The 46,961-nt window shown below is 68.9% G+C and carries 40 protein-coding genes and 1 other RNA gene; 15 read left to right on the top strand and 26 right to left on the bottom strand.

The window, feature by feature from the left end:
- The 7 genes from VHB92_RS14810 to VHB92_RS14780 form a co-directional block, all read right to left on the bottom strand.
- Positions 1–380 (bottom strand): glycosyl hydrolase 2 galactose-binding domain-containing protein (locus VHB92_RS14810; protein WP_414653120.1); only part of this gene is annotated, 380 nt, incomplete at its 3' end.
- A 44-nt stretch (positions 381–424) separates the two neighbouring features.
- The gene (locus tag VHB92_RS14805) at positions 425–2,218 is read right to left on the bottom strand and encodes an acyclic terpene utilization AtuA family protein (protein WP_325454536.1); all 1,794 of its coding nucleotides are present in this window, start codon (positions 2,216–2,218) and stop codon (positions 425–427) included.
- Positions 2,215–3,033: a TIGR03084 family metal-binding protein gene (locus tag VHB92_RS14800; protein WP_325454535.1), complete on the bottom strand. Its 819-nt coding sequence runs from the start codon at positions 3,031–3,033 to the stop codon at positions 2,215–2,217. Before VHB92_RS14800 ends, VHB92_RS14805 begins: the two co-directional genes overlap by 4 nt.
- Positions 3,033–3,797: an enoyl-CoA hydratase/isomerase family protein gene (locus VHB92_RS14795; protein WP_325454534.1), complete on the bottom strand. Its 765-nt coding sequence runs from the start codon at positions 3,795–3,797 to the stop codon at positions 3,033–3,035. The genes VHB92_RS14800 and VHB92_RS14795 overlap by 1 nt, the downstream gene beginning before the upstream one ends.
- A complete protein-coding gene (locus tag VHB92_RS14790; RefSeq protein WP_325454533.1) occupies positions 3,790–5,781 on the bottom strand; it encodes a biotin carboxylase N-terminal domain-containing protein in 1,992 nt (663 codons plus the stop codon). The genes VHB92_RS14795 and VHB92_RS14790 overlap by 8 nt, the downstream gene beginning before the upstream one ends.
- A 10-nt stretch (positions 5,782–5,791) precedes the next feature.
- Complete coding sequence (locus VHB92_RS14785) at positions 5,792–7,405, bottom strand: acyl-CoA carboxylase subunit beta (protein ID WP_325454532.1); 1,614 nt, start codon at positions 7,403–7,405, stop codon at positions 5,792–5,794.
- A 128-nt stretch (positions 7,406–7,533) separates the two neighbouring features.
- A complete protein-coding gene (locus VHB92_RS14780) occupies positions 7,534–8,319 on the bottom strand; it encodes an ABC transporter ATP-binding protein (RefSeq protein ID WP_325454531.1) in 786 nt (261 codons plus the stop codon).
- A 19-nt stretch (positions 8,320–8,338) separates the two neighbouring features.
- Here VHB92_RS14780 and VHB92_RS14775 point away from each other — a divergent pair, with 19 nt between their 5' ends.
- Entirely contained in the window at positions 8,339–9,433 is a 1,095-nt protein-coding gene (locus VHB92_RS14775) for an amidohydrolase family protein (protein ID WP_325454530.1), read from the top strand.
- Positions 9,434–9,467: 34 nt separating this feature from the next.
- Here the strand turns inward: VHB92_RS14775 and VHB92_RS14770 are convergent, their stop codons facing one another.
- The 11 genes from VHB92_RS14770 to VHB92_RS14720 all read right to left on the bottom strand — a co-directional run bounded on the left by VHB92_RS14770 (position 9,468) and on the right by VHB92_RS14720 (position 21,814).
- Positions 9,468–9,992, bottom strand: a complete 525-nt coding sequence (locus VHB92_RS14770; protein WP_325454529.1) for a hypothetical protein — start codon at positions 9,990–9,992, stop codon at positions 9,468–9,470.
- A gap of 10 nt (positions 9,993–10,002) precedes the next feature.
- Entirely contained in the window at positions 10,003–11,298 is a 1,296-nt protein-coding gene (locus tag VHB92_RS14765; RefSeq protein ID WP_325454528.1) for a hypothetical protein, read from the bottom strand.
- A 29-nt stretch (positions 11,299–11,327) separates the two neighbouring features.
- Complete coding sequence (locus VHB92_RS14760; protein WP_325454527.1) at positions 11,328–12,053, bottom strand: ABC transporter ATP-binding protein; 726 nt, start codon at positions 12,051–12,053, stop codon at positions 11,328–11,330.
- Positions 12,050–13,966, bottom strand: a complete 1,917-nt coding sequence (locus VHB92_RS14755; RefSeq protein WP_325454526.1) for an ABC transporter permease — start codon at positions 13,964–13,966, stop codon at positions 12,050–12,052. Before VHB92_RS14755 ends, VHB92_RS14760 begins: the two co-directional genes overlap by 4 nt.
- A gap of 31 nt (positions 13,967–13,997) precedes the next feature.
- The gene (locus VHB92_RS14750) at positions 13,998–15,431 is read right to left on the bottom strand and encodes an ABC transporter substrate-binding protein (protein WP_325454525.1); all 1,434 of its coding nucleotides are present in this window, start codon (positions 15,429–15,431) and stop codon (positions 13,998–14,000) included.
- A 229-nt stretch (positions 15,432–15,660) separates the two neighbouring features.
- Positions 15,661–17,175, bottom strand: coding sequence for a class I adenylate-forming enzyme family protein (locus VHB92_RS14745; protein ID WP_325454524.1), 1,515 nt, complete (start codon positions 17,173–17,175; stop codon positions 15,661–15,663).
- 53 nt (positions 17,176–17,228) lie between these two features.
- Entirely contained in the window at positions 17,229–18,398 is a 1,170-nt protein-coding gene (locus VHB92_RS14740; RefSeq protein ID WP_325454523.1) for a thiolase C-terminal domain-containing protein, read from the bottom strand.
- On the bottom strand, positions 18,398–18,829 hold the full coding sequence (locus VHB92_RS14735; RefSeq protein ID WP_325454522.1) for a Zn-ribbon domain-containing OB-fold protein: 432 nt from the start codon (positions 18,827–18,829) through the stop codon (positions 18,398–18,400). The genes VHB92_RS14740 and VHB92_RS14735 overlap by 1 nt, the downstream gene beginning before the upstream one ends.
- Positions 18,826–19,815, bottom strand: a complete 990-nt coding sequence (locus VHB92_RS14730; RefSeq protein ID WP_325454521.1) for an alpha/beta hydrolase — start codon at positions 19,813–19,815, stop codon at positions 18,826–18,828. The genes VHB92_RS14735 and VHB92_RS14730 overlap by 4 nt, the downstream gene beginning before the upstream one ends.
- Before the next feature lie 74 nt (positions 19,816–19,889).
- Positions 19,890–20,573, bottom strand: a complete 684-nt coding sequence (locus VHB92_RS14725; RefSeq protein WP_325454520.1) for a TetR/AcrR family transcriptional regulator — start codon at positions 20,571–20,573, stop codon at positions 19,890–19,892.
- A 47-nt stretch (positions 20,574–20,620) separates the two neighbouring features.
- On the bottom strand, positions 20,621–21,814 hold the full coding sequence (locus VHB92_RS14720) for a cytochrome P450 (RefSeq protein ID WP_325454519.1): 1,194 nt from the start codon (positions 21,812–21,814) through the stop codon (positions 20,621–20,623).
- A 151-nt stretch (positions 21,815–21,965) separates the two neighbouring features.
- Here VHB92_RS14720 and VHB92_RS14715 point away from each other — a divergent pair, with 151 nt between their 5' ends.
- The 3 genes from VHB92_RS14715 to VHB92_RS14705 are packed head-to-tail and all read left to right on the top strand — an operon-like array spanning position 21,966 to position 27,131.
- Positions 21,966–24,140: an acetate--CoA ligase family protein gene (locus VHB92_RS14715; protein ID WP_325454518.1), complete on the top strand. Its 2,175-nt coding sequence runs from the start codon at positions 21,966–21,968 to the stop codon at positions 24,138–24,140.
- A 56-nt stretch (positions 24,141–24,196) separates the two neighbouring features.
- Positions 24,197–25,840 carry a methyl-accepting chemotaxis protein gene (locus VHB92_RS14710; RefSeq protein ID WP_325454517.1) on the top strand — a complete coding sequence of 548 codons (1,644 nt, stop codon included), beginning with the start codon at positions 24,197–24,199 and terminating at the stop codon, positions 25,838–25,840.
- A 31-nt stretch (positions 25,841–25,871) separates the two neighbouring features.
- A complete protein-coding gene (locus VHB92_RS14705) occupies positions 25,872–27,131 on the top strand; it encodes an amidohydrolase family protein (RefSeq protein WP_325454516.1) in 1,260 nt (419 codons plus the stop codon).
- A 15-nt stretch (positions 27,132–27,146) separates the two neighbouring features.
- Here the strand turns inward: VHB92_RS14705 and VHB92_RS14700 are convergent, their stop codons facing one another.
- Complete coding sequence (locus VHB92_RS14700; RefSeq protein WP_325454515.1) at positions 27,147–27,908, bottom strand: enoyl-CoA hydratase-related protein; 762 nt, start codon at positions 27,906–27,908, stop codon at positions 27,147–27,149.
- A gap of 1 nt (position 27,909) precedes the next feature.
- Positions 27,910–28,656, bottom strand: a complete 747-nt coding sequence (locus tag VHB92_RS14695) for a hypothetical protein (protein ID WP_325454514.1) — start codon at positions 28,654–28,656, stop codon at positions 27,910–27,912.
- Positions 28,657–28,690: 34 nt separating this feature from the next.
- Here VHB92_RS14695 and VHB92_RS14690 point away from each other — a divergent pair, with 34 nt between their 5' ends.
- Positions 28,691–29,905, top strand: a complete 1,215-nt coding sequence (locus tag VHB92_RS14690; protein WP_325454513.1) for an acyl-CoA dehydrogenase family protein — start codon at positions 28,691–28,693, stop codon at positions 29,903–29,905.
- Positions 29,896–30,846 carry an acyl-CoA dehydrogenase gene (locus VHB92_RS14685; RefSeq protein ID WP_325454512.1) on the top strand — a complete coding sequence of 317 codons (951 nt, stop codon included), beginning with the start codon at positions 29,896–29,898 and terminating at the stop codon, positions 30,844–30,846. Before VHB92_RS14690 ends, VHB92_RS14685 begins: the two co-directional genes overlap by 10 nt.
- Before the next feature lie 58 nt (positions 30,847–30,904).
- Here VHB92_RS14685 and VHB92_RS14680 read toward each other — a convergent pair whose 3' ends face one another.
- The 3 genes from VHB92_RS14680 to VHB92_RS14670 form a co-directional block, all read right to left on the bottom strand.
- Positions 30,905–31,372 (bottom strand): SDR family NAD(P)-dependent oxidoreductase, encoded by a 468-nt coding sequence (locus VHB92_RS14680; RefSeq protein ID WP_325454511.1) that lies wholly within the window; start codon positions 31,370–31,372, stop codon positions 30,905–30,907.
- A gap of 264 nt (positions 31,373–31,636) precedes the next feature.
- On the bottom strand, positions 31,637–32,935 hold the full coding sequence (locus VHB92_RS14675) for an acyl-CoA dehydrogenase family protein (protein WP_325454510.1): 1,299 nt from the start codon (positions 32,933–32,935) through the stop codon (positions 31,637–31,639).
- Positions 32,932–33,648, bottom strand: a complete 717-nt coding sequence (locus tag VHB92_RS14670) for an enoyl-CoA hydratase/isomerase family protein (protein WP_325454509.1) — start codon at positions 33,646–33,648, stop codon at positions 32,932–32,934. Before VHB92_RS14670 ends, VHB92_RS14675 begins: the two co-directional genes overlap by 4 nt.
- Before the next feature lie 22 nt (positions 33,649–33,670).
- Here VHB92_RS14670 and VHB92_RS14665 point away from each other — a divergent pair, with 22 nt between their 5' ends.
- The 4 genes from VHB92_RS14665 to VHB92_RS14650 are packed head-to-tail and all read left to right on the top strand — an operon-like array spanning position 33,671 to position 38,335.
- Complete coding sequence (locus tag VHB92_RS14665) at positions 33,671–34,945, top strand: hypothetical protein (RefSeq protein ID WP_325454508.1); 1,275 nt, start codon at positions 33,671–33,673, stop codon at positions 34,943–34,945.
- Positions 34,942–36,066, top strand: a complete 1,125-nt coding sequence (locus VHB92_RS14660) for an acyl-CoA dehydrogenase (RefSeq protein ID WP_325454507.1) — start codon at positions 34,942–34,944, stop codon at positions 36,064–36,066. The genes VHB92_RS14665 and VHB92_RS14660 overlap by 4 nt, the downstream gene beginning before the upstream one ends.
- On the top strand, positions 36,063–37,544 hold the full coding sequence (locus VHB92_RS14655) for a class I adenylate-forming enzyme family protein (protein WP_325454506.1): 1,482 nt from the start codon (positions 36,063–36,065) through the stop codon (positions 37,542–37,544). The genes VHB92_RS14660 and VHB92_RS14655 overlap by 4 nt, the downstream gene beginning before the upstream one ends.
- Positions 37,541–38,335 (top strand): enoyl-CoA hydratase/isomerase family protein, encoded by a 795-nt coding sequence (locus VHB92_RS14650; protein ID WP_325454505.1) that lies wholly within the window; start codon positions 37,541–37,543, stop codon positions 38,333–38,335. The genes VHB92_RS14655 and VHB92_RS14650 overlap by 4 nt, the downstream gene beginning before the upstream one ends.
- Before the next feature lie 6 nt (positions 38,336–38,341).
- Here the strand turns inward: VHB92_RS14650 and VHB92_RS14645 are convergent, their stop codons facing one another.
- Positions 38,342–39,145: an enoyl-CoA hydratase/isomerase family protein gene (locus VHB92_RS14645; RefSeq protein ID WP_325454504.1), complete on the bottom strand. Its 804-nt coding sequence runs from the start codon at positions 39,143–39,145 to the stop codon at positions 38,342–38,344.
- Positions 39,146–39,176: 31 nt separating this feature from the next.
- On the opposite strand from VHB92_RS14645, the gene VHB92_RS14640 reads away from it, so the two are divergent.
- Positions 39,177–40,409, top strand: coding sequence for a CaiB/BaiF CoA-transferase family protein (locus VHB92_RS14640; protein WP_325454503.1), 1,233 nt, complete (start codon positions 39,177–39,179; stop codon positions 40,407–40,409).
- Here VHB92_RS14640 and VHB92_RS14635 read toward each other — a convergent pair.
- Positions 40,399–42,048 carry a FadD3 family acyl-CoA ligase gene (locus tag VHB92_RS14635; RefSeq protein ID WP_325454502.1) on the bottom strand — a complete coding sequence of 550 codons (1,650 nt, stop codon included), beginning with the start codon at positions 42,046–42,048 and terminating at the stop codon, positions 40,399–40,401. The genes VHB92_RS14640 and VHB92_RS14635 overlap by 11 nt on opposite strands.
- 33 nt (positions 42,049–42,081) lie before the next feature.
- Here VHB92_RS14635 and VHB92_RS14630 point away from each other — a divergent pair, with 33 nt between their 5' ends.
- The 4 genes from VHB92_RS14630 to VHB92_RS14615 are packed head-to-tail and all read left to right on the top strand — an operon-like array spanning position 42,082 to position 46,653.
- Positions 42,082–42,990 (top strand): SDR family NAD(P)-dependent oxidoreductase, encoded by a 909-nt coding sequence (locus VHB92_RS14630; RefSeq protein ID WP_325454501.1) that lies wholly within the window; start codon positions 42,082–42,084, stop codon positions 42,988–42,990.
- A gap of 14 nt (positions 42,991–43,004) precedes the next feature.
- Entirely contained in the window at positions 43,005–43,406 is a 402-nt protein-coding gene (locus VHB92_RS14625; RefSeq protein ID WP_325454500.1) for a nuclear transport factor 2 family protein, read from the top strand.
- Positions 43,370–44,239, top strand: coding sequence for an enoyl-CoA hydratase/isomerase family protein (locus VHB92_RS14620; protein WP_325454499.1), 870 nt, complete (start codon positions 43,370–43,372; stop codon positions 44,237–44,239). Before VHB92_RS14625 ends, VHB92_RS14620 begins: the two co-directional genes overlap by 37 nt.
- A 56-nt stretch (positions 44,240–44,295) precedes the next feature.
- A complete protein-coding gene (locus VHB92_RS14615; protein ID WP_325454498.1) occupies positions 44,296–46,653 on the top strand; it encodes a CoA transferase in 2,358 nt (785 codons plus the stop codon).
- A gap of 166 nt (positions 46,654–46,819) precedes the next feature.
- Here VHB92_RS14615 and ssrA read toward each other — a convergent pair.
- Positions 46,820–46,961: a transfer-messenger RNA gene (ssrA, locus tag VHB92_RS16715) on the bottom strand; the annotation flags it as partial.

The following is a 46,961-nucleotide window of genomic DNA, read 5'->3' as shown; positions in this document are numbered from 1 at the left end:
GACGTGCCGTTCCACGAGAGCTCGGCCACTCCGTCCAGACCTGCGCAGTGCAGGATCGCCGGGGCCCCGGCCTCCCCCTCGAACCGGGCGCGGTACCACCAGGTCGCGCGCTCGACCCAGCCCACCGCGTCCTCGTTCTCCCCTTCGTAGGGGTGCTCGAGGAGCCCCGCGGCGAGCAACGACTCGTGAACCCCGCCCGGGACGACCGCCGGCAGCCACACGGCATCCGGACCGGGGACGTCGCCCGAGGTCCACGTGAGGTCGAAGTCCAGCGCCGCGCTCGATCCCGGATCGCTCTGCATCCCTGTGAACGTACGGGCGGCGCCCACGAAGCCGTAGCCGTCGTCCACTCCACGCGCCTGGACGCCGCCGGGTGCCATGATCGCCGACAGGCTCTGGTGCTCTCTCGGTGGGGCCCGTCATGTCACGCCGTGAGCAGCGCCTCTGGCACCTCGATCGTGCGCGAGCGGATGTACTCACCCAGCCCCTTGGCCTGCGGGTCGGGCCGCGTCGAAGAGGCGACACCCTCACCCAAGAGCCCGATGATCACGAAGTTGAGTGCGTAGATGTTCGGAAGCTCGTAGCGCCGGATCTCGCGGTCCGCGCACTCGGGTAGCAGCTCCCGGAGCGCGTCGATCGTCAGGAGCTCTCGCATCCACGCGTAGCTGTCGGCAGTCCGCGCCCAGAGCCCGACGTTGGCGTTCCCACCCTTGTCCCCAGAGCGGGCGCCCCACAGTCGGCCGATGGGGACACGCGTCATCCGCGCGGCGGGGCACGGCCTGCGATCGACGGCGGGTTCAGGCGTGCGCTGCGATGCCGCGTCCTGTGCAGGTGCCGTGGACGCCACGCTGACATGGGACCCGTCTGGCAGCACGACAGCGTGCTGAACCTCGCTCGCCGGCACCGACGTGGGCCAGTAGATCCCGTAGGCCGTCTCCGCGGTCGGTGGCGTCGTCGTGTGGAAGCCCGCATAGCCGGCGAGGGCCAGCTCCATCGCGGCGTTGGAGAATCGCCGGCCGACCTTGTTCGGGTCGCTGTCCTTGACCGTGATGCGCAAGTGAGCGGTGGCCTGTTCGTTGGACGGGGCGTCGGGTCGGTCGAACCGGATCAGCCGAACGTCGACCTCCCCGAACTTTTCCCGGCCGCCTAGAACCTCGAACAGCTCCTCGACCGCCCAGGCGGCCTTCTGCTCGATGTCAAGGCCGGTGAGGACCAGCGTCATCGTGTTGCGGTAGCCACCCACGAGGTTGATGGCGACCTTCGACGTGCTGGGCGGGGCCTGCCCGCGAACACCCGAGATCCGCACCCGGTCCTCGCCCTCTTGCGCGAGCCGGATGGTGTCGAAGCGCGCCACCACATCCGGGTTCGCATAGGCCGGGTCCGCGATCTCGTACAGCAGCTGGGCCGTGACGGTTCCGACGGACACGAGCCCGCCGGTGTCGGGGTGCTTGGTGATCACGCTGGATCCGTCCGCTTCGACCTCGGCGATCGGGAAGCCTGGGTACCGGCGGTCGACGATCTCCTCGAGGAACGCGTAGTTGCCACCGGTCGCCTGCGGCCCGCACTCGATGACGTGACCAGCGACGACGGCTCCGGCGAGCGGGTCGAAGTCGTCGCGCTCCCAGCCGTGCCACCACGCGGCCGGCCCGACCACCAGCGAGGCGTCCGTGACGCGGGGACAGATGACGATGTCCGCGCCGGCCGCGAGCGCCTCTGCGATGCCCCACCCTCCCAAGTAGGCGTTCGCCGTGGCCGGCTCCCGCCCGAGAGATCGAAGAGGGGCGCCGGTGTCGAGGTTGCGCAGCTCGTGTCCTGCGTCGAGGAGCTGGTCGAGGCGGGGAAGGAGGTCGTCACCCGTGACGTAGGCGATCTCGGGCCGAAGGCCGAGGCGCTCGGCGAGCCGACGGATCTCGTTCGCGAGACCGCCCGGGTTGAGCCCGCCCGCGTTGTTGACGATCTTGATCCCTCGGTCCAGGCAGGTGCCGAGCACGTGCTCGAGCTGGCCGAGCACCGATCTCGCGTAGCCGGCGTTCGGATCTTTCTGCCGTGCCTTCCACAAGATGAGCATGGTGAGCTCGGCGAGGTAGTCGCCGGTCAGTACGTCGATCGGCCCGCCCTCGACCATCTCGCGAGCGGCTGCGTCACGGTCGCCGTAGAAGCCCGATGCGTTGCCGATGCGGATCGCTCGACCGCCTGAGGACGGCGCGCGGCGACTCACTCGACCGCTCCCCCGTCGTTGACGGCGGCCCGACCGGGCGGGCGTCCCGGTCCCGGCGGTCCCGCGAAGGCCTGCGCGATCGAGAGCCATTCACGCGCGACGGCTCCCGTCACGACGAGCGCGGTGTCCGCGAGGTTGCGCCGCTGGGTGACGACCAGGCAGAAGTCCAGGGCGCCGCCGACCACGCTGTCAGTCGCGGTCGCGGACCCCCATGTCCAGATGTCGCCGTCGGGGCCCACGAGCTCGATCCGGACGGGCCGCTCGGGCACGGGCCGCCCGTTGACGGCGAAGCTGAAGGCGAGAGCGCCGACGCCGATGTGGGCCACGTGCCGCAGCCGTGATGTCGGTTCGCGCGCCTGCGCCAGCGTATCCGCGACGTCCTGGCCGTGCGCCCAGGTCTCCATGATGCGCGCGGTTATCGACGACGCCACGCTCATGTCCGGCCCGTACCAGGGAACGCGACGTCGAGGGTCACACCCCCCATAGGTCGAGACGAGGTCACGACGGGCGGAGCGGAACCACTGCAGCAGCGCGCGTGCCTCAGCGCCGCGGTACAGCGCGGCGATGCGGTCACTGAAGTCGTCACCGCGCGCAGCCAGGAGGCCGGCCCGGACGCGGAACCGATCGGGTTCCGTGACGGCGAGCCGGGCGGCATCGTCGAAGTAGGCGAGATGGGCGACGTGGTCCGCGATGGTCCAGCCGGCCGCAGGTGTCGGCTGGAGCCATTGCGAAGGCTCGAGCCGGACGATCCGCACCTCGAGGTCGGACGACTCAGCCTCCAGGTCGGCCAGCAGAGAGGCGAGGTCGGCGGCCATCAGCAGCCGCGCCAGGTCGGAGCGCGCCCGTCACGGAAGGCAGCGGGACCCTCCTGCGCGTCCTCGCTCAGGTACACGGGCTTCCAGATCCGCTCCGCCTCCTCATAGGCACCTGCCCAGGCTGCCTCGGCGCCGAGGTAGACGGTTCGCTTCGCGGCTCGGACCGACAAAGGAGCGTTGGCCCCTATGCGCTCCGCGAGGCCTTGGACCGCAGCCTTGAGCTCGACGTCCGGAACGACCTGGTTGACGAGACCCAGATCGAAGGCCCGCGCGGCACTGATCGGCTCTCCCGTGAGGAGCATCTCCATGGCGATGCGGGGCGGGATCAGCCACGGCAGCGGAACCGCCCACGGCACACCTCGTCCGACCTTGACCTCGGTGATCGCGAAGCGGGCCGACGACGACGCCACGCAGAGGTCACAGCCTTGAGCCAGGAGGAAGCCTCCCGCGTAGGCGACCCCGTTGACGGCCGCGATCAGAGGCTTGTCGACCACGATGTTCACGCCCGGCTGCGGGACGTAGTCGGGCGGCGGGACGGTGAGACCCGCCTCGGCCATCTCCTTGAGGTCGCCGCCGGCGCAGAAGGCCTTGTCACCCGCACCTGTGACCACGAGGACCGTGGCCGCATCGTCTTCGTTGAAGCAGTGCAAGCCAGCGAAGAGTCCTTCCCTGACATCTGAGCTCAGCGCGTTCCTCGCCTCGGGACGCTCGATGGTGAGCCAGGCAACGCCGCGCACCACGTCGTAGGTGACCGACTCAGACATGCGCCTCGTCCTCGACGACCGCGAGCGGTGCGCCCGTGTCGACCTGGTGCCCGACCTCGACGAGCAGCGCCGTGACCAACCCGTCCACCGGCGCCCGGACGGCATGCTCCATCTTCATCGCCTCGATCGCGACGATCGTCGCTCCGGCCTCCACTCGTTCGCCCACCGACGCCTCGACTCGCACGACCGTTCCGGGCATCGGCGCCCGTAGCGAGCCGACCTGTTCGGCGTCGCCGGGGTCCGGGAACCGCGGCCGTTCGACGAGCGCCGTGTGACCCAAGGCGCTGTCGACGTAGGCGACGTCCCCGACCTGCTTCACCTCGACCTGTCGGCGCACGCCACCGATCTCGAGGTCGACCAGCGTCGGCGTTGCGTGGTGCAGGACGAGTGACGGAAGCTCCTGACCGTTCACGGCGGCCTGGAGGCCGTCTCGCTCGAAGCGGTACGTGACGGCCAGATGCGTCTCGCCGTGGAGGAAGTCGACGTTCTGCCTGGCGCTCGGGTTGTTCCGCCAGCCGGACGGCAGACTTGCGAGGACCCGCGCGTCCGCGCGTGACCGGGCTTGCCCGGCGATCGCGGCGGACAGGGCGTGGAGGACGAGACATCGCTCGCTCAGCGCGCCGCAGAGCTGCTCGGCGGGATGCCGCGTGAGGTATCCGGTGTCGATGCTTGCCTCGGCGAACTCCGCCTCGCGAAGGATCCCGACCAGGAGATCCCGGTTCGTCTCAACGCCGTGAAGCTTCGCGCGGGACAGGCTCGCACCAAGGGCCCGGCGCGCGTCGTCACGGGTGTCTCCGTAGGCGATCACCTTGGCGAGCATCGAGTCGTAGAAGGTGCTGACCCGCGTCCCGGACGCGAAACCGGCGTCCACGCGCAGCCCGGCGCCCCGCGGGATCTCGAACGTGTGGAGGTCGCCACTGACCGGCAAGAACCCGGCCAGCACGTCCTCGGCGTACAGGCGGACCTCGATCGCGTGGCCGCGCACCTCGGCCGCGAGCACCTCGGGCGGCAGGGACTTCCCTTCCGCGACCTCGAGCTGCAGCCGCACGAGGTCCAGGCCGGTGATGAGCTCGGTCACGGGGTGCTCGACCTGAAGCCGGGTGTTCACTTCGAGGAAGTAGAAGTGCCCCGTCGCGTCGAGCACGAACTCGACCGTTCCCGCACCCACGTAGCCGATCGCCCGACCCGCGGCCACCGCCGCCTGACAGAGCTGATCCCGCAGCTCCCCGGTCACCGCCGGTGACGGCGCCTCCTCGATGATCTTCTGATACCTGCGCTGTATCGAGCACTCGCGCTCGAAGAGGTGCGTGACGGTCCCGTGCGCGTCTCCGAGGATCTGCACCTCGATGTGTCGAGGTGCGTCGACGTATCGCTCGAGGAACACGGTCCCGTTGCCGAAGGCGGCCGTTGCTTCCCTGCGGGCACTGGCGACCGCCTCGACCAGCTCCTCAGGAGTTGAGGCGATCCGCATGCCGCGGCCGCCGCCTCCGAAGGCCGCCTTGACGAGCACGGGGAAGCCCACCGCGTCAGCCGCGTTGGAGATCTCAGTGGGACTCGGTTCCGCCGTGTCTTCGAACACCGCGCCGGGCAGCACGGGCACCCCGGCTGCTGCCATGAGGGCCTTCGCCGCGGTCTTCGACCCCATCGCTTCGATCGTGTCGGGAGCAGGCCCCACGAACGTCAGACCAGCGTCCCGGCAACGCCGCGCGAACGGGGCGTTCTCCGAGAGAAAGCCATACCCCGGGTGGACGGCGTCGGCGCCGGTTCGCCGCGCGGCGTCGACGATCGCCTCGCCGTCGAGGTAGGTCTCCGCCGGCGTCGCGCCCGGCAGCCGGACGGCTTCGTCGGCCGCACGGACGAACGGGAGGTCGGCGTCGGGGTCCGAGAACACCGCGACGGTGGCGATGTCCATGGCCTGGGCGGTCCGGATGACGCGCGCGGCGATCTCGGCACGATTTGCGACGAGCAGCTTCGTGATGGTCATGGTCAGTCGTTCACATCCGGAACACGCCGAAACCACGGCGGCCCTGGACCGGCCCGGAGTGGACGGCGGACAAGGCCACCCCGATGACGGTCCGGGTGTCGCGAGGGTCGATCACACCGTCGTCGTAGAGCCGACCGGTGATGAAGAACGCCTGCGACTCGGCGTCGATCTGCGCTTCGATCTCTCGGCGCCGAGCTTCGTCGGCTTCGACGTCGAACTCGCGTCCGGCCGCTTCAGCGGACGCGCGGCCGACGATGGAAAGCACACCGGCGAGCTGCTGAGCACCCATCACGGCGAGCTTGGCGTTCGGCCAGGCAAACATCAGCCGCGGTCGGAACGCACGTCCGGACATGCCGTAGTTGCCGGCGCCGAAAGAGGCGGACATGTTGATCGTGATGTGTGGCACAGCCGAGTTCGTGACCGCGTTGATCATCTTGGATCCGTCCTTGATGATCCCGCCCTGCTCGTACTCCGTACCGACCATGTAACCCGTGGTGTTCTGGAGGAAGACCAGGGGCGTGTCCGTCTGGTTCGCGAGCAGGATGAACTCGGCGGCCTTCTTCGACTCCTGACTGAACAGCACTCCGCGCGCGTTCGCGACGATGCCCACGGGGTATCCGTGGACGGACGCCCACCCCGTCACGAGGCTCGTTCCGTACCTGGCCTTGTACTCCCCGAAGCGCGAACCGTCCGCGATCCGCGCGATCACCTCCCGGGGATCGAACGGAACGCGAAAGTCACCCGAGACCAGGCCGAGCAGCTCCTCGGCGTCGTACCGAGGCTCCTCGACGGGCAGGCGCGGACCACCGCCGACCTTGTGCCAGTTCAGCTCCGACACGATCTGCCGCCCGATCCGGAGGCACTCGTGCTCGTCGGCCGCGAAGTAGTCGGCCAGCCCGGAGACGCGTGCATGCATGTCCGCACCACCGAGCGCCTCGTCGTCGGCGTCTTCTCCCGTCGCCATCTTCACGAGGGGCGGGCCGCCGAGAAAGACCTTGGCCTGTTGGTCGACCAGAACTGCGTAGTCGCACATCCCAGGGACGTACGCGCCCCCCGCGGTGGAGTTTCCGAACACCAGGGCGATCGTCGGGATCCCCATCGCGGAGAGCTCCGTGAGGTCGTGGAAGATCTGTCCTGCAGGCACGAAGAGCTCCGCCTGCGTCGGGAGGTCAGCGCCCCCGGACTCGACGAGGTTGACGACGGGCAGCCGGTTGGTCCGGGCGATCTCGAGGGCTCTCAGGTTCTTGCGCAGCGTGTAAGGGTTCATCGTCCCGCCCCGCACGGTGGGGTCATGCGCGATGAGGACGCACTCCACGCCGCACACCACGCCGATCGCGGTCACGATGCTCGCGCCCACCGGGAACTCCGTCCCGAAGCCGGCCAGGCTGGAGAGCTCCAGGAGCGGGCTGTCACGGTCGACGAGCAGCTCGATCCGTTCGCGCGCGAGCAGTCGCCCCCGCGCGTGGTGCCGCTCCGCATAGCGGGCGCCGCCGCCCGCGCGGGCAAGCTCGAGCTGCGCGTCGAGCGCGTCGAGCGCCGCGAGCTGGACGGCCCGGTTCGCGCGGAACGCTTCACCAGCCCGGTCGACGCTCGTGCGAAGGACGGGCGCCTCGCGAAGCGTCAACGCTGTCTCTCTCCCGCCATAGTGGTTACTAGGTAGGTCTCAGTGAATCACGGACCAGCGATAGCGGTCCACCGCGCCTCCCGGCCGCACCGCAGCCGGCGACTGCCTCCTTCGGCCTGGTCGAGGCATCACATCGCCAAGGCGCCGAGGTAGGCGGCTTGCACGTCCGGGTCCGCGCGCACCTCTTCGGGCGTACCGGTCGCGATGATCTTGCCGAAGTCGAGGACGTAGATGGAGGCACAGACGCGCATCACGAGCTCGATGTCGTGTTCGACGAGCAGGACCGCGAGCCCTTCATGCGCCAGGTTGGCCAACAACGAGTCGAAGGCCTCGGTTTCTTGAGAGTCCAGACCCGACGCCGGCTCGTCGAGCAGAAGGACCTTCGGATCGGTCGCCAGCGCGCGCGCGAGCTCGACCAATCGAGCCAGTCCGGTGGGCAGCGTGTCTACCCGCGCGTCCGCGCAGGCGCGAAGGCCCGCGAGCTCGAGCAGCTGGTCAGTCTTCCGCCCGGGGTCCGACCGATCACGTGACCAGCTGCGGTGGAACTCGACTCCTGCCAGAACGTTGTCGCGGACGGTGAGGGATCCGAACACCTCAAGACGTTGGAAGGTGCGAGACAGGCCGCGGCGTGCCCGGCGGTGTGGCGTCAGGCGATCGAGGCTCGTGCCCGCCAGGTGCACCGACCCTTCGGTCGGTTTCAGCAAGCCCGAGATGACGTTGAACAGCGTCGTCTTGCCCGCTCCATTGGGGCCGATGAGACCGGTCACGGTGGCGGGCGCGACGTCGAGGTTCACCGACGAGAGGGCTTGCACTCCGCCGAACCGCATCGAGACGTCGCGGACGGCCAGGCCCGCGGCGGTCGTCGGGGCCTGCGCCATGAAGGACCCCGCTGCTCCGGCGTCCGACGCGTGCACGTGTGAGATAGTACCTGCTATGGACGAGCGTCTGATCTCCGCCGACTCGCACGTGAAGCTGACGCACGCGCAGGTCAAGGATCACCTCCCCGCCCGGCTTCATGAGGCGTACGACGACGCCGCGGGGGCGTACGAGCAACGGATGAGCCGCGGGACAGGCGCTGCGAACCGAGCTGGCGCGGAGCAGGCAGCGAAGAGGAGCGACAAGGGGATCGCCTCCGACAACTCCGTGTTCGGCCGGGCCGGCTACTGGGACCCGGCGGAGCGGCTGAAGGACATGGATCTCGACGGGGTCGATGCCGAGGTCCTGTACAGCGAGGTCAGCGCGTTCCGCTACCTGAGCGATGTGAAGGACGGCGTTGCCGAGACGGTTCAGGCGTTCAACGACACGCTTCACGACTTCGCATCGGCGGATCCCCAGCGGCTCATCGTCTCCTACCAGATCCCGATCCACGACATCGAGCTCGCAGTGGCCGAGGTCGACCGTGTCGCGGCGAGGGGCGCAAAGTCGCTACAGCTCCCGGTGTTCCCCAGCGAGCTCGGACAAGCCGACTACTACGACGACCGGTACGACCCGCTGTTCGCGAAGATCCAGGACACCGGCCTGCCGATCTGCTTCCACATCGGCCTCAAGACCACCCTTGATGACCTGGCCCGGCGTGATCCGACGCCCAACAAGGGCGTGATGGTTCCGATGACTCCGCTGATGACCGGTGAGGCCTTCGGCATGCTCATCATGGGGGGCGTCCTTGAGAAGTTCCCGGGGCTCAAGGTCGTGTTCGTCGAGCCCGGGGTTGCCTGGGTCGGTTGGTGGCTCGAGGTCGTGGATGACATGGCGACGCGGCAGCGTTACAAGTTCCCCGCCATCAGCGAGCTTCCCAGCACCTACTTCCGCAGGAACATCAACCTGACGTTCATCGACGAGCATCTTGGCCTGCATCGCATGCGAGACATCATCGGCGTGGACAACCTGATGTGGTCCACGGACTTCCCCCATCCCGTCACGAGCTGGCCGAACTCGAGGAAGATCGTGGATGAGCAGTTCGTCGGGATCCCGGCGGACGAGCGGGAGAAGATCGTCTGCGGGAACGCCGCGCGCATCTGGGGCCTGTAGGCCGAAGGCAGGCGACCCGCGCGGCCCTCCTCCGTCACAGCTGGGGTCGGCAGACCCCGCACGGCTTCAGCTTCAGGGTCTCGGCAGCTGTGACGGACCTGACCCGCGCGGCGCTGCGGATGACCGAGCACTCGGCGCGGTGGAACATCGACCCCGCGCTCGTCACGACAAGCCCAGCCGGCGCCGCGACGGTCGGGGCGGTGGCTCCGGCAAGGACAAGGCTCTCGTGGATGCTCCTCAGGAGCTCGAGCTGCTGCCTGCCCTGCTGCACGCTCAGCGCGTTCCAGTACGCGAAGTAGAAGAACCCTCCGAGCACCACCAGAGCCAGCCCGATCAGTCCCCACGAGGCGAGGTAGGGAAGCTGGTCGAAGACGAAGACCGTGCGCGCGATCTGGATCCATCCGATCACGAGGCACGACAGCCCCGAGGGGACCAGCATCGCTCCCACCGTGAAGAGCACCCGATGCACGGGCCACTTCGCGCGCTGCCCTTCGACCTGGGAGATCCTCGATCGAAGGAGCTCTTCCCGAAAGCCTTCGTGTCGTTGCGCGATCGTCATCGGAGCGCTCTCATCCTTGCGTTGCGAGTGGGCACGTCGGGTGGTCGCGGTCGCGGGGCAGCCTCAGCAGGATCCCGGCGCCGAGGGCACCGGAGACAGCGAGCGCGAAGACGATCCAGCCGACCGGGAGACCGCTCGGAGCCGGCAGCGACGGCGTCGCCAGTGCGGTGGGCGCCACAGACGGAGCGGGACCGGCGATCGAAGGCGGCGGTGCGGGCATTGCGCCGACGCTCGCAGCGGGTCCCGGGATGACGGTCGTCTCGCTCGGCTGCGCGGTGGGGGGCGAAGAGGCCGGGGGTGGGACGGAGCGCTTGGCCAACGGCGGCCCGCTGGAACCCGCGGGCGGAGCGACGTAGGCAAAACCGGGGTTCGCGTGCGCAGACACGGTGGCGCCGCCCAGCTCGATGGTCACCGTCTCGTTGTTGCTCGTCGCAGGCTTCCAGACGACCTCGATCGCGCCGGTCGTGTAGTCGGCGTTCGGCCCCGATGAGGTATCGACCGGTCCCACTGCGGTGACGGTGACCCCGGCAACGCCCAGCGCTTTCGTGACGGTCTCCTGAGCGAGCGTCTGCGCCAGCGATGGGCCGCTGGCCGAGGCGAGGTGTATTCCAGAGCTGTCGATGGTCACCGGGATGCCGGCAACGGTCGCGCCCTCAGCGGTAGCGGCGCCCTTCGCGGTGCCGTGCTCACCGTCGGTGATCGCTGTGGCTTGCGACGAGATCGCGCCGATGTGCAGGACACCGGCGACGGTGATGTCCTGGATGGAGGCGTACGCGCTTGCGGTGGCTTGCTTCGCCCCGGTCAGCTGTGCCTTGGCGCTCGAGCGGACCGATCCAACGGTCACGAGGCCAGCCTGGTCCGCTCCGCCGATCTCGCCGTCGGCGCTCGCCTGATCGCTCTTGACCGTGGCGGTCATCGTCGTCCCCGGCACCGACGTGTTCGAGACCGTTCCGCTCCCGTTCTTGGCTTCGGCGCGGACTGGGTCGTTCAGCGTGGCGAGCTGTTGCGGGGCCGACGGACCGCCCGCGACAAGGATCAGCGTGCCCAGGTTCCCGACGAGCGACCCGGGCCACGCGACGCTGGAGAGTGCGTGGCCGATCGGACCGCTCTGCAGCGTTGCTTCTGCATCGGGTATCGCCGCTTCCGCCTCGGGATGTCCGGTGGCGTTGGCGTTGTCCTCCGTCAGCAAGATGCCGGCGGCTGACCCTGACAGGGCGAACGAGCCGAACCCGGAGCCGGGGTCGTCCGCCCGCGCGGTTCCGGCGAGCGCAACTCCGACGAAGGACAGGCCTGTGCCAAGCAGCACGCCCGCCCGGACCAGACGTCCCCCTCGCTTCACGCCGCCCCACCCAGGTATGCAGCGGTGAGGCGATCCTCGACGTCGGCGGGCTCGCCGAACGCGGTGATCCGTCCGCCCACCACGACTGCGACGTAGTCCGCGACCTCGAGCGCGGTCTGGGCGAACTGCTCGACCAGCAGCACGGAGTACCCGGACCGGGCAAGGTCGCCCACCAGCTCGTAGAGCTCCGAGACGACCAACGGCGCCAGCCCCATGCTGATCTCGTCGAGCAGCAGCAGCCCGGCATCGGCGACGATCGCGCGTGCGATGGCGAGCATCTGTTGTTCGCCACCCGAGAGGGTGCCGGCGATCTGGCGGCGACGTTCCTGCAGCCTCGGGAAGGCCGCATAGACAGCTTCCTCGACCTTCCCGACAGAGCGCGAGGTCGAGAACGACCAGACCTTCAGGTTGTCCCGCACGGTCAGGTTCGGGAAGATCCCGCGACCGTCCGGGATGGTGCAGACTCCCCCGCCTGCGATCTCATGGGGTGCTGCGCCATTCACGTGTCGCCCGGCGATGTGCACGCAGCCGTCCGTAGGCACGACTTGACCGCTGATCACGTTGAGCGTGGTCGTCTTGCCAGCTCCGTTGGGTCCGAGCATCGCGACGACGCTCCTGCAAGGCACGACAAGGTCGATCCCGTGCAGAACCTCGATACGGCCGTACCCGGCTCGGACGCCGATCAGCTCGAGCGCCGGGGGGCCTGTCAGGTCGGAGATCACGCGAGGACCCGGTCACGTTCAGGTACGGGCGGCGAACCGGCGACGGCAGTGCCGGCGACCCGTGCTGGTCGTGATGCCGCACTGCCTCTCCACGACTCGATCCGCTTGGCGACCTGGCCGACGATGCCGTCCGGGTTCTGGCCGACGCTGATCGCAGCAAGCCCGGTGAGGAGCAGCGAGACCTGGCCGAGGCTTGGTACGTGCTGCTGGATGACCGGGAACATCGCGTAGACCAGAGCGCCTATGAACGCGCCGGACACCGTCGCTGCGCCGCCGAGGGTGAGGATGAGCAAGAGCACAAGGCTGTTGAGCATCTGAAAGTCGTTGGCACTTGCGATCGTCGTCTGGCCGACGTACAGGATCCCGCCGAAGCCCGCGAGAGCGGCCGAGGCCGAGAAGACCGCTAGCTTCGTGCCGTTGATGCTCACGCCCAGCGTGGCGCAGGCGGCGGGACTGTCGTTCATCGCTGCGAGCCGCCGCCCGAACCGGGAACGACGGACCCACAGCAGGACCACGGCCCCAGCAGCGAACGCGGCTGCAAGCAGGGACGTGTACGCGTGCGACCCTTCGAAGGAAAGGCCGCCGACGCGCAGTCGGGCGCCCTTGATGATTCCACCGTCGCCCAGCGCGTGGATGAAGAAGATGCTGTCCATGCCCGACGCGAATGCGAGGGTTGCCAACGCCAGGTACAGGCCGCGGAGGCGCAGCACCGGGATCGCCACCAGCGCTCCCAGGACCGCACAGCACGCGGTTGCGACCAAGGCACCGAGAACAGATCCACCAGGGGCGATGCGTCCCATGAGGTAGGCACCGAAGCCGACGAACGTCATCTGGCACAGCGAGACCTGACCGCCGTAGCCCGTGAGGAGCACGAGCGAGAGCAGGATGAAGCCCAAAGCCAACGCCTGGCCGAAGTGCGGCAGGGCCGAACCCGGCAGCACCCACGAGGCACCGGTTGCCGCGATGACGAAGACCGCTCCCGCTACGAGCGAACGGCGTCGGGAGACCGTGCGCGGCGCCCAGCCGCTGAGCGACCGGCCGGCTCGCAAACGGTCCTGCCGTAGGAAGACCACAGCCAGGAAGAGCAAGAACATGGGAAGGGCGGGCCGAAGCATGTCCGGCAGGTCCCCGGACAGGTAACCCGTCGAGTAGGACTCCGCCAGCCCCAGGGCGAGCCCGCCCACCACCGTGAGCGGCAGGCTTCGCAGGCGTCCGACGACGGCTGCGGCGTAACCATCGATGACCAGCAGGGTCAGCGGAAGGATGTTGAGGGTGACCAACGGGGCGAGAAGGATGCCCGCGAGAGCGGCGAGGCTTGCGCCCATCGCCCAGGCGATCTGACTGGCTCGGCCCGGTGACACGCCCGCGAGCGCGAGCAGGCGGCGATCGTCGACGACGCCCCGCATGGCAGCCCCGACGCGTGTGCGGGTGAAGAAGACGCGCAGCACGACCGCGATGCTCAGGGAGACACCGACGATGATCAGCTGCTGCGCGCTGATGTTCACGCCAGGCAGCGCGACGCTGTCGTTAGGCAGGAACTGAGGCAGCGCGCGCGGTTTGCTCGGGTCCCAGATCAGGTTGGCGACGCCTATCAGGGCCAGGAGCAGACCAACGGTGACGACGAGCGTCACGCCCAACGAGCTCCCGTCCAGCCGGCGGATGAGCACTCTCTCGATGAGTGCTCCGGCAAGGGGCGCCAGGACGAGCAGGACGATCGCCAGCCCCGCGAGCTGAGGCAGGCCCCACGCCACCGTCAGCTGCCAGTAGGTGAAGGCGCCCATCATGCCCAGGGCCCCGCTGGCGAAGTTGAAGACGCCCGATGTCGCATAGGTGACCACCAGGCCCGTCGCCGTCACCGCATAGACGCAGCCGTAGACGACGCCGACGATGGTGAGCGGAAGGACGATGCTCATCGCCGCTGCCCGACGGGACACGCATGCGAGGTCAAGGCGTCTGCCACGTGCCGTCGCAGCGATACCCGCCTGCAGGGGTGTCGGTTCTCTGGAACTGACCATTGACGACCTTCACGAGGACGTAGCAGATCGTCGGCTGACGCGTTGCGGGGTAGCCGGTTGCGATGAGCCCATCGCCGTTGAAGGACTTGACGGCGCTCAGGGCCTGCAAGACTCCGGCGCGAGTCGCCTTGGGCCCCGATGCACGTAGCGCGTCGACGAACAGCTGAGCTTCGGTCCACCCGTAGACGCTGAAGAGGTCGAGCGGCACGCCAGCGGCAGCTCGCTGCATCCAGGTCTGGTAGAGCGCAACCGCCGGGATCGACGCCTCGGAGGCGTTGAAGAACGGCGCCGTGGGCATGGCCGTGTACATGCCGTTGACGGCGCTCCCACCCTGCTTGAGCACCGCGAGGTCATATCCCTGACCGAGCGTGCTCACCACTGGGGCGAAGTTCTGCTGACCGGCTGCCTGCATGAACTCGGCGATCATGCCGGGGCTGAAGAGCAGCTCGACGAACTTGACTCCGTCGGAGCGCATGCGCAGCACGTCTGACGTGAAGTTCGAGTCGGTCGCGCCGACTGATCGCTCGTACTTGATCTGATAGCCGAGCGATTGCATCGCCGCCTTGACGCCGGCGATGACACCTGTCGTCGCCGGAGTCGAGTAGTAGAGCAGCGCTGCGGCCTGGTAGGAGTCGGCGAACGTGCTCTTGTAGTACAGGAACGGCCCTGTCGCGGCTCCCGGCTTCTGCGGTTGGACGCTGTAGTTGCTCTTCAGCGCCGCCCTTTGCGAGCTGACCGCTTCAGACAGGTCCGGCACGTCTGCGGGCAGGGCGGTGGCGCCGCAGTTGTCGAACAGGGAGAACGAACCGACGAACGCGAAGTCGGTCTTGGCGGCATCGGCCGTCTGCGCTTGGTTCTGTGCGCACTGGAACCCGTCGTCGTGGGCATCGACCTTGAGCTGGCGCCCGTTCACCCCGCCCTGGCTGTTGATGTAGGCGAAGTAGGCCTGGACTCCTGCACTGGCGCCGCGGAAGAGCCCTGGGACCGGACCGGAGATGGTGGCGACGTTGCCGACCGTGATCGTCGTGGCCGTGACGCCGACGTCCGTCGCGCCCCCGTTGCCGCCCGTCTTGGAGGCGGCGCCCGTCGGGGCAGCCGGTCCAGTAGGGACGCGGCCAGACGGACCGGTTGCGCCTCCGGGCCCTGGCGGTGCGGAAGAGCCGGATCCGGTGTCCTGGCCCACCGACAGGGGCTGGGTGGGCAGGCTTGCTTGCGGGAGCGTGACCGTGGGGGCAGACCCGGGCGGCAACGCTGCCCCGGACGGGCTGCCGAGTGCGGCGCCCGCCGTCGGGTTGGAGGCCGTGCCGCTTCCCTGGCTCAGGGCGGCTCGCTCCGCGGCGGAGCGGAGAGCCGGGCTCGCCATGTTGCCGCAGGCAGGGAGAAGCATGACCAGCGCACCCGCAGCTAGCCACACCGCACGCTGACGGTTCACGTTGCGTCGCTTCAGGTGGCAGCCTCCCGGCTCGGGCGCAGGGTCATCGTCGACCGCGCCATAGTAAGCACTATCTCGCAAGATAGCGATCCGCCGGCGAGAACGCACCACGGTCGGGCCGGATGAGACGCAGGTTGTGCGACCGTTTCGGCGACCAGGTTCAGGACGAGGGTTGGGCTCCGCCGGCGAACTGCTCCCGCAGCTGCGGCTTGAGCACCTTCCCGGCGGGGTTGCGCGGCAGCTCCGCGACCAGCTCCACTCGCTCCGGCACCTTCTGCTTCATGAGACCGTTCTGCCGGCAGAACGCGGCGAGCGCGTCGAGCGTGGGCGCCGCGCCTGGTGTCGGGACGATGACCGCGCAGATCCGCTCGCCCGTCCGGGGGTCGGGGACACCGATCACGGCGGCGTCCGCGACCTCAGGGTGTCGGAAGAGCGTGTCCTCGACCTCCTTTGCCGAGATGTTCTCCATGTTGCGGATGATGAGGTCCTTGATCCGACCGGCGATGGTGACCATGCCCGCCTCGTCGATCCGGGCCAGGTCCCCGGTGCGGAAGCGGCCAGCGGAGTCGAACGCCTCACCGTCGAGCGCGGTGTCCACGTAGCCCTTCATCAGCTGCGGGGCCCGGATCCGGAGCTCCCCCGTCTCGCCGGGTGCGACGGCGTTCCCCTCGGCATCGCAGACCGTGAGCTCCACTCCCGGGGCCGCGCGGCCTTCTGTGTGGGCCAGCGCGACGTCGTCGTCCGATGGGCTGGCGAGGACGACGAGAGGCGCCTCGGTGAGTCCGTAGCCCGAGACGATGCCGGTGTCGCGACCCATCTCCCGTTTCATGTCGTAGTGCAGCTGCGGCGGCTTTGGCGCCCCTCCTCCGACGAAGATGCGCGCGGAAGGGAGAAGGACCTCCCCTGCCGGCATCGCGCGTTGTGCCGCCAAGTAGGCCATGTGGAACGGGGTGCCGGAACCGACGATGGTCACCTCGTGCTGTTGGAGGAGAGGGATCGTCGACGGAGGATCGAAGCGCTCCAGGAACAGGGTCGGATAGCCGATGCTGACGGCGCTGAAGACCCACGCGCCACCCCCGATGTGGGTGAACGGGAAGACGATTGCGTTCCGATCGTCGCGGGTGATGGCGAATCGCTCGTTCATCGCACGTGCGGCCGCGTGGATCGTCGCGTCGCTGTGACGTGCGCCCTTGGGCTCGCCCGTCGTGCCGGACGTGTAGTAGAGCCAGCGCACGTCGTCGGGTGCGGCGGGGGCGGGTTCTGTCCAGGAGTCGGCTTCGGGGAGGTCGCTGTCGGCGACCAGGACGCGAAGGTCACGGCCCTCCCGCTCGAGGTGGGCAGCGATGCCATCGGCCATGTCTGCATGGTCGAAGCCGCCCCACGTACCGGGCACGATCAGCATCCGCGCGTTGGCCTGGCGAACGATGAACGAGACCTCACGCGCGCGGTAGGTCGGCAGCAAGGGGCATTGGATGACGCCCAGACGTGCCAGCGCGAACATGAGCACCTTGGATCCGATCCGCGTCGGCAGCTGCCAGCAGACGACTTCACCGGCCCTCATGCCGAGGTCAGCGAGCGCGCCGGAGGCTCGCTCGGCCGCATGCTTGATCTGCTTCCAGCTCGCCTGCGTGCCGTGCTCGTCGAGCGCAGCGAGGCTGTCCGGATCGGCCAGCACGCGTGCTTCTAGGAGCTCCCAGAGCCCGCGCGATCCGGCGCACTCCCCCGCGGTCACGCGCGAAGCACCACGCCGGTGCGGCTGGCGCTGACGAGCGCAGTGCGGACGGCGTCGATCTGGTTCACGGCGCTCCCGCGGAGCTGACGGACCGCCTCGAGGGTGAGGTTGAGGCCGTGGATGTAGCCCTCCCCGATGAGACCACCGTTGGTGTTGCACGGGAGTCGCCCGTGCGGCCCGAGGTTCCCGTCGGCGATGAAGTCCTTCGCTTCGCCGCGTCCGCAGAACCCGAGCGACTCGAGCTGCATGAACAGGATCGGGGTGAACGCGTCGTAGATCAGCGCCACGTCGACCTCCGAACGGTTGATGCCAGCACCGTCGAAGAGGCGGCGCCCGAGGGCCACCGAGCTGTCGAGCAGGGTTGCGTCCGGGCGGTAGTGGTTGCTCCCAACCTCCTCTTCGAAGATCGCAGCACCGGACGCAGCGGCGATGCCGACCGGAGCGGGCGTGTGGGCGGCTCGGGCAGCCGAAGTGATGACCAGGGCAACCGCACCGTCGGTCTCCTGGCAGCAGTCGAAGAGCCGGATCGCAGGTTCAGCGATCCAGCGAGACGCCTGGTGGTCCTCGAGGGTGATGGGTCGGCCGTAGAAGTAGGCGTTGGGGTTGGTCGCCGCGTACGCGCGCAGCTGCACCACTGCCCGGCCGAAGTCCTCGCTGGTGACCCCGAACTCGTGCATGTAGCGGGCCGAGTTCAAGGAGAACCACGACGCCGGAGTGATGACGCCGAATGGCGAACACCACTGGGCGGCGGTCGTCCCGGAGTGGGACGACGTCGGACGGTTGACCACGTCGGCCGACCCGAAGCGGCGCACGCCGGACCGGGCCTTGATGGCTCTGAAGCACACGACGACGTCGGCCACTCCGGAGGCGACGGCGGCCGCAGCGTGCAGCACGACACCCTGGGACCCGCCTCCGCCGTAGGGCACACGGCTTGACCAGGCGAGGTCTTGGAAGCCGACGGAGCGGGTCAGCTCGGTCTCCTCGACAGGGTCGATCGTGAAGCTCACGAGCCCATCCACGTCGGCGATCGTCAGCCCGGCGTCGGCCAGCGCGGCGACGATCGCCTCGCTCGCGAGCTGCGTCTCGCTTCGCCCGGCCGCCTTGGAGAACTCGGTCTGCCCGATGCCGACGATCGAGGTCGCGGCGGACAGTCGGCCGCGTCCCATCAGCCGAGCTCTTCGGGAGTGAAGACCGGAACCGCCATGTGGTGGGCCGTCGGGCAGAAGCGGACCCGTACGGCCATCCCGATGGAGACCGCCGTGGGGTCGGCAGCGACGATCTGCGTCACCAACCGGATCCCCTCGGGCAGGTCGACGGTCGCGGCGACGACGGGGTAGTCGTAGGCGGGGTGCTTCGGGTGGTGGAGCAGCGCGAAGCTGTGGACGACCCCGGCGCCGCTCATCTTCTCTGCGCTCCACACGGTGGAATGGCAGTGCGGACACATGGGGCGGGGCGGATGGCGGAGCCGTCCGCACTCGCACCGTTGCGCGACGAGCTCGCCCTCCTTCGCCGCGTCCCAGAAGACGGCGCTGTCCTCGGTGACGACCGGAGCAGGGCGCGTCGGGCGGGCGTCGGCAACGTCGGCACGCTCGGTCATCCGTTGGCTCCGTTCGTCGTCTGCTGTGCAGCGTCCAGGGCGTCGATCCACCTGAGGATGCGGTCCCACAGGACCATGCGGTTGGCCGCGGCGTTGTGGTTGTGGCCCGATCCCGCCAGCGTGAAGAGCGTGAGGTCGGCGGCGCGCCGGAACTGCACCCCGGCGTCACGGGCAGGCGAGGTGATGTCGTTCTCGCCGTTTGCGAGGAAGATCGGCACGTCCAAGCGGGCCAGCTCCCCGGCGACGAAGCCGGGCACCAGGGTCGCCGTGGCGACCAGGCTCAGCAGCGGCGCCGAAGCCGCGCCGAGAGCATCCATCACCGAGCGCGGCGGGCGGCTCCGCACGAGCATGGGGCTGATGGACGTCTCGAGCTGAACCGTGGGGCTGCCGAAGCGTGCCGCTGCCAGCGCAGGGAGCGCCGCCCTCAGGCCGGGTGCGTCATCCGTGAACCGGGCTTCGGCGTCGGCCAGGACCTCGGGCAGACCGAAGCCGTGGAAGCCGAGGAGCACGAGGGCGCCGTAGGGACGCCACGCGTCCTGCTGCAGCACCGTCAGCATCGCTCCAGCGGAGTGGCCGAGGCCGACGACCACTGGTGCGACCGCGTGACCGCCGGTACGCCAGCGAAGGAGACCGACCGACTCGCTGCTCGCGATCGCCAATGCTTGTGACACCACTGCTGGCGTGAGCTCGTAGAGATCGTCAGCGCCGTCGCTGTCCCCGATGCCGGGCGGATCGAGGATGATCACCGCATGACCGTGCGCCGCGAAGTAGCGGGCCATGCTGAACGAGCCGAGCCGGCGCTCGTCCTCTGGTGGAACGCGCAGATCGAAGTAGCGACGTGACATCCCGCCGCCGGGAGCGCAGACGACAGCGACGCGCTGCTGCGCCTCACCGTCGTGAGGCCAGAAGATCTCCGCCGCGATGCGACGAAGCCCCGGAACACCCACCGAGCTGACGTCGCACAGGTGCACATGCGACGCCGCCATCCGCTTAGCATAGCGTCCGCTATGCATCCGCCCGAGGGAGGGATCGGCGCCCCGAAGACGCTCGGGCGGCGCGGTCAGCCGCGCGCGGAGGCGTCGACGAACTGTGAGATCAGCTGGATGAAGAGTCGGCGCTGCCGGGCCGGGATCTCCTTACCCTTGGGCGGCAGCATGTCGTAGGACATCACGCCGAACAGCTGCTCGCTCAGTGCGAACCCACGGATCGCATTGAAGATCATCTCGGGGAGGTCCCGCTCCGCCGCGGCCGGTCCGAGCGCGTCGCGGATGAGCCTGCGCATGCTCTGGCTCGATCTCGTCGCGACCGCGTGCAAAGACTTGCGCACCTCAACACTGGTGCGCGGATCGTGGTCGAGGTTCAGCAGGACCTGCAGGTCGGCGAGGTAGTACGGGTTCGCGTAGTGCGAGCAGAGGATGTCCACCAGGGATCCGATGCGCTCTTCTGTCGTATCGCCCTGGATCTCCGCGGAGTCGACGAGCTCACTGAACGTCTGCCCGCCGTGCTCGAGCACGGCCAGCATCAGCTTCTCGCGCGTGCCGAAGTAGTGCTGGATGACTCCCCAGGTGACGCCCGCACGGCGGGCGATCTCGTTGGTGCTGGCTCGGTAGAAGCCGCACTCGAGGATGCAGGCCACCGCTGCCTCGATGACCGCCTGTCGCGTGGCGCCATCGGCAGGTCCGGTGGCCGCGGCCGCCCGCCGGGTCGGGGCCTTAGGCCGGGCAGCTGAGGCGGTTCGAGGCACGGTGCCAGCCTAGAGGCTCGGGGGGACGGTCCATAGCAGGTCCGATGTCAGGCGCACGTCGTGATCGGCACCCGCGAGAGCCCTCGGACGTTGGACGAGTGGGCGCGCTCGACGGCGCTCGTGTCGACTGCGTAGCCGGGGAAGCGGCGCACCAGCTCCTCGAGCGCGACCCGCGTCTCGAGGCGAGCAAGCGAAGATCCGAGGCAGAAGTGAACCCCGTGGCCGAACGCGAGGTGGCGTTCGAACGTCCGGCCGATCCGGAAGCTGTCGGGATCGTCGAAGACGCGGGGGTCGCGGTTCGCCGCGCCGTTGACGAGCAGGACCACCGCCCCCTCGGGCACCTCGGTTCCGTTCCATGTGGTGGGCCGGGTGGTCACTCTCCCCTGGTAGTGCGATGGCGGGTCGAACCGGAGCATCTCCTCGACGGCGCTCGACCACTGCGAGGGGTCCGCGACGAGCATCTTTCGCTGGTCCGGATGCTCGGCCAGCAGCACGGCCCCGGTTGAGATCATCTTCGCTGTCGTCTCGTTCCCGGCCACGCCCAGCAGGAGGCAGAAGAAGATCAGCTCGCCGTCGTTGAGCTGCTGCGCCCCGTCCGGTCCCTCGACCTTCGCCTCGATGAGGGCGCTCGCCAAGTCATCGGCAGGCGCGGTGCGTCGCGCAGTGATCAGCTCGTAGAAGTACCCAGCGAGCTCGGCCCCCGCTTGCTGGGCGTCCTCCGGACGCGACAGCGAGCCGTCGTCACGATGCAGCAGCCGGTCCGAGAGCTGCTTCAGCCGAGCGTGGTCCTCGTCCGGGGCGCCCAGCAGCTTGGCGATGACCGTGGAAGGCAACCGGCCGGCAAAGGCCTCGACGAGGTCGCCGCCGCCGGTGTCGTCCATCTCCTCGAGCCACACCTGACAGGCGGCACGGATCTCTCCTTCCAGCTGCGCGATCCGGCGTGGGGTGAACGCCTTGCTGATGATCTTCCGCAGCAGGTCGTGACGCGGTGGATCCATGAAGATGATCATGTCGGGTGCGGGCGAGTCGCTCCGGATCTGCTCGATCAAGGTGCCCTGCGCCGAGCTCAGCCCCAGTGGGTCGTTCAGCCCCGCCGCGACGTCCTCGAAGCGCGTGAGCGCCCAGAAGTCGAGGTCTTCGTTCCGGTACAGCGGCGCTTCCTCGAGCATGCGCCGGTAGACCGGGTACGGGTCCGCTTGCTGTGCGTACGACGACGGGTCGTACACAAGACGTTCAGCCATGAGTGCTCCAAACCCGCGTCAGCGCAGAACCAACTGTCATAGTGCTCGCTATGCTATCCGGACCTCGATCCGCCTACGGCCGCGGGTCGATGAGCCAGCTGGCCGGCGACGTCGTGCGGATGGAGATCGCTTTGTTGCGTTCGATGCGACCGTGTCCCGCAGGGCACGCAGGAACGTCGTGGTGAGCGCAGCGGACCCGGGGCCCCCGAGCGGGACGACTCTCAGGACGGTCGATTGGCGGCGCCTGTTCGATCCTCGCCGAGCTGTCTTCATCGGCGCCAGCGACCGCGAGGGGACGCAACAGCGCAACCAGTGGGTCTTCATGCGTGACCGGCTCGAGGCGCGAGGGTGCGAGTGCATCCCAGTGCACCCGACGAAGCCCGAGATCCTTGGCACCCCGGCGGTGCGATCCGTTCTCGACGTCGATGGCGTCGTCGACTTCGCGGTCGTGCTCGTGCGGGATGCCCTTCCGGCCGTCGAGGAGTGCGTGGCGAAGGGCGTGGGCTTCGTCGTCGTCTTCTCGGCCGGCTTCGCTGAGCTCGGCACGCCGGAAGGACTGGCCAAGGAGCAACGCCTGAAGGAGCTCGCCTCTGGGTCAACCCGGGTGCTCGGTCCGAACACGAACCTCAACCTGCTCGAGCCATGGCGGCAGGACCTGCCAGGCCGGAAGATGGCGATCATCACGCAGTCCGGGTTCCAGGGCCGCCCGATGTCGCAGGGTCAGACCTACGGCATCCCCGTGCAGTCCTGGGCGACGCTCGGCAACGAGACCGACCTCGAGTGGGCCGATCTCGCCGGCTACTACGCGGGCCTACCCGACACCGGTGTCATCACCTCCTACGTCGAGGGGTTCAAGGACGGCCGCACCCTGATGATCGCGGCTGATGTTGCGGCGCGGCAGGACGTACCGATCGTCGTGATCAAGGTCGGACGAAGCGCGGCAGGCCAGCAGATGGCGCAGGCGCACACGGGTCACCTGACCGGATCCGACGCCGTGCACGACGCTGCCTTCGAGCAGTGCGGGATCGTGCGCGTCGACGACTTCGACGAGGCCATCGAGATCTCCGGGATGTTCTGCCACGTTCCTCCGGTAGAGGGCACCGACGGCGTGGCGCTGTACACCCTGTCCGGTGGCACGGCCGCACATCTGGTCGACCTGTGCGGCGCCGCGGGCCTGCCAGTGCCTCGCTTCAGCGACCGAACGATCGCGGCGCTGACTGACCACATCCCCGCGTACCTGCGCATGGACAACCCCGTCGACACCGGCGGCACACTCACAGCACTCCCCGCGGGCCGCGCGAGCCTCGAGATCACGCTCGATGACGAGAACACCAACATCGTCATCGTGCCGATCACCGGCGTGTTCCCGGGGATGATCGAGCCCTTGGCACGAGACCTGGTCGACCTCCACCTCCTCCAGAAGAAGCCGATCCTCGTCGTGTGGTCCTCGCCTCTGCGCGACAACGACGGCTACCGAACGCTGATCGAGAACGGCGTCCCGGTGTTCCACTCGCTGATGAGCGCTGTGCGTGGCGCCGGTGAGCTGCTCAGGCGACGCACGTTCCTCGCTTCCTACAAGTCCCCGTTCGCGGCGGTCACGACCAAGCGACAACCTGCGGACGCGGGAGCCCGAGCGTTGCTCACATCCGGTCGTGCGCTCGACGAGGTCGAGGCCAAGGCGATCCTCCGGGAGTACGGCATCGCCACGGTCCCCGAGCATGTCGTCGGGAGCCCCGAAGAAGCCGTCCGTGCCGTCGAGCAGCTCGGTGGACGAGCGGCGCTCAAGATCTTGTCGGCCGACATCGCCCACAAGTCCGACCTTGGACTCGTGCGCATCGGCGTCGGGGTCCACGACGCGGCAGATGCTTACCGGAACCTCGCCGCATCGGCCGCGAGGGTGGCGCCCCATGCCGACGTGCGCGGTGTTGTCGTGCAGCAGCTGGTGGCCGACCCGATCGCGGAAGCGATCATCGGGATCAGCCATCAGGCGCCGTTCGGACCGGTCGTCCTCTACGGGCTCGGCGGCGTGTTCGCCGAGGTGTTCGAGGACGTCAGCTTCGGGGTGCCACCGTTCGGCCCCGAGAGGGCCTCGGCGATGATCGCGGCGACGAAGGGAAGCCGCCTCCTGCATGGCGCCCGCGGCCGGTCCCGCGGCGACGTCGCGGCGATCGAGCGCACGATCATGGCCGCGCAGCGCATCGCCGTCGACCTCGGCGATGTGATCGGCGAGCTCGACATCAACCCCTTGATGGTCTTGCCCGACGGCTGCGGCGCCGTGGCGGTCGATGCATTGATCGTCCCGCGGCGCTCGTCATCGCCTCACTAGTCAGGAGGCGGTCTGCGGTGCAGCACGCTCGGAGGTATCTCCGACTGGCAGCGGTGATGACCTGGATCACGGTCGTAGCAACGTCCGCCACCGGCATCTGGACCATCCACCTCTCCCACTCGTCGGCAGGTGCAGACGCCGTCGTCCCGGTTCACGCCCGCAGCCTGTACGCCGCGATCGCAGTCAACCTCCTCCTGTGCTGCGTCAACAGCCTCACCCTCTTCGACAGCATCGCCCGACGCACCGTCACACTTCCGCCGGCGGTCCAGGCGGCCTGGAGCGTGGCGTCGCTCGCTGCGGGAGGTCTCTTCGTCGGGGCGCTCGGCGGCGTTCGCGGACCGTTCTGGCCCGTCCTTGTGCCGTCGGTGCTGCTCGCCGGGCTTTCTTACGCGGTCGTGTACGCCACGGTGCTCGGCTTGGTCGCCGACGTCATCCTCCTCGCCGCGACGGTCGCCGGCATGCATGGCTCACTGAGCGCAGCAACACTTGCCGCGTACGCCGCAGCTGCGCCGGTCCTCCCACTGCTCGGGATGCTCACCGCAACTGTGTCGGGATCGATCGCACAGATGGCGGCGCTGGCAGCGCGGGAGCGAGATCTGGTCACGGCACACGTGCGTGCCGTAGCGGGCACGCTCGAGGCGGCCGCGCACGGCAACCTTGCCGTCGAAGTGCCACAACCCGCCGATGGGGCGAACCCATCGATGTTCCACCTGTCCTCGATGCTCGAGCGCACGCTTGCCGACCTGCGCCGGCTGGTCAGCCACGTGCGCCGCGCCGGTGAGCAGGTGGGATCCGCCGCAGCAGAGCTGTTGGCGACTGCCGAACAGCACGCCGCCTCGGCCGCGCAGCAGAGCACGGCCATGACCGAGACCACCACGACGATAGAGGAGCTCGCCGCGACCGCACGCCAGATCGCCGAGACGGCTGAAGCCGTCGCCCGGTTCGCCGCCGAGACCTTCGCTGACGCGGAGGACGGTCAGCAAGCCGTCACGGCGTCGGTGAGCTCCATCGAAGCGATCGGCGGCAGCGTTGAGGCGATGGCTCGTCGGACAGCAGCTCTGGGCGAGCGCACCGCGCAGATCGGCACCATCGTCGCGGTCATAGACGATCTGGCGGAGCAGACGAACCTGCTCGCACTCAACGCTGCGATCGAAGCCGCGCGTGCGGGCGATCACGGGCGCGGCTTCGCGGTGGTGGCTACCGAGATCCGAGCTCTCGCCGAGCGGGCGCGCGACAGCACCCAGCAGATCGACCTCATCGTCGGCGAGGTGCAGGCGCAGACGCGCGACGCGATCATCGCGAGCGAAGCGGGCGCGAACGAGACCCGCAGTGGTGTCCAGCTCGCTCGTGACGTTGCCGCCGCTCTCGACCGCATCCGAGCGATGGTCGACGAGACGACGACCGCTGCAACGGAGATCTCCATAGCGACTCAGCAGCGACGGAGTGCGAGCGAACAGGTCGTCGTCGCGATGAACCAGGTGTCTGATGCGGCCCGTCAGTACGCCACCGGAAGCCAGCAGACAGCCGCCTCTGCGTCTCAGCTGCACGCGCTGGCGAACCAGCTGCGGGAGGCGATCGGGCACTTCACGGTCGACGACGACCGGGGCACCGACGTGTTCGCCGCCCGTGCCCCGAAGGCCGCTCTGGTGCGCGCGCGGACCCCTCTCCGCGAGCTCCCATCCCCAGGACCTATGGCATAGTGACCGCTATGGCTTGCTCGTGGCGCCGGCCGTGACCAGGTCCACGCCGGTTGCGGATGCCGGGGCGCGCGGCACACACCTGTCCAAGATCCCTCTGCTGGTCGATGTCGACGCCCACGTGGTGGAACCGCCCGACGTGTGGACCAACCGACTTCCCGAGCGTCACCGGGAACGGGGACCTCGCATCGTCCATGCCCCGGCGGGCGAGGTGAAGCTGGTCGGAGCGACCTACGTCGAGGCGCCCGGGACTGAGGGGCCCGACAACGTCGCGTGGTGGTTCTACGAGGACAAGACCGTCTCGCTCAAGCGCTATGTCGCCGCCGCCGGCGTACCCGCCGACGAGGTCACCATGACAGGCATCCGCTACGAGGACATGCGGCCGGGGTGCTACGACCCAGTCGCGCGCCTCGCAGACATGGATCTCAACGGCGTCGAGGCGCAGATGTGCTTCCCGAACTTCCCACGGTTCTGCGGTCAGATGTTCCTGTGGGGAGACGACAAGGCGCTCGCGAAGCTGTGCGTCGAGGCCTACAACGACTGGATGGTCGAGGAGTGGTGCGCGGGTTCCGGCCAACGACTGGTCCCGCTGTGCATCGTGCCGCTGTGGGACCCCGCGCTCGCAGCTGCAGAGGTTCGACGAAACGCTGCCCGCGGCGTGAGGGCCGTCGCGTTCAGCGAGATCCCGGCCTACCTGGGCCTGCCGAGCATCCACTCGGGCGCCTGGGACCCCTTCTTCGCTGCGTGCGAAGAGACCGGCACGGTGCTCGCCATGCACATCGGTTCCGGCACCCGGACGCCCCAGACCTCTGACGACGCCCCCGAGGCCGTCGCCGGGACGATCATCTTCGGCAACAGCGCCGCCAGCCTCGTCGACTTCCTCTTCTCCGGCGTGCTGCATCGGCACCCGAACCTGAAGCTCCTCTACGCCGAGGCCCAGATCGGATGGCTTCCCTACGTCCTGGAACGAGCCGACGACGTGTGGTTGACCCACCGAGGGTGGGCCCACGGTCAGGTCCACTGCCCTGAGCTGCCGTCGAGCTACTACTACCGCCAAGTGCACAGCTGCTTCTTCAAGGACCCCGTGGGTGTGCACCTGCTCGACAAGGTCGGCCTGGACAACGTGATGTTCGAGACCGACTATCCGCACCAGGACAGCACCTGGCCACACTCCCGCGAGGTCGCCGCCGAGCACTTCGGCCACCTTCCCCCCGATCAGATCATGAAGATCGCCCGCGGCAACGCGATCGAGCTGCTCGGGCTCGATCTGCCCCTGGAACGGCCAGCGAAGTAAGCGGGACCTGGCCGATCACCGCGCCCGCGCGGCCAAGGCATCCCGGATCCGTTGCACTGCGACTACGAACTCGGGGCGCTCGACCGACCACTCCTGCGCGGCGAGCTCGAGGTCGAACGCGGCGTCGTCGTCCGCGACCCAGCGGCTGAGCCGCAGCGAGTCCTTCGCCCGGCGCACCAGGTCGGCATCCCGCCCGGCGGCTCGGTCGGCTAGAGCGAACGCCGATCGCCGAGCTTCATCGCCCTCGAAGCAACGCCACGCGAGACCCGCGCGCACAGCTTCGTCGCCGGTCAACGCCTCGCCGAACAGGCACAGTGCCGCGGCCCCCTGCGCGCCGGTCCGCTCGAGCAGCCGGCGCAGGTGTCCCCCTCCCGGGTGGATCCCGACGTCGAGGAACCGTGGATCGAACCGCGCCTTGTCACCGGCGACGACCACATCGCAGGCGAGCGCCAGGTTGACGCCCGCGCCGACCGCAGCACCCTCGACCAGCGCCAGCGTCGGCACGGGGCACTCGAAGAGTGCGCGATAGCCGCGGTATGTATCGCGGAGCGGCCGCGCTCGGCTGATGAGTCCCTCGAGCGAGCCGCCGGAGCAGAAGACCGGAGGGGCCGCGGTGAGCACGACGGCCTTCGCTCCGGCGGCAAGGACCTCGGCCACCGCGGTGCCGATCGCCTCAGACATCTCGAACGAGAGGACGTTCCGTCGATCGGGATCGTTGAGCCGCAGCTCGCCCACGCCGTGGTCGCTGACGGTCCGGACAACCAGCTCGCGAGGCATGTCAGTCCGTCCAGTCGGTTCGGTCAGCTCGTTGAGGTTGCCGGCCGGTGCGCAGCGGAGCCAGCGGAGCGTCGACGAGCAAGAGCCGATGCCGACTCAACAGCTCGCCACTGGTCTTCGGCAGCAGACGCGACTCCCCGGATGCAGCGCGCTGCTCAGCGTGCCCCCAGCTCGGCCAGGCATCGATCGCCCAGAGGAACAAGATCTCATCGTCGTTCCCCATGACCGTCCGGAGAGCGCCGATGAGCCGCCATCCGTCAGGCGCAGAGCTGCGACTCTCCTCGACGGCGCAGTCCAAGACGTCCGCGGCAGCACCTGGACGAACGCGCGCAAGCTCGTGTGCGTACACCGGCGCTCCGCAGCCGGCGGCGCACAGACGCTCGATCGTCGGCATCTCCGGGTGCGGAACCATGATCCGGTCAACTCCGCCGGACCGCAGGTCTGCGGCGCCGGCCCACCAACGCTCGAGCGCTGGGTCCTGCATGGCCGCACCATCGACCTCGATCGCGAAGCTGGCCGCGAGCCCCCCGAACCCGTCCTCCTCCCAAAGGTTCACGGTCTGAGGCCACCGGCCCGTCGATCCAAGGACTCCCCACACCCCGAAGCACATCTGGTTCCGCTGGTCCTGGGCGATCGGGCTCCAGTTCGCGGTGATGTGGTGCATGTACTTGCCGCGGTTCTGCTTCGTGATGTCGATGAACTCGTGGATGTAGACCTTGTCGTTCACCGCTCCACCACCCGTTACCATAGTGGTCACTATATTCGAGCGGACGGGGCCGCTGATGGACCTCCGGCACTCCGATGCCGACATTGCGTTTCGCGACGAGCTGCGCGCGTGGCTGGCCGCGACGCTGCCGACGCTCCCGCCGGAACCGGACCGCGATGACTGGACGGCACACCGGGCGTACTGCGGTGCGTGGCAGCGGCGGCTGTTCGACGCCGGGTACGCAGGCCTCGACTGGCCGATCGAGTGGGGCGGTCGCGGCGCCACCCCGACGCGGCAGCTCATCTTCCTGTCGGAGCTGGCCCACGCCGACGCGCCCTACGTCGGCACCAACTTCGTAGGGCTGCTCCACGCCGGCCCGACCCTCATGGTCGAGGGGACGGACGAGCAGCGAGCGCAGCACGTGCCGGCGATACTTCGGGGCGAGCAGGTCTGGTGCCAGGGCTTCTCCGAGCCCGACGCCGGCTCCGACCTGGCCTCGCTGCGGACGGGCGCCGTGCGTGACGGTGACAGCTACCGGGTCACGGGACGCAAGGTGTGGACCAGCCATGCGATGGTCGCGGACTACTGCGAGCTCCTCGTCCGCACCGACCCATCGGCTCGCAAGCACCGTGGGATCAGCTGGCTCATCCTGCCGATGGATGCCCCGGGGGTGTCGGTACGGCCGATCAAGACGGCCGCCGGGACCAGTGAGTTCTGCGAGCTCGTCCTCGACGACGTCCCGATCCCCGTCGCCAATCGTGTCGGTGCAGAGGGCGACGGCTGGCGGATCGCCATGACGACGCTGGGGTTCGAGCGCGGGACGGCCTGGATCGGCGACATGATGACGACGCGGACGCTGTTGCGAAACCTGGTCGGCGTCGCCCGCCAGACGTCCGACGGCGCGACGAAGTCGTCGGCATGGTCTGACACCCACGTTCAGTCCGAGCTCGCACGCCTCGCGGCCGAGATCGACGGACTGTGGGCCCTGACCTATCGAAACGTCTCAGAGGCGACCTCCGGCCTCGTGCCCGAACGCGGCGCCTCGGTTCTCAAGCTTCGATTCACCGAGTGTCGTCAAAGACTTGACGACGTTGCCGCCGACATCCTCGGACGCGCATCACTGACGCTCGATGATCTTCCTGGTGTCGCGAGCGGCCGCTTCTCCGTCGACCGATTGACCACGCTGGCCTTCACGATCGCAGCGGGCACATCTCAGATCCAACGCAACATCCTCGCCGAACGCGCTCTCGGCCTGCCGAAAGAGCCGGAGGTGCGCATTCCATGCGGCTGACACCGTCCGAGGAGCAGCTGGACCTGCAGGGTGGCGTCCGAGACTTCGTACGCAAGGCATGGTCCGACCAACGCATCCGCGCAGCGCTCGACCAGCCTTTCGACGTCGAAGGCTGGGTAGAGCTCGATGCTTTGGGGCTCTTCGACCTCGACGGTCTGGGCGGCTTGGCAACGGCGACGATCGTGTTGGAGGAGCTCGGCCGCGCGCTCGTGCCGGGGCCGCTCGTCGCCACCATGCTGGCCCGGCGTCTGGTCCCAGGCGCCTTCATGGCGACCTGCCTTGACCGCACCCAACAGCCCGTGGTCGAGCATCTCGACTCCGCTACCCACGTCGTCGTCCTGGGTGAGCGGGTGGGGGTCGTGGCGACGTCGGACGTCCAGTGGAGACCGCTCGAGCCTCTCGACCCGCTGACGCCGGTCGGCTTCGTGGAAGGCGTGCGGGCGCATCCCACGGGGTCGGCCGCCGCCGACCCGTGGCGACTTTCTGCGACGCTGCTCTCGGCAGCGCTCGCGGTCGGCGTTGCCCAGGGTGCCTTGGACCTCGCGACCAGCTACGCGAAGCAGCGGGTCCAGTTCGGCCGACCCATCGGCTCGTTCCAGGCGATCAAGCACCTGCTGGCCGACATGCTCGCCCGCACCGAGGTCGCCCGATCGGCCGTGTGGTGGGCAGCTGCTACCGCCGATGACCCGGACGTCGGCGATCCCCGCCGGGCCACATCCAGCGCGGCGCTCCTGGCCACCGATGCCGCTACGGCGAATGGACGCGCCGGGATCCAGATCCACGGCGGGATGGGCTTCACGTGGGAAGTGCTCGCCCACCTCTACGCCAAGCGTGCGTGGGTGCTGCGGACGGCCTTCGGATCCCCGCAGGCACACACCCGGATCGTCGCGGACAGCTTGAAGGAGAGCTGCTCGGTCGGCGTCAGCGACGACCCCCCTTGAGCCCAGGCGTAACCGGCACCGCCGGGGCCCGTGGCGGGGTTGTCGATGAGCCCTTCCATCAGGCCGGCCGTGGAGCCCGTGATGATGATCGACCCGCCGCCACCGACGGGAAGGTGCGAAGTGCCGCGCCCACGGTGTTGAGGACCCCGACGAGGTCGACGTCGACACCATCGATGAAGGCCTGCGCGGGCGTCGGTGAGCTCATCGCCGTCACCCCCGCGTTCGCGACCACGACATCGAGGCGTCCGAGCTCGGCCCACGCTTGGTCGACCGCCTTCTGCACGTCCGCCTTGATCCGAACATCGCCCTTCACGACAATCGCACGGCGGCCGCGAGCCTCGACCTCCTTGACGGTCAGGGCGAGGTCTTCGTCGGTCGCCAGCGGATAGTTCATGCTGTCGAAGGTCGCGCAGATGTCCAGTGCGACGACGTGCGCCCCTTCGTCGGCTACGCGCATGGCGTGGCTTCTTCCCTGGCCACGAGCCGCGCCCGTGATCAGGACGACCTTGTCCTCGAACCTCTTCACGTCTTCTCCTCCTGCTGGACCGCGGTCAAGGGCGATGGGCTGACGTTCATGCGGTGGCGGAGCTGGCCAGGTCGCTCATGTCGACCCCTGTCCGGCGGTCGAACCTGGTCGCTGTGGAAGCTCGGAAAGCCCAAGGTCGCAGGGTTCTCCGTGAAGGTCAGTCGTCGGCCTGGGAAGCGCTGACGACCGGATCCGCTGGAGTAGCCATAGTAGTTACTATATGCGTGACCTGGTCCGCCAGCTGTCGGCCCCTCTGCGCCGTCCTCAGCTGCGCGGCACGTCACGCCACGGTCGCCCTTCCCACGCATCCGGCTCCTTCGGAAGCCCGAGCACGCGTTCGCCCAAGATGTTCTTGTTGACCTCGGTGGTCCCGCCCTCGATGGTGTTCGCGCGGCTGCGGAGCATGCCCTTGACCTCGAAGGGCAGCGACGCGGCCCACGCGGAGACATCACCGACGCCCGCGTCGCCCGGCCAGGCGGTACCGGCAGCGCCGAGCAGATCGGCGGCCGCTTCCTGGATGCGCTGGTTCAGCTCGGCACCGGCGACCTTGCCGATCGAGCTCTCGGCTCCGGGTGTGCCGCCGGCCTTCACCGCCGCCCGCACGCGGTCGTTGGTCCAACCACGGATCTGCTCTTCACACCAGAGGCGCACGATCCGCCGTCGCACGTGGGGGTCGTCCCAGCCGCCGCTCAGGTTCGCCGCGGCCCGTTGCTGCGCGAGTGTGACGAGGCGGCGCGCGCTTCCGCCCCCGATCCGGTCGACTCCGCCGCTTCCCGCGCCGGCGACCATCTGGCGTTCGCCGGCAAGGGTTGCGCGAGCGACCGTCCAGCCCCCGTTGAGGTCGCCGAGCAGCTGGTCGTCGGCTACGAATGCGTCGTCGAGGAACACCTCGTTGAAGTCGACCTCTCCGCCGATGTGCACGAGCGGACGGACCGTGACGCCGGCCTGGTGCATGTCCAGCAGGAAGTAGCTGATGCCGGCCCGCTTGGGCAGAGCCGGGTCCGTGCGGGCGAGCAGGATCCCCATGTCCGCGTCGTGAGCCCAGGTGGTCCAGACCTTCTGGCCGGTCACGGTCCACCCGCCCTCGACGCGCTCCGCCCGTGTGGCCAGCGCCGCGAGATCGCTTCCGGCGCCCGGCTCGCTGAACAGCTGGCACCACGTCTCGGACGCGTCGACGATCTTGGGCAGGTAGCGAAGGCGCTGCTGCTCGGTCCCGTGGGCGAACAGCGCGGCCGCCGTGTTGTTGAGCCCTAGGGGGTTGAGGCGAGGGAGGTGGAGGGGCGCCAGGACCGCGTCGGCGGCTCGTGCGAGCTCTCGTGACCAGTCGAGACCGCCGTACGGGACGGGCCACTGAGGGACGACGAGGCCGCTCCGGGCAAATGTCGGGTACCACTGCCGATACTCCGCGGGCGTACGGACGGTCCGCACGGCGGCCGGCCCACCCTTGACAGCCGCTTCTCGCCACGTCGGGGGGACGTTCGCGTCAGCCCACCGCCTGACGGCGTCCTCGGCCGCCCCGACCGTGCCGATCGACGCGAGCACACCCTTGGCGAGCTCGCTCATTCCGGGCTCCTGCGGCCGATCGCTTCCGAGCGGCCCACTTCCTGGGCACACCAGAGGGCGGCGCGCACCTCACGTGTGCGTTCCCGCGCCTGCGCGGCGATCTGGTGTGCGAGCTCGCTGGCGCGAGCCCGCAGCCGTTCGGGCGGCACAACCTCGCTGACCCAGCCCACCTGCCGGGCTCGCTCGGCGTCGACCTTCCCGTGTGCGCCGAGCAATGCCAGCCTCGCCGCTTCGCCGAACGCGCCTCGGCGGGCTAGCCCGATGGACTCGTACGCGCTGACCTGACCGACCGAGACGTGGGGGTCGAGGAAGGACGCGGCAGTGGATGCGATGACGATGTCGGCGTCGACGACGTAGTGCAGGCCACCTCCCGCGCAGATGCCGTTGATGGCCGCCACGACGGGCACTCCCAGCTTGAGGTGCCAGCCCGTCAGCCCTGGGTTGCCGTTCCTCGTGCGGCGCGACGCCGCCTTGAGCGCCTGGGGGTCCTTGGCCAGCTGGCGGACGTCGAGCCCGGTCTGGAACGCCCTTCCGCTACCGATGACGACCACTGCGCGTATGGACGGGTCGGCGTCGAGCGAGTGCCAGACGCCTGGCAGCGCATCAAGGATCGCGCCGTCGAAGGCGTTGCCCGCGTCTGGACGGTCGAACTCGAGCCAGCCGACGGCGCCGTCCTGGTGGACCCGCAAGCCTGCAGGCAACGCCGACGCCATGATGTGGCACATTGTAAGCACTATGGAGACGACATCGGCCCCGGCGGCGCCCTCGAAGCCGACGATCACGCCCGAGGCGCTGGCCGAGCTCCGCGCACGCATCGGCATCGCACAGCCATATCCCGCTCCCCCGCACTACCGCTGCCCCGGGACCGACGCCTTCCGGACCGTCGCGTGGAGCTACGGGGATGACAACCCGCTCTACGCCGACCCGGAGTACGCGACGGGCACTGTGTGGGCGATGCCGATCGCGCCCCCCTCGCTGGTCGGTGGCGACAGCCTCATCGGCGAGGACGGGTTGACGGAGGATGACCGGTCGCGCGCCGAACGGCTCAAGGGTGATCCGCTGCGCGGCGTGCACGCCTTCTACGCAGCCAGTGAGCGCGAGTGGTGGGCTCCGCTGCGGGCGAACCGCAGAGTGAAGCGCCGCACTGCGCTCGTCGGTGTCATCGAGAAGCCCAGCGAGTTCGGGGGGGTCGGAGTCCAGGAGTGGACGGCCCAGGTGTTCCAGGACGACAGCGGCACCGTTCTGGGCGCGCAGTACCGGATGATGTTCCGCGCTGAGCGCGAGAAGTCAAAGGAACGCGGGAAGTACGCGGCGATCGAGCCTCAGGTCTGGGATGACGAGGCGCTCGCACGCATCGACGAGGGCTACGACGGCGAGCAGCGCCGCGGAGCTGAGCCGCGTTGGTGGGAGGACGTCGAAGAAGGCGACCCCCTCGGCCCGCTCCACAAGGGGCCGCTGACGGTCACCGACATGGTCTGCTGGCACGTCGGCATGGGCATGGGCATGTACAACGTGGCTCCGCTCCGCCTCGGCTACAAGAACCGCCAGCGCGTGCCGCGCTTCTATCACCGCGACCCCCAGAACATCCCCGACGTGATGCAGCGAGTGCACTGGGACCCGGAGTACGCGCGACGGACAGGCGTGCCTACGACGTACGACTACGGACGCATGCGCGAGACGTGGCTGATCCACCTCTGCACGGACTGGATGGGGGACGACGCGTGGCTGTGGAAGCTCGGTGTCGAGTTCCGCAGCTTCAACTACGTCGGCGACCTGCAGACGATCACGGGCGTCGTCACCCGTAAGTACCTCGCTGAGGGGGGACGACCAGCCGTCGATCTGACGCTCGAGGCGAGGAGCCAGCGAGGAGAGGTCACGTCGCCGGGTACCGCGACGATCCTGTTGCCCAGTCGTGACCATGGACCGGTGCGACTTCCGCACCCACCCGGTGCGGGGACCGACCTCCAGGCCACGCTCGACGGCGTCATCGCGGCGTTCGATCGCCGATGAACCCCACCGCGACCGTCGGGTTCAGCGACAGTGACCGCGCAGAGCTCCATGCAGCTCTGCGGGCAGCGCTCGACGACCTCTGCCCTCCGCAGAAGGTCCGCGCGGACGTGCAGTCCGCGGAGGGATGGGACCGCGCGCTGTGGCGGCGCTTGTGCACAGAGGTCGGTCTTGCCGGTCTCGGCGTCCCCGTGGACCTCGGCGGAGCCGGCGGTGGACTGGCCGAGGTAGGCACCGCCTTCGAAGAAGCCGGAGCGGCCCTGCTGTGCGCGCCGTTGCTGTCCACCGTTGCACTTGCGCTCCCTCAGCTGCTCGGTTCTGGAGACCGGACAGCCATCGCGGACTACGTGCCGGCGATCCTGTCTGGGGAGCTCGTCGCCACCGTCGCCGCGGCTGACCTCGCGGGCGCTCATCCCCCGGCAGCGCGCGTGCGGGCGACGAGCGGGCCCGGGGGATGGCGCCTGGATGGAGCCGCCGGGCACGTCGTCGACGCCACGGCCGCCGACCTCATCCTCGTGCCCGCGTGGACCGAGGACCGGATGGCGTGCTTCGCGGTGGAGCGCGGTGCGGATGGGCTGCGTGTCGAGAACCTCACGACGCTGGACTTGACGCGGCGCCAGGCGCACCTGCACTTCAAGGCCACGCCCGCGCGTCTGATCGGCTCGCTCGGCGCGGAGGACGCCGTCGCGCGCGGGTTTGCCCAGGCGCGGGCACTCCTCGCCTGCGAGATGGCAGGTGGATCGGCCCACGTGCTCGACATGACCGTCACCTACGTGAAGCAGCGCGTGCAGTTCGGCCGGCCGATCGGCAGCTTCCAGGCGGTGAAGCAGAAGTGCGCTGATCTCCTCATCGCCGTCGAATCGTCCCGCTCCGCCGCTCGGCACGCAGCAGCGGCAGATCCGGCCGAGCTCGTCGTCGCTGCGGCGGTCGCGCACGCCTTCTGCGGTGAGGCGTACCGCACGGTGACCGCCGCCGCCATCCAGCTGCACGGTGGGATCGGCTTCACCTGGGAGCACGATCTGCACCTGTACTTCAAAAGGGCGCGCGCGAGTGCGGTGATGCTCGGCACCGAGTCGCAGGACCTGGACATCGTCGCCTCCCACCTCGAGCGGTCGGCGTCTTGACGGCCGGCCCGCTCTACGCGCTGCTGTCGGAACATCCGTCTGCTGCGGACGAGGCGCTCGTGACGACGATCGACGGTTCGGTGTCCCTCGCTGAGGTGCGACGGTCCGTCGACACATTGGCGTCGACGCTCGCGGAGACCGGAGTCCACGCGGGCCACCACGTCGCCGTCGTCATCGACGACGGCATCGGCGCGCTCGTCGGCGCTTTCGCGACCTGGAAGATCGGTGCTGTGGTCGTGCCTCTCAACGCACGGCTGACCACCGCAGAGCTGCGGGACGCCCTCACGTCAGCCGCACCGGCGGCAGTCGTGGCGGACGATCCGAGCCGCGCTCCCGCTGGGCATCGCGTGCTCGAGCGGGCCGGCCTGACCACGTGGAGAGCTGTCCCCGGCACGCTCGCCCACGCCCCGGCCGAGCAGGGCGAGGACGCGGCGCTCGTCATGCGCACATCTGGCACCACGGGCGCGCCGAAGGCCGTCGTGATGCGCCACAGCGGCGTGCTGGGTGGGATCGACACCGTCGCTGGACAGCTTCGCGCGCGGCCGAGCGACACGGGCCCGAAGGCGCCGATGCCCAACCTCATCCCGACCTCCTTGGGCCTGTGGGCAGGCCTCTGGAACGCGCTGTTCGGCCTCCGCGTCGGTGCCCCGCTCGTGCTGATGGACCGCTTCGAGACGACGACCTTCGCGACACTCGTGCAGCGTCATGGGATCCGTTCGACGATCCTCGCACCGGCGATGATGAGCATGCTCACCGCTGATCCGGACATCACCGACCTTGCCCCCCTGCGACTCGTACGGTCCGTCACCGCACCCCTGACTCCTGCGCAGGCGCGGGCGTTCCGCGAGCGCTTCGGCGTCGGAGTCCTCAACTGCTACGGCCAGACCGAGCTCGGCAGCGAGGTGGTCGGTTGGACGGCGAAAGACCTGCGCGACTACGGCGACGACAAGCTCGGTGCGGTCGGCCGCGCTCACCCGGGCGTCGACATCAAGATCCTCGACGAGCAGGGAAACGTCGCGGCGGACGGAGTCGGAGAGGTGTGGATCCGGTCTCCCTTCCTCAGCCAGCAGGACGACGCCATCGCCGCTCGGCTCGACGAAGCGGGCTTCCTGCAGACAGGAGACATCGGGCGGGTCGACGCCGACGGCTTCCTCTGGCTGGAGGGTCGCGTCTCGGACGTCATCAACCGCGGCGGCCTCAAGGTGATGCCGCAAGAGGTCGAGGATGCCATCCGCGTGCAGCCCGGTGTGGCGGACGTGTGCGTTGCCGGCGTTCCAGACGATCGGCTCGGCGAGGTCCCGGTGGCGTGGCTCGTCGCGGTCTCCGGCGCAGAGATCCGGCCCGACGAGATAGCCAGTGCGCTCCGCGCCCGCCTGGCGCCCTACAAGCTGCCGGTCGACCTCCGGGTGGTGGACGAGCTGCCCCGGAACGAGATCGGGAAGGTGCTGCGCCGCAGCCTCATCGAGGGATACCCATGACCTATGACAACCTCGTCGTCGAGCGACGCGGGAAGGTCGGTTGGATCGTCTTCAACCGTCCCGATCGGCGCAACGCGATGAACAACGCCATGCGCGATGAGCTGCGGACCGCGTGGACGCAGATGCAAGAAGATCCCGAGGTCGTCGTCATCGTCAACGCGGCGAATGGGCCGTCGTTCCAGACCGGCGCTGACATGGTCGAGATCGCGACCGATGGACAGGGCTTCCAGCGCTACCGCGAATCGGTCGAGGCATGGGACCTCGGTTTCACCGGCTGGCACGTCGGCGTGGACAAACCGATCATCGCCGCGGTCAACGGGATCTGCGCGGGGGGCGGCTTCCACTTCGTGGCGGACGCGGACATCGTGTTGGCGGGGAGCGATGCGCAGTTCACGGATCCACACGTGTCCGTCGGCCAGGTGAGTGCCTTCGAGACGATCGGGCTCATGCGGAAGATCCCGGCCGAGGCTGTGTTGCGCCTGGCCCTCGTGGGCCGTTACGAGCGCATGTCCGCGCACCGCGCCTACGAGCTGGGTCTGGTCGGCGAGATCGTCGATCCTCCGGAACGGCTGCACGACGCAGCGCAGGAGCTGGCGGAGAAGATCGCACGGAACTCCCCAGCGGCGCTGCGGGCGACCAAGCGCGCCCTGTGGGGCGCGCTGGAGATGGGTCTGACGGACGCCTGCAAGGCGGGCGTGAAGGAGCTCGTCGCGCTCTGGGGTCACCCCGACCAGACCGAAGGTCCGGCTGCGTTCGCCGAGAAGCGCGAGCCGCAGTGGCAGCGCTCCTAGGCGCCGTCATCGCCCGCGGAACTCCGGAGGCCGCTTCTCTGACAGTGCGCTGAGGCCCTCCCGGAAGTCGGGGCTTCGACTCGACAGCTCCATCGCGTGTGCCTCGGCGGCCAGCTGACTGCTGAGACCGTGGTCCCACGTCGTGGCGAGCAGGCTCTTCGTGAGGCCGAGTGCGACCGTCGGACCGGCGGCCAGCCGCGCCAGGACCTCCTCGGCAGCTTCGCTGACGCGGGATGACGGCACCGCCAGAGCGACAGCCCCCATGGCGGCCGCTTCGGCCCCTGAGATCTCTCGCGCGAGGAGCAGGAGCTGTCGGGCTCGGACGGGACCGACGAGGCGAGGCAGCAGCCAGGTGCTCGCCGAGTCGGGCGTGAAGCCCCGATCGAGGAACGGCCACCAGATCCGGGCGTCGTCCGACGCGACGGTGATGTCGGCGGCGAGGGCGAGCTGCGCGCCGATCCCGACCGCCCAGCCGCGGACCGCGCAGACCACTGGGAGCTGGATGGTGAGCAGAAGGGAGATGACTCGTCCTGATGCGACGGGGATGCGCCGTTGGATGCTGCCCGTTCGTGGCCTCGCCCCATCGGTCCGGTTGCGCCCCACGATGTCGAAGCCGCCGCAGAAGTGATCTCCCGCGCCGGTCAGCGCGATGGCGCGCAGCGACTCGTCGGTCGAGGCAGTCTCGAGGGCTCGGATCAGTCCGGACACCGACTGGTCAGTGAGGGCGTTGCGGCGTTCCGGCGCGTTCAACGTCACCGTCAGGACGTCACCGCTGACCTCGATGTCGAGGCCTTCTACGGACTCATACACGGACCGGACCCATCTCCGTATAGTAGCCGCTATGGAGACGGGCAGGTTGCTGGCGGGTCTCCGGGTGATCGAGTGCTCGATGCTCGGCCCGGGCGCGGCGACGACACCTTTCGCAGACCTCGGCGCCGACGTGATCAAGGTCGAGCCTCCCGGTGGCGACTACGTGCGGAAGATGGCGTGGCCCTGGGTCAACGGTGTCTCGCTCCTCCACCTCCACATCAGCCGGGGCAAGCGCAGCATCGTCCTGGACCTGCGGCAGGCGGACGGCCGCCAGGCGTTCCTCGACCTCGTCGCGAACGCCGACGCGGTGCTCGAGGCGATGCGCCCCGGCGGTCTCGCGCGACGAGGTCTCGGCTACGAGGTGCTGGCAGCCGTGAACCCGCGCATCGTGCTCTGCACGCTGTCGGGCTACGGCATGACCGGCCCGTACCGAGAGCTTCCCAGCCACGGGATCGCCTACGACACGTGGGCGGGCGTGGTCGCGCCCGAGCGAAGCGCCGAGGGGATGCCGGCGATCCCCAACCACACCTCGATCGGGATCAATGCCGGGCCGCTCTACGCGGCCCTGGGGATGCTCAGCGCGGTGCTACGCGCCCGCGAGACGGGTCACGGCTGTCACGTGGAGGTCGGGCAGAGCGACGCCGCGGCTTGCTTCGACTGGCTCCGCAGCGAAGGCACGCGCGCGTACCTGAGGCCAGAGGATGAGGTCACTGGCAACGCATCCGACGGGTTCGTGCGTCGGCCACCGGGCACGGACGGCATGCAGGATGCCGTGCGGTACCAGTTCTACGAGAGCAGCGACGGACACATCCTGTTCATGGCGTCGGAGCAGCACTTCTGGAAGAACTTCTGCGCCGCCGTCGGCCGCGATGACCTCTACACCGCGCACCCCGGCAATGCATTGGCAGACCATGCCCGCGGCGAGGTGGCGTTGCGAGCTCAGCTCGTCGACATCTTCCGCACGCGCCCGACTGCGGCCTGGGTCGAGCTCGGGCTCAGCCACGATGTTCCGATCGCTCCCGTGAACACCCCGGCAACGATCGCGGACGACCCGCACTTCCACGAACGCCTGCCTTGGCAGCCGGCGAGCCGGTTGGGTGCCGACCAGCTGCCTTTCCCCGTCCGCGTCGTGGGTGAGCAACCGGTGTCGGCCGAGCGCGGAGCACCCACCGCCGGCCAGGACACCGAATCGGTGCTGCGTGACGTCGCCGGCTATGACGACGCACAGATCGCGGCGCTGCGCGCCGCAGGGGTCACCAGCTGAGGCTGCCCTCGAGACCGGCGGCACGCAGCTCACCCTTGAGGACTTTGCCGCTCGCGTTCATCGGCAGTGATTCGACGATCCGAACGCGGCGGGGAACCTTGTAGTTCGCCATGTTCGCTCGGGCGTACGTGACGACGTCGTCGGCGGTGATCGATCGGCCCTGCCGTGGGATCACGAACGCCACACCGACCTCCCCCATCCGCTCATCAGGAACGCCGATGACCGCGACCTGCGCAACCTCCGGGTGGCCCAGAAGGATCCCCTCTATCTCGGCGGGATAGGCGTTGAAGCCGCCGACGATGTACATGTCCTTGATGCGATCGGTGATGTGCACTCGCCCGGAATCGTCGATGATCCCGACGTCACCGGTGTGGAGCCAGCCGTCTGCGTCGATGACCTGCGAAGTCGCCTCCGGGTCGTCGAGGTAGCCACGCATCACCGTGTAGCCCCGGACGTGGATCTCCCCTGGTACGCCCGGCGCCGTCGGGGTTCCCTCGGCATCGACGGTGCGGACGTCCAGGCCCGGCAGCGGCCGGCCCGCGGTGGTCGCGACGACCTCGACAGGGTCGTCGTAGCGGCACATCGAGACGATCGCGCAGGACTCGGTCAACCCGTAGCCGGTGACGACGTCGCTGAAGCCGATCTCGTCGCGGACGCGTTCCAGGAGCGGCGCCGGGACCGCCGCGGCGCCGGTGACGGCCAGCCGAAGCGTCTCGACACCGTCGCGTGAGAAGTCGGGGTGTTCCAGCATGGTCTGGTAGAGCGTCGGGGTGCCGGGCAGAACCGTGATGCGTTCCCGCGCGATGACCCGGAGCACCTCGGGCACGTCAAGGGTTCGTTGCGGCACGATGCACGCCCCGGTCAGCAGGCAAGCGAGCCAGCCGGCCTTGTAGCCGAAGCCGTGGAAGAACGGGTTGACGACGAGGTAGCGATCACCCTCTCGCAGTCCGACGACCGCGCTCCAGACCCCATACGCGCGCAGGGTCTGGGCGTGTGTGCACATCGCGCCCTTGGGCCGGCCGGTCGTGCCCGAGGTGAAGAGGACGTCGGAGAGGTCGTGCGGGCTGACGGCCTGGGCCCGCGCCTCCAGCTCGTCGTCGTGAACAGCTGCGCCGGCAGCGAGGAAGTCCTCCCAGGTCTGGACTCCGTTCCGGGGCTCGCCGCCGATCTCGACGATCCGGTCGAGCGCCGGCAGGGGCTCACCGGCTGCCTCCAGCATCGCCGGGTAGTCCTTGCCCAGGAAGCCGGCGACGGTCACGAGCAACCGCGCGCGCGAGCGACGCAGCACGAAAGCTGCTTCCGGGCCGAGGAACCGGGTGTTGAGCGGGACCAGCACGCCGCCGACCCGTTGCGCGCCCAAGGCCGCGACGATCCACTCCGCGCAGTTGGGCGCCCAGACCGCGACCCGGTCCCCGTGGCGAACGCTGCTCGCGATCATCGATCGAGCTGCGGCGTCCACGGCGTCGTCGAGGTCGGCCCACGTCCATCGGCGCTCGCCGTCGACCAATGCCTCAGCGTGGGGGGTCGTGGCGGCCCGGTGCGCGAGCACCGCTGCCGTGGTGGGCCAGAGCCGATCGGCCCGGGGGTCGACGTCCTGGGGCGTGGTCGCGAGGTCGCCCATCGCGTCGGAAGCAGGCATAGTAGTCACTATATTCGGCGACTGGAGGTCACGTTGAGTCCGCTGCTCGAAGGCAAGGTCGCGATCGTGACCGGTGCCGCCCACGGGATCGGGCGCGGACACGCGCTCGAGCTTGCACGACACGGCGCGCGCGTCGTCGTGAACGACCTCGGCGGGGCCGTGGACGGTGCGGGCGCGGGACGCGACGCGGACGAGGTCGTCGCCCTCATCGAGAAGGCGGGCGGCACTGCGATCGCCGACTACGGCAACATCGCCGTCGAGGCCGACGTCAAGAGTCTCGTCGATCGCACCGTCGCGGAGCTCGGCCGCCTTGACATCGTCGTCAACAACGCCGGCATCGTCCGCGACAAGGCGATCTGGAACATGTCGACCGACGACTTCGACATGGTCATGGCCGTGCACGTGCGCGGAACGTGGTTGACGACCCGTGCCGCGGCGCAGCACTGGCGCGGCCGGGTCCAGGCCGGCGAAGCTGTGCGTGGACGGATCATCAACACGACGTCGGGTGCCGGCCTGTCCGGCAACTTCGGCCAGAGCAACTACGCAACGGCCAAAGCCGCGATCGTCGGACTCACCCTCACCACGAGCCTTGAGCTCGCCAAGCTCGGCGTCACGGTCAACGCGATCGGACCAGGCGGCATGACCAGGATCACCGCGACGATGGCGGGCCAGCCCGTCATCGAGCCGGACGACCTTGGGCCGGACGAGTACCACCCGATGGATCCGGCGGGCAGCTCGCCGCTGGTCGCGTGGCTGGCGAGCGATGAGTCCCAGCTCATCACCGGCCAGGTCATCCGCGCGATCCACGACAAGCTCTACCTCATGAAGGGCTGGCACGAGGCCGCATCTGCCTCGTCCAATGAGACCCGTTGGAAGGCCGAGACCCTGGGCAGCACGGTGGCGACCCACCTGTTCGGGACGCGCGCAGCCGGCCTCGGATGAGAGCGCGTAAGGACGTGAGCACCATCGACGACGCCGAGGCGATCCGGACCTTGATCGCACGCATCGCTCACACTGCGGACGCGGCCCACGACATCGAGGAGACCGTCCTGCTCTACACCCCCGATGCGGTCTGGGAGCTCGGCGATACCCGCGTTGTGGGTCATGACGACCTTCGCGCTGCGGCAGAGGTGCGTCGTCGTGAAGGCCGTGCCGGACCCGGGACGTTCTCGCGGCACCTCGTCAGCACGGTTGCGGTTGCGGTGCACGGGAACACCGGCGTCGCAGACTCGTACTGGCAGTTCTTCACCCACACCGGGGGCCAGCCGCACCTCGACTCGATGGGCGCCTACCGCGACAAGGTCGTGCGCACCGAGGAGGGATGGCGTGTCTCGAGAAGGACGATCACCGCGGGATAGGGGCACCGTCAGGGAGGTGCGACGTGAACAATGATGCTCCGAATCGTGATGCTCCGACGGTCCTGTACGAGGTTCGGGAGGGTGTTGCGCATGTGACGTTGAACCGTCCTGAGGTGCACAACGCATTCAACGTCCGGATGCAAGCTGAGCTCGAGCGTGTGTGGGACTCGGTGCGTACGGACGACGACATCAGGGTCGTGGTCCTCACGGGGGCCGGCGACAAGGCTTTCTGCACGGGCATCGACCGCGCGGACATCCCCGTGGACGATGACTTCGACCCGTTCACCTATCAAGACCCGGGTCGTCGCATCGGGCCGAAGAGTCAGGGCGTCTGGAAGCCGGTCATCGTGGCCATCAACGGCATGGCGTGCGGTGGTGCGTTCTACTTGATCGGGGAGAGCGACATCGCCATCGCGTCGGCAAACGCGACGTTCTTCGATCCCCATGTCACCTACGGCATGGCCGCTGTCTTCGAGCCCATCCTGTTGGGCGGCGGCCGGCTGGGGTTCTCTGAGATCGTGCGCATGTCGCTGCTCGGCGCTCATGAGCGGATCAGCGCCAGAACCGCGCGCGAGATCGGACTGGTGACCCAAGTTGTCGAGCCCGACGACCTCGGTGGCGAAGCGACGCGGCTCGCACGGCTCATCGCGTCGCAGCCTCCGGCGGCCATCCAGGCCACGCTCCGCACGCTGTGGGCCGCACGCGAGCTCACGCCTGGACAGGCAAAGGATCTGGGAAACGTGTTCCTCCACCTCGGCACAACATCACGCGCCCTCACCGACGGCCAGGAGCTCTTCGAAGGGCACCGACGCCCCGAGTGGTCGATTCGCTGACGGGTGCTTCGCGCCAGTCCATAGTAACTGGTATGGACCGGCTGTACCCTGTGCCGATGGTGGATGGCGGAATCCTGCGGGACCTGGACGTTCTCGACCTCTCGTGGGGCATCTCGGGGCCGATGACCGGCATGCTGCTCGCCGACCACGGAGCCCGAGTGACCCGGATCGAGCCTCCGACCGGGGATCCGTTCGCAGACCTTTCGGGGACCCGCGTCTGGCTGCGTGGCAAGCGCCGGGCGACGCTGGACCTGCGCGACGCGGCCGACCGCGACGTCTTCCTCGCTCTCGCCCGTAAGGCCGACGTCGTGATCGAGAGCTTCGCACCCGGCGTCGCCGCCAAGCTCGGGATCGACCACTCCAGGTTGCTGGCCGCGAACCCTCGCCTCATCCACTGCTCGATCACCGGCTACGGCGAGACGGGCGCCCACGCCGGCCGTCCCGCCTACGACGCGTTGGTCGCGGCGCGCACCGGCCAGCAGTTCGAGAGTCGCGGCGTTGTGGGGACGACGATCGGTCGTCTGTCGGGCACTGAGGTCCTGCCGGGCTACGAAGGGCCCGAAGGTTCGTTCGTCGGAGCAGACCGGCCCGGGCCGCTCTTCAGCGGCATCCCTTGGATCAGCTTGGCGACCTTCTACAACGCCTCTGTCGCCATCAACGCTGCCTTGGTCGCCCGGGAGACCACGGGCCGCGGACAGCACGTGCACACGTCGCTGCTGCAGGGGGCGCTGGCCACCACCTTCTGCGCCTGGCAGCGCGTAGAGCGGGCCGACCGGGCCGGGTTCAACTCGTGGATCTTCGACCCACGGGCTCCGAAGGGCTTCTACCGCGGTGCAGACGGCAAGTGGACCCACCACTGGGTGCCGCTCCCGAGCTTCATCCTGCGCGCCGCCGAGCTCGAATCGCTCGACGCCGATGCCAAGCTGCCGGCGCCACGAGATGCGCCGATGCGCATCTCCCCCGGCGCGGACGACATGGTCGTCCTGCACGCGTACCACCAGCAGATGAGCGACGCGGTCGCGAAGTTCCCGGCGGCGGACTGGGCGAAGCTGGCTGCGCGCGTCGGCGTCCCCGTGCAGGAGGTCCGGTCGCCGGAGGACGCTTTGCGCGACCCGCTCCTCCTTGAAGACGGATGCGTCGTCGAGGTTGACGGCGTCCGCATGGTGGGCCGGACCTACCAGTTCGAGAAGACGCCGGCCCCTCCGATCCGGGGCGTGGCAGCGGCCGGCGAGCACACCGACGACGTCCGTCGAGAGGCGCAGGACGCGCCGTTCGTGACAGCCACCAGCAAAGGCCGCCAGATCGCCTCACCGCTCGAGGGCGTTGTCGTCCTCGACCTCGGCCTGGCAGTGGCAGGTCCCTACGGCACCCAGCTCCTCTCCGACCTTGGCGCAAACGTCATCAAGGTCAACAACCCGCTGTTCGACTCGTTCTGGCTGCAGACGAGCATCGGCATGGCCTGCAACCGGGGGAAGCAGGCCATCACCATCGACCTGAAGACCGCCGACGGTATGGCGACCTTGCATGACCTGGTCCGCACCGCCGACGTCGTGCAGCACAACATGCGCTATGACGCGGCCGAGCGGCTCGGGGTCGACTATGAGTCGCTGAAGAAGGTCAACCCGGACCTCATCTACTGCCACACCCGAGGGCACGATCCCGCTCGCATGCTGCTGCCCGGCAACGACCAGACGGCTGCCGCCCTCGCGGGGGCGTCGTGGATGGAAGGAGGTGCCGAGTCCGGAGCAACCCCGATCTGGCCGAACACCTCACTCGGCGACACCGGGAACGGGTTCCTGTCGGCCATCGCCATCCTCCAAGCCCTGTACCACCGCAATCGAACAGGCGAAGGCCAGTACGTCGAGACCTCGATCCTTTACGCACACCTCCTCAACACCTCGCTGGCAAGCGTCGACATGACGGGCGCTGGCAGCGGCCGGCCGATCCTCGACGCAGAGCAGCTGGGGTGGAACGACCGCTACCGCCTGCACGAGACCGCCGACGGCTGGCTGTGCGTCGCACTAGCCACCGACCAGCAGGTCGCTCACTTCCAACAGATCACGAGTGGCGATCTCAGGACCCGCAGCGCGAGTCAGTGGTTCAAGGAGCTCGACGCTGCCGGCGTTCCGTGCGAGGTCGCTGACGAGGACTTCGTCCTCGGGCTGTACGACGACCCCGAGATGATCGCGAAGCGCTGGGTGGTCTCCTACGAGCAGCCGCTCGTAGGACGCATGGATGTTGCCGGCCTGCTGTTCGACCTGGAAGAAACGCCTGGAGTCGTTCAGGGCCCACCGATCGTCATGGGCCAGGACACCCGCAGAGTCCTCGAGCGCCTCGGCTACGACGATGCCCGCATCGATGACTTGATCGCGAGCGGCGCCGTAGCAGAAGCGCCGTCGGCGCTCACGTCCTGATGCTGGCCACCCACGTGGACGCGTGAGCCAGTCTGGAGGTGGCCGCACCCGGCACTAGCGGGACGACCCACCCGGCTCTGACCGTGCGAACAGGAGCAAGCAGCCGCCTCTCCGACCCTGGATCTCACACAGCCAGGTCGTATAAGCGCAGGTCAGAGCACGATCTTGGTGGAGGTGGCGGGAATCGAACCCGCGTCCTCCGGCACCGAGCACAGGTCTTCTCCGGGCGCAGCTCACGCTGTCGGTCTGCTCGGCCCCGGGACTGTCGTGAGCGACTTCCCGCCGGGCCCAGCCGCTGTGGTTGTCCC

The sequence above is a fragment of the Humibacter sp. genome (assembly GCF_035547335.1).
Lineage (GTDB): Bacteria > Actinomycetota > Actinomycetes > Actinomycetales > Microbacteriaceae > Humibacter.
This window is presented reverse-complemented; position numbering and strand designations above follow the sequence as displayed.

What these genes read in the sequence shown, in the direction of transcription:
- VHB92_RS14800 (WP_325454535.1), bottom strand. Translation starts at nt 3,033, where the DNA reads ATGGCCGCCGACCTCGCCTCTCTGCTGGCCGACCTGGAGGCTGAGTCG.
- VHB92_RS14795 (WP_325454534.1), bottom strand. Translation starts at nt 3,797, where the DNA reads ATGTCTGAGTCGGTCACCTACGACGTGGTGCGCGGCGTTGCCTGGCTC.
- VHB92_RS14790 (WP_325454533.1), bottom strand. Translation starts at nt 5,781, where the DNA reads ATGACCATCACGAAGCTGCTCGTCGCAAATCGTGCCGAGATCGCCGCG.
- VHB92_RS14775 (WP_325454530.1), top strand. Translation starts at nt 8,339, where the DNA reads ATGGACGAGCGTCTGATCTCCGCCGACTCGCACGTGAAGCTGACGCAC.
- VHB92_RS14770 (WP_325454529.1), bottom strand. Translation starts at nt 9,992, where the DNA reads ATGACGATCGCGCAACGACACGAAGGCTTTCGGGAAGAGCTCCTTCGA.
- VHB92_RS14755 (WP_325454526.1), bottom strand. Translation starts at nt 13,966, where the DNA reads ATGAGCATCGTCCTTCCGCTCACCATCGTCGGCGTCGTCTACGGCTGC.
- VHB92_RS14750 (WP_325454525.1), bottom strand. Translation starts at nt 15,431, where the DNA reads ATGGCGAGCCCGGCTCTCCGCTCCGCCGCGGAGCGAGCCGCCCTGAGC.
- VHB92_RS14740 (WP_325454523.1), bottom strand. Translation starts at nt 18,398, where the DNA reads ATGGGACGCGGCCGACTGTCCGCCGCGACCTCGATCGTCGGCATCGGG.
- VHB92_RS14735 (WP_325454522.1), bottom strand. Translation starts at nt 18,829, where the DNA reads ATGACCGAGCGTGCCGACGTTGCCGACGCCCGCCCGACGCGCCCTGCT.
- VHB92_RS14730 (WP_325454521.1), bottom strand. Translation starts at nt 19,815, where the DNA reads ATGGCGGCGTCGCATGTGCACCTGTGCGACGTCAGCTCGGTGGGTGTT.
- VHB92_RS14720 (WP_325454519.1), bottom strand. Translation starts at nt 21,814, where the DNA reads ATGGCTGAACGTCTTGTGTACGACCCGTCGTCGTACGCACAGCAAGCG.
- VHB92_RS14710 (WP_325454517.1), top strand. Translation starts at nt 24,197, where the DNA reads ATGACCTGGATCACGGTCGTAGCAACGTCCGCCACCGGCATCTGGACC.
- VHB92_RS14700 (WP_325454515.1), bottom strand. Translation starts at nt 27,908, where the DNA reads ATGCCTCGCGAGCTGGTTGTCCGGACCGTCAGCGACCACGGCGTGGGC.
- VHB92_RS14695 (WP_325454514.1), bottom strand. Translation starts at nt 28,656, where the DNA reads ATGGTAACGGGTGGTGGAGCGGTGAACGACAAGGTCTACATCCACGAG.
- VHB92_RS14690 (WP_325454513.1), top strand. Translation starts at nt 28,691, where the DNA reads ATGGACCTCCGGCACTCCGATGCCGACATTGCGTTTCGCGACGAGCTG.
- VHB92_RS14685 (WP_325454512.1), top strand. Translation starts at nt 29,896, where the DNA reads ATGCGGCTGACACCGTCCGAGGAGCAGCTGGACCTGCAGGGTGGCGTC.
- VHB92_RS14675 (WP_325454510.1), bottom strand. Translation starts at nt 32,935, where the DNA reads ATGAGCGAGCTCGCCAAGGGTGTGCTCGCGTCGATCGGCACGGTCGGG.
- VHB92_RS14670 (WP_325454509.1), bottom strand. Translation starts at nt 33,648, where the DNA reads ATGGCGTCGGCGTTGCCTGCAGGCTTGCGGGTCCACCAGGACGGCGCC.
- VHB92_RS14665 (WP_325454508.1), top strand. Translation starts at nt 33,671, where the DNA reads ATGGAGACGACATCGGCCCCGGCGGCGCCCTCGAAGCCGACGATCACG.
- VHB92_RS14660 (WP_325454507.1), top strand. Translation starts at nt 34,942, where the DNA reads ATGAACCCCACCGCGACCGTCGGGTTCAGCGACAGTGACCGCGCAGAG.
- VHB92_RS14650 (WP_325454505.1), top strand. Translation starts at nt 37,541, where the DNA reads ATGACCTATGACAACCTCGTCGTCGAGCGACGCGGGAAGGTCGGTTGG.
- VHB92_RS14640 (WP_325454503.1), top strand. Translation starts at nt 39,177, where the DNA reads ATGGAGACGGGCAGGTTGCTGGCGGGTCTCCGGGTGATCGAGTGCTCG.
- VHB92_RS14635 (WP_325454502.1), bottom strand. Translation starts at nt 42,048, where the DNA reads ATGCCTGCTTCCGACGCGATGGGCGACCTCGCGACCACGCCCCAGGAC.
- VHB92_RS14620 (WP_325454499.1), top strand. Translation starts at nt 43,370, where the DNA reads ATGGCGTGTCTCGAGAAGGACGATCACCGCGGGATAGGGGCACCGTCA.
- VHB92_RS14615 (WP_325454498.1), top strand. Translation starts at nt 44,296, where the DNA reads ATGGTGGATGGCGGAATCCTGCGGGACCTGGACGTTCTCGACCTCTCG.